The following is a 43,344-nucleotide window of genomic DNA, read 5'->3' on the forward strand; positions in this document are numbered from 1 at the left end:
AGTCGTCCTGCGGATCGCTCAAGACCTGCTCGGAAGAGCCTTCCTCGACGATTCGACCCGTCCGCATCACAATGACACGATCGCACAACAAGCGCACTACGTTCAAATCATGCGAGACGAACAGATAGCTCATACCTAGCCGCGCCTTGAGGTCCTGGAGCAGGTTGAGGACCACGGCCTGGACCGAGACGTCGAGCGCCGCGGTCGGCTCGTCGAGAATGACGAGTTTCGGATGCAGGGCAATGGCACGGGCGATGCCGACGCGGGCCTTCTGGCCCCCGGACAATTGGTGCGGGAAGCGGTCGAGCAGATTGTGCGGCAGGCCGACCATGGTGGCCAGCTCCTCGCAGCGGGCGCGGAGCGCGTCACGGCCCCTGACGTCGCCGAGCTGCATGATCGGGTCGGCGATGGCGCGCGCGGCGGTGAAGCGCGGGTTGAGGCTGTCGGTCGGGTCCTGGAACACCATCTGGATGCGGCTGCGCTGGGGCAGCCGGGCAAACGAGGCGGGCGCGATGCCGCCGATGTCCTCGCCGTCGAACTGGATCAGGCCGGAGGTCTGGTCCAGCAGGCGCATCACCATCATCGAGGTGGTCGATTTGCCGCAGCCGGATTCGCCGACGAGGCCGACGCTCTCGCCATGGCCGATCGAGAAGCTGATGCCGTCGACGGCGCGGAACACATCCGGCTCCGGCGCCGGCTTGCGGCCGAACAGTTTTCCGAGCACGGCGGTGGCGCCCTGGCGGGGATACTCCTTGACCAGCTTATCGATGAGGAGAAGGGGTTTCGAAGTCTCGTCACCCCCGGGCTTGACCCGGGGGTCCATCGATTGAGACGAGTCTTGCGAAGCGTGATGGATGGCCGGGTCAGGCCCGGCCATGACGGCTGCGGATTGGGAAGCCCCCTCCTCCTCCGGCAGCAGATCCCGCAAGCTCACGCCGAGCCGCGGCGTCGCTCGCATCAGCTTCTTGGTGTAGGGATGCTGCGGATTGGCGAAGATGTCGGCGGCTTTCGCGGTCTCGACCACCCGGCCCTTCTCCATCACCACGACGCGGTCGCAATAGGCTGCCGCGAGACCGAGATCGTGGGTGATCAGGATGGTCGACATCGCGCGGCGCTTGGTCAGCTCGACGATCAGGTCCATCACCGCCTTCTGCGTGGTGACGTCGAGGCCGGTGGTCGGCTCGTCCGCGATCAGCAGTTGCGGGTTGCAGGCCAGCGCGAGCGCGATGACGACGCGCTGGCACATGCCGCCGGACAGTTCGAACGGATAGGCGTGGTAGCGCTCGCGCGGACGGGCGATCTTGACCTGCTCCAGCGCCTCGATCGCCTTTTCTCCGTGGTCCGAAACCATCGCCTGCTGCACATGGGTGCGCAGCACGTCCTCGATCTGGTCGCCCACCTTGCGGATCGGGTTCAGTGCCGCACGCGGGTTCTGGAAGATCATCGAGACTTCGCGGCCGCGCAGATCGCGCATCTGGTCTTCCGATGCCGCCTTCACGTCGATACCCGAGAAAATCACCGAGCCCTCGGCGATCCGCCCCGCCCGGTCGAGGATGCGCATCACCGCGTAGGAGGTCACCGACTTGCCGGAGCCGGACTCGCCGACGATTGCGAGCGTCTCGCCCTTGGCGACGGAGATGTTGACGTGCTGCACCGCTTTCACGATGCCGCGGCGGGTGGTGAATTCGACCGTGAGGTCCTGGACGTCGAGCAGGGGCTGGGCGGTCATGAGGGCCTCCCGATCAAAAATGGCGAAAACAACCCCATGCACAGTAGAATGGCATTGGAATCATTGGAGAATTTCAGCGGGAAATTTGCGTGTGAGGCGGGCACACCTCTCTCGCTCCCTCCCCCCTTGCGGGGGAGGGTTGGGGAGGGGGGTGGCCCCAAGCAAGGTCGGAGTTCGTGGCTACCCCCCTCCCTGCCCCTCCCCCGCAAGGGGGGAGGGAATGAGAGGATGGTGCCCTCCTCACATGTGAGCTGCGCGCTCCGCTGCTCGCAATCGACGCAAACCATCGCTCACGTCCTCCGCTGCGGGTCGACGATGTCGCGCAGGCCGTCGCCGAGGAGGTTGAAGCAGAACACGGCGATCATCAAAGCAAGGCCCGGGAACAGCGCGATCCACCATTCGCCTGACACCATGAAGCCGGCGCCTTCCGCGACCATGATGCCCCATTCGGCGGTCGGCGGACGGACGCCGAGGCCGATGAAGGACAGGCCGGCGGCGTTGAGGATGGCGTAGCCCATGGTCAGCGACATCTGCACGATCATGATCGGCATGATGTTGGGCAGGATATGCACCAGCAGGATGCGGAATTCGCCGTTGCCCGACAGCCGCGCCGCCTGCACGAAGCCGGCATTGCGGCGGACGTTGGCCTCCGCACGCGCGACGCGCGCATAGAGCGGGAAGTTCACGATGGCGGTGGCCAGAATGATGTTCTGCACGGTGTTGCCGAGCGCGGCGACGATGCCCATCGCGAGCACGAACAGCGGGAAGGCCATGATGGTGTCGGCGATGCGGCCGACGATGCGATCGGTCCAGCCGCCGAAATAGCCCGCCGCAATGCCGGCGAGGCCGCCCATCAGAAACACCAGCACGACGGAAGCGATCGCGATGAAGGTATCGAGGCGCGTCGCGACGACGACGCGGCTGAAGATGTCGCGGCCGAGCTGATCGGTCCCGAACCAGTGTGCGGCCGAGGGCGGCTTCAGCGCCGCCGCGGTATCGGAGGCAAGCGGATCATACGGCACCACATAGGGACCGAAGATCGCGGCAATGAGGATCACGATCAGCAGCGCGAAAGCGAAGCCCGTGACCTTGTTCTCGCCGAGAACGTAGCGGGTCTGTTCGAGGATTGCGACGAGTCCCGAGGTGCGTGCAGGACCAACGGGTTCAACAGCAGGCGCAACGGAGCTCATGATTTAGCCCTCCAACCTGACGCGCGGATCGATTACGCCGTACAAAATGTCGATCACGAGATTGAGCAGCACGTACATGACCGCCATGGTCAGCACGAAACCCTGCACCGGCGCGAAGTCCGACGAGATCAGCGCTTCCACCGCATAGGAGCCGATACCAGGCCAGGCGAACACTTTTTCCACCAGCACGTTGGCACCGAGCAGGAACGAGAACACCATGCTGAGCGTGGTGATCACAGGCAGCATCGCGTTGCGGAAGGCGTAGGTGACGATGACGGTGGCCGGAGACAGGCCGCTGGCGCGCGCGGTGCGGACAAATTCGGAAGCGAGCACCGCGAGCATCGAGGCGCGCGTCATGCGCGCGATCGGGGCCAACGAGAAGATCGCGAGCGTCGTCGCCGGCAAGATGAGCTGGCTCAGCGCCGAGCGGAACGCCTCCAAGTCGCGCGCGATCAGCGTGTCGATCAGATAGAAGCCGGTCACCGTCGGCGGCGCGCTGTAGAACACGTCGAGGCGACCGAGCGGCGCCGGCGACCAGCCGAGCCGGAAATAGAAGACGTAAACGAGAACGAGGCCGGTGAAGAACACCGGCAGCGACACGCCGGCCGTGGTCGTGACCCGACAGAGGTGATCGACCCATGATCCCGGCCGCGTTGCCGCCAGCACGCCGAGCGGAATGGCGATGACGACCGAGACGATGAGGCCGAGCAGCGTCAGTTCGGCGGACGCCGGCAGGCGGTTGCGGATCTCGGCCGCGACCGGCTGGCCCGTGGTGAGCGAGTTGCCGAAATCGCCATGGGCGAGGTCGTTGGTGTAGCGGAAGAACTGCTCGATCAGCGGCCGGTCGAGGCCGAGTTTTTTCCGGATCTGCTCGACGGCCTCCTTCGTCGCCGCGGGACCGGCGAAATACGCGGCGGGATCGCCCGGCAGCGCGCGCGTCAGCAGGAAGGTGACGATGACGACGCCGATGAGCGAGGGGATCGCGAACATCAGGCGCTTGCCGATCATTGTTAACATGCAGCGGATCCCTTGATCTGCACCGGCCACGCGAATGGCGAATAGCGAATGGCGAATGGATGAAGGCCGCGATGTTTGATCACCATTCGCTACTCCCTATTCGCCATTCGCCAGCCCGCCACTCCCTACTCGCCTATCTCACCCCTTCGCCATCGCGCGGTAATCGAGGCGGCGGTGGAACCAGTATTGGTAGCCGCTGATGTTCTTCTGCATCGCGACGTTGACGAAGGGCTGGTACAGCGGGATGCGCGGGACGTCGGCGTAGGCGAGATCGACGAAGCCCTTCACGTCGGTGTCGTAGGTCGCGGTGTCGCCGCTTGCGGCCGCAACGCGCGCGCCGTCGATCAGCTTGTCCATCTCCGCTGACTTGTAGCTCATGGTGTTGAAGACGGAATTGTTGCCGTGATAGCACCAGTAGAAGAAGTACTCGGGGTAATCGAGCCAGCCCGAGAACACGTTGGTGAAGAGCGGCATCTCCTTCTTGTTCAATTCGGTGCGCCAGTTGGCGCCGGGCACCTTGTTGATGGTGGTCTTGATGCCGAGCTGGGCGAGTGATTCCTGCACCAGCACGCAGAGCGGCTCGTTGACGCCGGCGAAATTGAGGTCGAACGAGATCGTGGTCTCGAAGCCGTTGGCGTAGCCGGCCTCGGCGAGAAGCGCCTTCGCCTTCTCCATGTCGGTGTTGTATTTGTGCTGCTGCGGCCAGGCGACTTCCGTCGGCTTGTCCTTGGCGGCGCCGAACATGGGATTGCCGAGCCCGAACAGCACCGCGTCCATGATCTTCTGGTAGGGCAGCGCATAGGCGATGGCCTGCCGCACCTTGACGTTGTCGAACGGCGGCTTGGTGACGTTCATGCCGATATACTGGATGCCGTTGGAGAACGGCAGCGACACCACGTTGAGCTTGCCGCTCGCCTTCATCTCCTGGAAATCCTTGAACGGCAGCTCGTAGGAGATGTCGGCGTCGCCGCGCTCCAAGAGCGCACGGCGGTTGCCGGCCTGCGGCACCATGCGCCAGATCACGCGCTTGATCTTCGGCAAGGGACCGCCGACCCAATCCTCGTTGCGCTCCATGATGACTTCGGTGCCCGCGGTCCACTTCGTCACCTTGTAGGCGCCGGAGCCCGCGGTCTGCTGTTTCGTATATTCGAGACCCCAGGGGTCCTTCTCGCTGGCGTTCTTCTTCACCAACTCGGAATTGACGATGCAGGGCACGATGACGGCGAGGTCGGGAATCGTCAGCCTGTCCTTCTTGGCGAAATCGACCCGCACCGTTGCGTCGTCGACCACGACGAACTGCTCGGGCTTGGTCAGCGAGCCCGCGCTCATCTGGAAGGTCGGGAAGCCGCCGACGCTGACGGCGCGGTCGAGCGACCACTTCACGTCCTTGGCGGTGACAGGCGCGCCGTCGTGGAATTTGGCGTTCTTCTTCAGCTTGAAGGTGACCGACATGTCGCCGATCTTCATGTCCTCGGCGAGCTCGCCCTTGAACTTGTCGCGGTCGTAATAGGGCACGCCGCCGGGACCGCTCTTCATCTCGTGGCTGATCAGGCGGTCGTAGCAATTCCAGGACACCTCATAGCCGGGCACGTTGGTGCCGACGCCGTGGATGTCGAGATTGTTGGGGCCGCCTTCGGAGACGATCAGGAGCGTCTCCGAACGCGCATCAGCCTTGGCCGAGGAGATCACCGACGGCATGGCCGGAAGCGCCGCGCCAGCGGCCAATCCGGAAACGGACTTGAGGAAATCGCGGCGCTTCATGAAATCGCTCCAACACAAAAGTTTCTGGTTGGAACTGGATTCGCAAGGTTCGTGCCAGAGCTTAACGGGAGCTTATTAAGCGACTAGTATATTGTAATTACAAATGAATATAGCTCTATGCCTAACCGTCGACAGAAGCCCAGATCGAAGGCATTGCATACAAAGATACACATTTGCTCAAAAAATAAACTAAGCAGGATGCCAGCCTATTTGGTGAGCGCTACTGGCAGAAGTCCTCGTTGTTGACCCGCAGGCAGCGTGGCGCCGCGACCGTCTTCTGCCTGGCGCAGCCGTCCTGGCTGTCGACCTTCTTTAGCGCGCGTAGCGCTGCCATGGTCGGCCGGTACCAGAGGAAGCGCTCGTCGGAGAGCTGCGAGGCGCGGCGCAGGCCCTGGATGGTGGCAGTGTCGAACGTCCCGCCCTGCTCCCCGGCGAAACAATCGAGCCGCGCCAGTTGCGCCTGAATCAGCTGCACCAGTTCGCGGCCCTCATAGATCGGCCCGGCGCTGTCGAGCACCGTGATCTCGCGCAGGCGTGAGGCCGCACCGCGCGCCTCGTCAGCCTCGGGCGTGTCCGGAAACAGCGCGGCGACAAGGTCATAAGCTTCGGGCGTGCGCGTCTGCCGCGCGCGATCGAGCACCAGTGAGGCGGCGGCGGGCCCGCCGGTGGACGCACCCTTTCTCAATGCGGCGGCGGCCGCGCGCGCCTCGATGGCTTCCGGGCTCGCCGGGAAGCGGTCGATCAGGAGATCGTAGAGCGCGACATTGCCCGTCTCCTTTGCGGCGGCGAGCAATTGCGCGGCCTGGCTTGGCGGGGGCGGCGGCGGCACGAAGAAGAAGTCGAGTTCGAGCGAGGTGGACTCCCAGGGGATCTGCTGCTCGCCGGTGGCAAGCCGCACCTGACGGCGCACGCTCTTGAAGACGTCCTCCAGCCGCTCGCCAGGTACGATCATCGCTTCCGCGAGCGCCCTGGTGTAGGGACTGTGGCCGTCCTCGCCGTCGAATGCGGTCTTTCCCGAGCCGGTGGCTGACGCAATGAACACGCCGTAGACGGCGCCCATCGGCACCAGCCCGGCCGCACTTGCAGCGACAGCAGGCGGAAACGGATTGTCGCGGCAGGCATCGACGATGAGGATGTTGAGCGCATTTCCCGCGCTCGACAGGCGATCGGCGACGCGCTTGACACTGAGGGATTGCGGCACGATATCGGCGCGCTTCTTGATGTCGGCATTGACGGGCACGAGGTAGTTGGCACCGTCGTTCTCGACGCCGTGGCCTGCATAATAGAGCACGGCGACGGTCGAGGGACCGCGCGCCTTCACCTTCTGCGCAAACTCCTCGACGTCCTGCGAAAGGCTTTTCAGGTCGCGGTCGGCAACTGAAGTGACCTCGAAGCCGGTCTGGCGCAGCCTGTCCGCGATCAGCCCGGCATCGCGCCCGGGATTGGCGAGCGTGCCGAGCTTGGCGTAATGCGCATTGCCAATCACCAGCGCCAGCCGCGGGGCCGAATCGGCCACCGGCTTGCGCGTCTCCGACGCGGCACGAGCGGGGCTCACGTCGGCAGCGGCCAGCACCGCGAAAGCGATAGCAACCAAGATCGCAAGACCACTTCTTCGCATCTGCACCATCACACCGTCATCCGCACCGGACGTTACGCAAATGCTGTTAACCTGTCATGTTGGGCGGCGACCGCAGGCTTCATCAAATTGACGAGTGACCTGCGCAACATCTAAGATTGAACTTTCAAAAATCGATTTCACCCTCCATGCCCCGTCAAAATCCCCGCTCGATATCCCGACCGGTCCTGTGCCTGCTCGCGATGGCTGTTGCGCCGGCGGTCCTGCCCGCGCCGGCATCGGCGGGCGTGCTGAGCGGGCGCGAATTCCAGAACCTGATCGCGGGCGGGCCTGAAGGCACGACCATCGTGTTTCAGGGCGGCACCGACAAGATCTTCTATTCGCCGAGCCTGAAGAACCGGCTACGCCAGAGCGGCGAGCTCGGCCCTGATTTCCTCAAGCAGAAGATCCTCCAGAACACGGTGACCGAAGGCACCTTCATCGGCGCAACGATCGAGGGCGGCAAATGGCGCGCCATTTCGGGGATTGCGGGCATCGCCGCAGATGCCGACAGCGGCCACGGCATACTCACGCTGCTCCAGACCTTTCCCGAGGATACCAGCATCAAGGCGTTCCAGAAGCGCGACCGGCTCTATGCCGTTGTCATCGTCGAGGACGCGCCCAGCGGGGTCGTGTGCCGCAGATCACAGTGGGAGCGTTTGTTCGCGCTTAAGGGTGAACCAAGGCTGACGACGGTGCCGTGCGAATTCACGGTAGGCAACGCGGTGACGCCAACAGCGCCGCGATAGGGGGACTTTCATGACGACACTGATTCTCGGAGCCCGCCGGGGCTTCCGCCGCACCGGCCTGCGGATGCTGGCGCTGATCATGCTGACGATGCTGGCGGCGCTGGTGCCTGACCGGGACGCATCCGCATCGGCGGTGCTGAACGCCGCCGCGGCCACCGCCACGTCCGGCCTGTCCGGCTGCAACACCAGCCAGGGCAAGGCGCTTTACAATTGCGTTGCCGACGTGCTCGAGCGCATGGCCAATGACGTCAATTCGATCAGGGTCGGCGAGACGCAACGGGCGCTGCTGACGGCCGCCAGCCAGCTCCGCGCGGCGAACAGCAAGGCGCAGGCGCTTTCCGCCATCACGCAATGTCAGGCCGCCATCGCCGGCGCGCTGCGGCAGGTGAAGGCAGCGAACGGAATGATGGTGCCCGGATGGGGCGACAGCGGACTTTCGTCGATCGCGGGCGTGCTGGCGAAGGCGGCGCGAATGATTCAGGCCAAGGGATAGGACTGACAGGACAAGGGATAGCACAGGGGAGGACTGCATCATGGCTTGCGGAATTGACGTGATCAGATCGACGAAGGCGCGCCTGCGCAGCATCTTGGTATTGCTCTTGGTCGGAGCTGCTGTGCCGGCGGCAGGCCCTGCGTACGCCGGAGGCGGAGCCGCCGCGGCCGCCGCCGTCGGCAGTGCCGGCCTGCAATCGTGCAGCGCCACCGCCGGCAAGGTGCTATACGACTGCGTCGCGGGCGTGTTGGATCGCATGAGCGGGACCCTCAACCGGTATGATCCGCCCGAGGCACGTAGCGCGTTGCAGACCGCGGCCTCGCAGTTACGGGCTGCGAGCAACAAGGCTCAGGCACTCTCCGCAATTTCCCAGTGCCGGTCCGTGTTCGCGAGCCTGGTCAAGCAGGTCAGCGCCAGCAATGGTCATCCGGCCGGGCTCAGCGCCGTTATCGGCGTCTTGAGCAAGGCGGCCCAACTGATCCAGTCCAAGGGTTAGCAGGCGACAAGCCACGGGGAGCAGTCGCGGCTCCCCGTGCAATCAGATCGCCCAGATCAGGTCCTGCAGCTCGACGAGATCCTTCGCCTTGTCCTGCCAGCCCTCGATGCAGATATGGCTGTTGAGATCGCTGGCGTGGTGCAGCAGCATCAGGGCCATCAGGCGCCGTTTGAGCGCATAGTCCGGCTTCGCATAGCCGAAGCCTTCGAGCAGGCTGCGCACCCGGCCGGGCCGGCCCGCCGCCATGAAGGCGCTGGGGCCGAGCAGGTCGTAGTCGCGCCACCCCGCCCGCACGTCGCCGAAGTCGAACAGGCCGGCGAGCGACCATTGCCCGTCATCGCAGGCGAGCAGAAAGTTCTCCGGAATGTATTCGCCGGTCAGGATCACCGGCGGCGCGTCCATCGGAATGAGGCGGGCCGCATCGCGCAGGAGATCGTCGAGGCCTTCAAGAAATTTGGGCGCAAGGCCGAGTCGCCGGTGCCTGGCGCGGCACACCTGCATCTGCCTGCGCATGAACTCGTCCCAGCGCGGCTCGATTGCTGCGAGAGGACCAAGAGGCGCGCGCTGCACGGACGCGATGGTCTCGCCGATCCGGCGCAGCAGGCGCTGCTTCTGGTCTTCGGCTAAGGACGGCCACACCTCCGAGCCGAGCGTGCCGGCAAGGCGCGTGATGACGAGATAGGGCCAGCCGTCGCGCGCGCCTTCTGCGACGATCTCGGGAATCGGCACCTGAAGCCGGCCTGCGAGCTGCGCCAGCGAACCGCGCTCGGAGATGAATTGCGCACGCAGCAGCGGCGGAAAAATCTTCAGGATCAGGTGCGCACCGAGGCCGACCACGAGATTGGTGCCGGTTACAAACACCTGCGGCGAGCCGACGTCGAGGCCGTGGCTCCGCGCGATGTCGAGCGCGATCGGCAGCCATCGCGACCGGTCGGCGCGCAAGGCGCGGTAGGCATCGAGGCTCGTCGACGCGGACGATCCCCAGGCACCGGCGGAATCCGGCGGCAGGGTCTCCTCCATCACAGCGCCCGGCTCCGCCCGGTGTTATTCCAGGACATCCTTGACGCTGTTCCTGATGGTCGAGGGGACCGCATGCTCGGGGACTTCGATCGTCTGCGCACCGCGCGTGATCCGGTAACTGAACGCGTCGGCCTGGCCCGGATGCGCGGGAGCGACCTTCTTCGGATCGGCGAACAGCTGCTCCACCGTCTTCTGATCGGCGGCCGACAGATCCGACAACGCCACTTCACCGCGGCTCTTGAGGTGAGGGCCGCCGAAGCCGGCCAACCCTCCGACGCGCTCGATCTTCAGGCGATCCACGCTTCCTTCCTTTCGTAACGCGCTTTTCGTGACGCGCTGTACCCGGCCTACAGCCCGACCTTCTTCCATCCGGTGTCGACGGCGGCGAGGACTGCGGCATCGCCAGGATACAACGTGTGGGCACCCTGCCGGGTCCGCGCCGCGAAGGCCTTCATCGTCATGTTCGGCATCGGCCCGAAACCGGTGAGCGAATGGTACCACACCTGCCCGATCTTGGCCCAACTGTATCCGCCAAGCGTCGCGCAGGCCGTGTAGAAGGCGAGGTTCGGCGGCCCGCTCGCGTAATGCGGGTCCATGCCGGGCGTCACTTGCGAATATTTGGTCGGCTGCGGCGCCAGGCAGTGCTTGGCGGCGGGATCGGCCATGTCGCGCAGGCAGGTGAACCCCTTCTTCTTGGCCCCCGTCCCCATGATGTCGCGCCCGATCAGCCAGTCGGCCTTCTTGACATCCTGCTTGGCCTCCCACTGCCGGAACATCGAGCCGAAACAGTCGGAGATGCTCTCGTTCAGGCCGCCGGCATCGCCGCTATAGGCGAGCTGGAGGCTGTGCTGGGTCACGCCATGGGTCAGCTCGTGGCCGATGACGTCGTTGCCCCGGGTGAAGTCGACGAAGATGCTGCCGTCGCCGTCGCCATAGATCATCTGCGACCCGTTCCACATCGCGTTGTTGTACTTCTCGCCGAAATGAACCGACGACATCATGGTCATGCCGTGATCGTCGATCGAATTCCGGTTGAAGACCTGCTGGTAGAACTTGGCCACCTTGGTGGTCTGGTTGAAGGTGCGCTTGACGGAGCCGTCCGAGGACGTCTTCGGCTTCGGCACGGGCGTCCCCGGCAGCGTCTGCGTGTGCTTGCAGTCGTAGACCGTGACGGTCGGCGCCGCGGCCAGCGTGACCAAACCGGCGGCGCGCGCCGCCACGACGTTGGTCAATTTCGCCGTCTGTGTCCGCAATTCGCGCAGTTCATGACTGACCTGGACGGTGTCGACGAGCTGCTTGCGAAGTACGGCGGACAGCTTCTTGTCCTGGGAAAGCCTGGTCAGAACGTCGTTCGGGATGATGCAACATGAGCAAGGCATAGATGATCTCCATCACAACTTTTCCGAAAAAATGATAGGTAAAACAACCTCAAGATTATCGCTGCGCGCCCGCGGCACAAGTGATGTGGCTCACACGGGCGTCACTGTTTCGAGAACGTGGATCTCCGGCCCGTTGCGCCGGGGGGGCGCCCGCGCTCCGCTTCAAATTGGGTGATGTCCGGTCGCGTTTGCGGGCGCAGCGACGTGCTGCGCGCGGCGCGGCGACCGCGCACCTATCGCTCCGGGCTGGCGCGCTCGAACTGGCGAAGCAGCTTGTTGCCGCGATCGACCGCCGAATCCAGTGCTCCCTGCGCGCTCTTGTGGCCGGCAAAGGCCTGCTCCAGCTCGTCCTCGATCGCGCCGCGGATCAGCACGAAGGAGCCGAGCCGGATGCCCTTCGAATTCTCGGTCGGCGGATGCAGCGTGATCTCCTCGAACGAGATCGCGGAGCCCGGATTGCGCTCGTAGAATCCTTGCGCGCGCGTCAGCTCGAAGGCGGCGCGGGTGATCGGCAGATAGCCGGTGTTCTGGTGCCAGGCGGCCTGCACGCCGGGCTGCGACAGATAGGCGAAGAACCGCGCCACGCCCTTGTATTCCGCGCGCGGCCGGTCACGCAGCACCCACAGCGTTGCGCCGCCGATGATCGAGTTCTGCGGCGCGTCCTTCACCTCGGGCCAGTACGGCATCATGCCGTAGCCGATCTCGAACTTCGAATTCGCCTTGATGTCGGCGCGCGTCGCCGAGGAGCCGATGAAGACGCCGCATTCGCCGTTCTGGAAGCGCGGCTCGGCCGACTGGCCGCGGCCGCCATAGTCGAACAGCTTCGTCTTCTGCCACTCGGCCAGCTGGGCGACGTGCCTGACGACGACAGGATTGTTGATGGTCAGCTCGGCATCGAGCCCGGCAAAGCCGTTGGTGCGGGTCGCGAGCGGCAGATTGTGGAAGGCCGAGAAATTCTCGATGTGGATCCAGGACGGCCAGGACGTGGTGAAGCCGCACGGAGCGCCACGGTCGCGCAGGCGCTTTGCGATCGCGCCGAGCTCCGGCCACGTCCTCGGCGGCGTCTCCGGATCGAGGCCCGCGTCACGGAACATGGTCTTGTTGTAATAGAGGATCGGCGTCGACGAATTGAACGGGAACGACAGCAGATTGCCGGCCGCATCGGTGTAGTAGCCGGAGACGGCGGGAAGGTAGTCGTTGAGCGAGAACGGCTCGCCCTGGTCCCGCATCAGGCTGAACACCGGATAGATCGCGCCCTTGGCCGCGGTCATGGTCGCGGTGGCGACCTCGTTGACCTGGACGATCGCGGGCTGGCTGCGCGAGCGGAAGGCGAAGATCGCGGCCGTAACCGTCTCGGTGTAGTTGCCCTTGTAAGCAGGCACGATCCGGTAATCGGACTGCGAGGCGTTGAAGTCGGCGGCGAGCTTTTCCAATTGCCGGCCGAGCTCGCCCGACATGGCGTGCCACCACGCGATGTCGGTGGCGGCGTTTGCCTGCGCGGTGAACGTGAAGGCCGCGGCGGCGGCAACGACCTGCAAACAGCGCAATGCTGAAATCACGATGGCCCCTTCCATGTCGCGCGGCAAAAGGCGATCATATCCTGCTTACGGCGCGGCATTTCCAGTTTCAACCGGGAATGAGGGCCGGCCGCGCCGCACAATCACCCCGCGGGCGTGGTGCGGGATGGCCTTCCCTTAACCATCTGCTAGATTGCATTGAACCTTTTGGTCCCGCCATAGACTCCACCACTGAGGGGTTGAGTGTGCCAGTGTTGAACCGTGCCGAACTCTCACGGACCGGGGTGGTTGTCGTCGCGCTTTTGATCGCCATCTGCGCGACGAGCGCCGTTGCGCGCGAATTTCGCGCCGCCGACACCCAGACCGAGAATTACCCGACCGTCCAGGCACTGCGCTACATGGGCGCGCTGATCGCCGAGCGCACCGGCGGCCGGCACGAGATCAAGGTTTTCCACTCCCGCCAGCTCGGTGAGGAAAAGGAGACCATCGAGCAGACCCGGGCCGGCGCGATCGACCTCAACCGGACCAATGTGGCCCTGATCGGCAATTTCGTTCCGGCGATGAACGTGCTCGCCATGCCGTTCCTGTTCCGGTCCATTGAGCACATGCAGAAGGTGCTGGACGGGCCTGTTGGCAGCGAGATCCTTGGCAGCTTCGAGCCCTACGGTTTCGTCGGGCTCGCCTTCTACGATTCCGGCGCGCGGTCGATCTACAACGGCGTCCGCCCGGTGACGAACGTCGCAGACCTCCGGGGCCTGCGGATCCGGGTGCAGCAGTCGGAGTTGATGAGCGAGATGATACGCTCGCTCGGCGCCGAGCCGGTCGAGATGCCCTATGGGCAGGTGCTCGCCGGGCTTGCCAATCATCTGATCGACGGCGCCGAAAACAACTGGCCATCTTTCGTGACGACGGATCATTACAGACATGCCGGCTACCTCGCACTCACCGAGCACACGATGAGCCCCGAAGTGCTGGTGATCTCGCTCAAGGCCTGGCGCAGCCTCTCGGCGGACGACCAGACCATCTTCCGGGAAGCCGCGCAGCGCTCCAGCCGATTCATGCGCGAGAAGTGGCGCGACCTCGAGGAGCAGTCGCGGCGCAAGGCCGAAGAAGCGGGCGTCCGTATCGTCAGGGATATCGACCGCAAGCCGTTCGAGGACGCGATGGCGGCGATCTACGCCAGGGCCGGGCGCGATCCCGCCGCGGCCGCGCTGATCGAACGCATTCGCAAGGTGGAGTGAGCCCTGTTGGCCGCGCCTGGACACAGCGAGCACGCAGACAGGCCGCCCGGCCCGCTCGGGCGGCTGCGCGCGCGCCTGGTCGGCGTGCTCCGCGCGGTGCCGATCCGCTGGCGCATCCTGTCGATCGCGGCGCTGAACTCCGCCGTGGTGGTGGTGCTGGTGGCGCTGATCTGGAACGGCTCGCAGGTGCTGGGCTCGGCCTGGGACGACGTCCGCCAGGTGCGCGAATCCGACCGGATCCTGGCGCTGCTCGAAAGCGAGACCGGGCGGCTGCACAATCTGATCCACCGCTACATCAACCAGCCAAGCCCGGACCTGTTCGCCGAGATCCTGCTGCTGCGCGAGGCGGTGCTCGGCACCCTGACCAACCGCGCCGCCAAGGACCCGATGCTGTCAGGCTCGGTCGAGGAGCTGGAGCGCACCACCGACCGCTTCCTCAACGGTTTTGGCGAGCTGCGCAGCGTCCAGGCCACCATCGCCAAGACCTACGAGGACCAGGTGCAGGGCCCGGCCAGGGACATGGCGGGCCTCTACTCCATCATCGAAGGCGCCACCGGCCATCGCGACGCGCTGATCTGGCCCTCGCTCGGCAAGTCGCGCGAGGCCTTCACCGCGATGCTGGTCGCGGCCAATTCCTACTATCTGTCGCTGTCGTCAGGCGCGGCCGACGACGCGCGCCGCAACACCGAGACGATCGAGAAGACCATCCCCGTGATGATCGACCTCGCCGACAACGACCTCCAGCGCATGGCGCTGCAAAAGCTTGCGGCCCGCACCATGGCGCTGCGCGAGGGTTTTGCAAAACTCTCCGAGCAGCTGACGAGCCGCACCGAGCTGCTGCGCAACACCATCGACGCCAGCCAGGCCGAGGCGATCGGCGCCATCGACGACCTCTCCACCAAGATGCGCCAGCGCGAGCAGAAGGCGCAGGAGACGTTCGACCGCACGCTGGCGGATATTTCGCGGCGCGTGCTGTCGATCGCGGTGATCTTCCTCGGCATCATCCTCACCGCCGGCGTGCTGATCGCATTGTCGATCCGCCTGCCGCTCCAGCAGATCATGGCGGCGATGCGCGCGATCACGCTCGGCGACCTCGGCCGCGAGGTGCAGGGCACGCGCGCGCGAGACGAGGTCGGAGCCATGGCGCGCGCGGTCGAAGTGTTCCGCGAGAACGCGATCGCAAAGCGTGAGACCGAGGACGAGCTGCGTGCCTCCAAGGAAAAGGCCGAGAGCGCGCTGCTCGAGCTCAACACCGCGCAGCAGAATCTGATCGACGCCGAGCGGCTCGCAGCGCTGGGCGGCCTCGTCGCCGGCGTCGCGCACGAGGTCAACAACCCGATCGGCATCAGCCTCACCGTTGCATCCAGCTTTGCCCGGCGCAGCGAGATCTTCGAGGCGCAGCTCAAGGGCGAGGGCGGCCTGCGCCGCTCGCAGCTGGAGGAGTTCGTGCAGGCCTCGCGCGATGCCTCGCAGCAGCTCGTCGCCAATCTCCAGCGCGCCGGCGAACTGATCCAGTCGTTCAAGCAGGTCGCGGTGGACCGCTCGCATGCCGAGCGGCGGCAGTTCAGCTTGAGCGAAGCCACCGACCAGATCATCGCCAGCCTGCGCCCGGTGCTGAAGCGCTCGCCGATCACGCTCCAGGTCGACGTGCCCGAGGGACTATTGCTCGACGGCTATCCCGGCTCCTACGGCCAGATCCTGACCAATCTCTTCCTCAACGCCGCCAACCACGCCTTCGCTGACGGGCGCGCCGGCACGATCACGATCTCGGCGCGGCCGCGCGGGGCCGACGACATCGAGATCATCTTCACCGATGACGGGGCCGGCATGACCCCGGACGTGCAGCGCCAGGCCTTTGACCCATTCTTTACCACCCGGCGCAATGAAGGTGGTACGGGACTTGGCCTCCATATCGTCTATAACCTCGTCACCCAGCAGCTCGGCGGGCGGATGATGCTGGAATCCAAGCTGGGACAAGGCACCACTTTTCGCATTATCATGCCCCGGGTCGCCAAGGGCGGCGCGCAAAGCACAGAGACTGACGGGACTTCTCAATGGCCGAACAGGACGATGTCCTCCACCTGATCGACGACACCGGTACCGCGTCGGAGGATACGGACGCCCGGAAATGGAAGATCGCCGTCATCGACGACGATCCGGCCGTGCATGACGGCACCCGCTTCGCGCTGTCCGACTACAGCCTCAACGGCCAGGGCCTGGAGATACTCTCCGCCTATTCCGCGGCCGAAGGTCGCAAGCTGATGGCCGCGCACAGCGACATCGCCGCGGTGCTGCTCGACGTCATCATGGAGACCGACGTCGCCGGCCTCGAGCTGGTCGAGTTCATCCGCAACGAGATCAGGAACGAGACCGTGCGCATCATCCTGCGCACCGGCCAGCCCGGCCAGGCGCCCGAGCGGCGCGTGATCGTGCAGTACGACATCAACGACTACAAGGCCAAGACCGAGCTCACCGCCGACAAGCTGTTCACCTCGCTGACCGCGGCGCTGCGCTCCTATCAGCAGCTCGAGCGCATGGTGCAGACGCGGCGCGGGCTCGAGATCATCATCGACGCAGCCTCGACGCTGTACGACTTCAAGTCGATGCAGCGGCTCGCCGAGGGCGTGCTGACCCAGCTCGCCTCGCTGCTCAATGTCGATTGCGCCGGCATACTGGTCCTGCGCGACAATGGCGGCGTCGACCCCGAGCTCTCGGTGCTCGCCGGCAGCGGCTGCTACAGCCGCTTCATCGGCACCACGACGTCGAAGGCGCTCGACCCCGATCTGCGCGAGATGGTGGAGGCCGCCTTCCAGCGCCGCAAGAACGAATTCGCCGACCACCGCAGCGTGATCTACTTGCGCACCGGAAGCGGCCGCGAGGTGGTGGTGCTGCTCCAGGCCGAGCGCGAGCTGTCCGAGACCGACCGCTCGCTGGTCGAGATCTTCTCCAGCCGGCTCTCGATCGCCTTCGACAACGTCATCCTCTATCAGCAGCTCCAGGACGCCAACACGCAGCTGGAAGACCGCGTCGCCCAGCGCACCCGCGCCCTGATGCAGGCCAACCGCCGCCTCTCGGCGCAATGGCTGCGGCTGCAGCGCGCCAACGGCTTCAAGAACGAGATTCTGGGCACCGTCGCGCACGATCTGAAGAATCCGCTCGGCGTCATCCTCGGCCGCACCGAGATGCTGAAGGAGCTGATCTCGACCGGCGCCTCGTCCGGCGGCGTGGTCGCCCAGGTCGATCACATCCGCGACGCCACCAAGCGCCTGACCACGATGGTCGATCACCTGATCTCGGACGCGATGGCGGATGCTTTCGACATCACCATCCGCCGCGAGCCGGTCGACGTCGCCGCCCTGGTCAAGGAGGTCGCCGAGGCCAACCAGCCGCTCGCCGTCAACAAGCAGCAGGCGATCAGCCTCGCCGCGCCGTCCAACATCGTCACCATGTGCGACACCGACCGCATCCGCGAGGCGATCGACAACCTCATCAGCAACGCCATCAAGTACTCACCGGTCGGCGGCAAGATCAGCGTGGCCGTCACCCATGAGGGCAGCGACACCATCGTCCGCGTCAGCGACGAGGGCGCCGGCCTGTCGCCGGAGGATCTCGGCCGCCTGTTCGGCCGGTTCCAGCGGCTGTCGGCAAAACCGACCGCCGGCGAGAGCTCGACGGGGCTTGGGCTTTCCATCGTCAAGCGTATTATCGACATGCATGGCGGCGAGGTGACCGCCGACAGCGACGGCCCCGGCAGGGGCTCGACCTTCACCATCACCCTCCCTGCGACCGAACTGCCGTGACTTAGAGACCATGACCCAAAGCCAGCACATCATGATCGTCGACGACGAGGCCCCGGCCCGGGAGATGGTCGGCGATTACCTCAAGATGCACGGCTTCACCGTGACGCTGTGCGACGGCGGCAAGTCGTTGCGCGCCGCGATCGACGGCGGCATGCCCGATCTCGTCGTGCTCGACCTCAACATGCCCGAGGAAGACGGGCTGTCGATCATCCGCGACCTCAAGAGCCGCATCAACGTGCCCGTGATCATGCTGACGGCGACCGCGAGCCCGATCGACCGCGTCGTCGGCCTCGAGCTCGGCGCCGACGATTACGTCGCCAAGCCCTGCGAGCTGCGCGAGCTGATGGCGCGCATCCGCTCGGTGCTGCGCAGAAGCGCGCCGGCCAAGGCCGCGGCGCCGGAGGCTGCCGCTGCAAAATCGGATAAGGACCAGCTCGTCCGCTTCGGCACCAAATGGCTCGACCTCGAAGCCCAGGCGCTGCGCGACGACGAGGGCAACGAGCATCCGCTGACTGCCTCCGAATTCGGATTGCTCAAGGTGTTCGCGGCCAATCCGAAGCGCGTGCTGTCGCGCGAGCGTCTGCTGGAGCTCGCCAATGCGCGCGACGCCGAGGCGTTCGACCGCGCCGTCGACCTGCGCATCATGCGCATCCGCCGCAAGATCGAGCCCGACCCGACAAAACCCGCCGTGATCCGTACCATCCGTGGCGGCGGCTATCTGTTCTCGCCGGCCGGCGAGAAGGCGTAGGGGGCGGGCGCAGGCGGCAAATACAGCTGTCGTCCCGGACAAGCGCCAGCGCAATCCGGGACCCATAGCCACGAAACTGGGTTTGGCGAAGACTCGGAGTTACCAGCTTCGCGCCACAACTCCTCCCTGTGATTATGGGTCCCGGATCGGCGCGCGCTTTTGGCGCGCTTGTCCGGGACGACGGCGGGGAGCGGGGCGGCACCGAACGCAACAGCCGGAAATACGTTCCCGGCGCCTCCGTCCGTCTCCAACTCCCCACCCCCGTATTTTCCGTACATTGAAATTGCACGCTTTTTTGCCCCGAATGTTTCATCGCGCCCTGTCCGACGAAACAATTTGACGGCGCACGAAACCATTTTCCGCTTTTCGTGCAGACGTCCCGAAACGTTGGCTCATTAACACTTTGGTCCAAGGAAACGCCGCTCGGTTGCGGCGCTACGGGGAGCCAAGTCTATGCGGAACGTCATCGCCATCAACGCCCAGGCCAGCCAGAGCATCATCGCCGCTCAGGCGACTTCGGACGATATGCTTCTGGAGAGCATTGCCGACGGCAACCGGACGTCGATGCACATCCTCTATTGCCGGCACAATGTGCGGGTTTACCGTTTCATCCTGCGTATCGTGCGTGATGCCACCACGGCGGAAGATCTGGTCAGCCAGGTGTTCCTGGACGTGTGGCGGACCGCCGGCCAGTTCCAGGGCCGCTCGCAGGTCTCGACCTGGCTGCTGTCGATCGCCCGCTTCAAGGCGCTGACCGCGATGCGCCAGCGCCGCTTCGAGGACATCGACCAGGAAGACGTGCGCCAGATTCCCGACGATTGCGATACTCCGGAGACCTCGCTCGACCGCAGCGACACCAGCGCCATCCTGCGCGCCTGCGTGCAGAAGCTGTCGCCCGCGCATCGCGAGATCATCACCCTCGTCTACTACCATGAGAAGTCGGTGGAGGAGGTCGGTCAGATCATCGGCATCCCGCAGAGCACGGTGAAGACGCGGATGTTCTATGCCCGCAAGCAACTGGCCGATTTGCTTAAGGGCTGCGGCGTCGACCGCTTCGCCGCCTGAAAGTTCATGATTTCAAAGGGATAGGACCGGTTTATCGGCCCCATCCCCGGACACGGAAGTGTTACCGCGGACGAAACAATTGAAACAAAGCACAACATCAGGCGGAAAAACTTCCCCCCTATAAAGCTCCCATACGATTTTGCTTAAACCTCCCAAGACCTCCAACGACCCGGACGGGATGCCCCCCTCCGGGTCGTTTTGTGTTTGGCCTTGGAGCGCCACGGCACCCATTTCTGTGGCTGCACCTGATGAGTGTGAGGCAGGCACCACTCCCTCATTCCCTCCCCCCTTGCGGGGGAGGGGCAGGGAGGGGGGTGCCACGCGGGGACTCCTTCGATTTGTGCGTGCGGCACGCTCGGAGGCGGATAGACCATTTGCTGGGCTACCCCCCTCCCCGGCCCTCCCCCGCAAGGGGGGAGGGAGCGCACCGCCGTTGTCGCAGGCGCAGTTGCTCTCACGCAGTGCCTCCCGCTCCTCCACAAAACAGCCGCTCCGTCACGAAGGCGTGACGCCACGTAACGACTGATACATCCATCCCGAACTGCTCTCGTGACCCCCTTCACGAGTGCCCCATGCTCGACCTGATCTTCGCCGTCCTTGCCGGCATCCTCACCATCGCCGCGCCGTGCACGCTGCCGATGCTGCCGATCCTGCTCGGCGCCTCGATCGGGCGTGCGGGGCATCTGCGACCGGCGATGATCGCGCTCGGCTTCGTCATGTCGTTCTCCGCAACCGCACTGCTGCTCGGCGCGATCACGCGCCTGTTCGATTTCGATCCGAACGTGCTGCGCGAGGCCGCATCGATCCTGCTGCTCGGCTTCGGCCTCTTGATGCTGTGGCCGGCGCCGTTCGAATGGCTGTCGATCCGGCTCAATGGCTGGCTCGATCTCGGCGCTTCCAGCGCCGTGCAACGCGAGGGCGCGCTTGGCGGGCTCATCCTCGGCACCACGCTCGGCCTGGTCTGGACGCCCTGCGCAGGGCCCGTGCTCGGCTCGATCCTGACGCTGGTGGCGACGTCGAAGAATCTCGCCTGGGCCAGCACGCTGCTGATCGCCTACGCCATCGGCGCGGCGATCCCGATGCTCGCGATCGCCTATGGCGGACAGGCCGCCACCACGCGCGTGCGCAGCCTGGCGCGCATCTCGCCGCGCCTGCAGCAGGGTTTTGGCGTCATCGTGATCGGCTTCGCCCTCGCCGCCTATTTCCAATACGACACGCTGATCGTGGCGTGGCTCACCGGATTCTATCCCACCGGCCAGATCGGCCTGTGATCGCTTCGCATCTCAACGGAGGACGCTTCCATGACCTTGAAACTGCTCGCCGTATCCGCCGCCCTGATCGGCTTCGCCGTGACCGGCGCCGTCATCCCCGGCATCTGCGACGAAGCCGCACGGGCGGCGCCTGTCGTCACCGCCGCCGCAAGCCAGCAGACCGCGCCCGACTTCACCGGCATCACCAATTGGTTCAACTCGAAGCCGCTTAGCATCGCCGATCTGCGCGGCAAGGTCGTGCTGGTCGACTTCTGGACCTATGGCTGCGTCAACTGCGTCAACACGCTGCCGCACGTCACCGACCTCTACGCAAAATACAAGGACAAGGGCTGGTCGTGGTCGGCGTGCACACGCCGGAATTCCCGTTCGAGCGCTCGGCCTCCAATGTGCAGGCCGCCCTGAAGCGTCACGGCATCACCTATCCGGTGGCGCAGGACAACGATTCGAAGACCTGGAACGCCTACAGCAACCAGTATTGGCCGGCGCAGTACATCATCGACCAGACCGGCAAGATCGTGTTCCAGCACGCAGGCGAAGGCCGCTATGACGAGATCGACCGCACGGTGGCGCGGCTGCTGAACGCCAGCAGCTGATGCGGCACGGATATCGCGCGGCTGGTTGCGCCTGACGGCCTTGTTGCTTGACTCCACGGACCCGTCCGTGGAGGTTCGCAACCGACGCAATCAGCCGCCCGCAATGGACGACGCGACCACCAATAGCGACATTCGCCTTCGTGAAGGTTCCTCGATCGCGCAGCGGCTGATCGTGGCCGGCTCTGCGGCGGCCGTTGCGCTCTGCTTCACGCCCGGCCTGTTCACGCACGACACCCTGGAAGTGATCATCTCCGTGATCGCACTGCTGCTGGGAGCGGCATTCATCGGCGGCGTCATGCTGGCGCCGGCTGTGGTGTGGATCATCACGCCCGATGAGATCCTGATCGGGCAACAGCGCCCCTTCGGAAAACTCCGCACCAGGATCATCGCGAAAGACGACGTCACGGGATTGCAGGTTCTGGGCAACAAGGCCGCCAAAGCCCGCTTCCAGCTCGCGTTCACGCTGGCCTCGGGGGAACGCCTGACGTCCCCAGCGATCTCCGATGTCACGCATGTTCGCGACACCGTGGCCCGGATCGCCGCCCAATTCGACGTTCCCGACGTCGAGGCGCCAAGCAATCCGCTCGATGCCAGCAATCCCGAGATGCGTCTCGGCGAGCCCCTCGAGCCGTTTTCCGCACGGGACATCCGGATCGTTGCACTGATCGCCGTGGCACTGTCTGCCGTTCCCTACGCCTACAAGCTCTGGCGCGGGCTGTCGCCCAGCCACGTCGATATCCTGCTGCTGCCGATCGGCGCGATCGCCGCGTTCGCCGTCTACCGATACGCCAACCTCGTAACCGGTGCCTTCTGGGTCGTCCGCCAAGCGGATATCCGCGTCGAGCGCCTGTGGGGCGACGGCAGCTTGCGCGCCGACCACATCGAGGGGCGCGACGTGAAGGCGATCACCGTCGAGCGCCGCGGCCGGTCCGAGGACGAGCATTGCATCGTGATGATCCGGTTGCACTCCGGCCGGAGGTTTCGCAGCCCCCGCATCGGCTCGCGGCTCGAGGCGCGCGCCGTGGGAGCCGAAATCGTGCGGCGACTCGGGATCGCGCCGGAGAGCAGCGAGATTTAGAGCACGCTACGTCCACATCGTCATGGCCGGGCTTGTCCCGGCCATCCACGTCTTTACCCAGGGCACGAAGAACGTGGATGCCCGGGACAAGCCCGGGCATGACGACCATTTGTGAATACTTGGATTCGACAGGCCCACCACCCGGCAAGGGATGCCACTGCCACTGCTTTTCGCGCCATCCCCTGTTTGTGGCATTGCCGTGGGCCCGTCAAAAAAGCAAAGCATTCTCGTGACATACCAGCCGGGCGCGCCATCAACTTGCCATGAACATGCCCCTGAGATTTGATGGCTTTGAATGATTTGCGCTGTGGCAGCGGGGAGAGATTGATATGACGGATTTTCGTCGCCTGACCGGGATATTTGCGGCTGCGATCGGCCTCGCCCTGTCCATGCCCCAGGCCTTCGCCCAGCAGCCCGACCGCGGCGACGAGCCGGGCCTGATCGCCGACGACGGCTACCAGCTCGATCCGGAATGGCAGAAGCAGGTGGTCTATTTCCGCACCACCGAATCGCCGGGCACCATCATCATCTCGACCGCCGAGCGTCACCTTTACCTGGTGCAGCCGGGCGGGCGCGCGATCCGCTACGGCATCGGCGTCGGCCGCGACGGCTTCCAGTGGCAGGGGCTGGTGAACATCACCAACAAGAAGGAGTGGCCGGACTGGACGCCGCCGCCGGAGATGATCCAGCGCCAGCCCTATCTGCCGCGCTTCATGGCCGGCGGCCCCGGCAATCCGCTAGGGGCCCGCGCCATGTATCTCGGCACCACCGTCTACCGCATCCATGGCACCAACCGCCCCGATACGATCGGTACCAAGGTGTCCTCGGGCTGCTTCCGTCTCGTCAACAATGACGTCGCCGATCTCTACGATCGCGTCCCTGTCGGCACCAAGGTGGTCATCCGGCAGAAGCCCGAACTCTAAGCTTATCGTTTGGGCATGATCTTTCCGGAAAACCGCTTCGCACTTTTCCGGATCATGCCTCCCGCCTTCGCAACACTTCCTTTTCTTCCCGATTATTTCGAGAGAGAGAGACATCATGCGCACTTTTCGAGGCGGCCTGCTGATCGGGCTCGCGGTCGCCGTTCTGGTCGGCGTGCTCGCCGTCATCTACGAGTTCTACGACACCCGCACCCTGAAGCGCACGGTTCGCCGCGGCGAGGTGCTGTGCGGCGTCAACAAGGGCCTGCCGGGCTTCTCGATCCCCGACGACAAGGGCAACTGGACCGGCTTCGACGTGGATTTCTGCCGCGCGGTGGCGGCGGCGATCTTCAACGATCCGGCCAAGGCCAAGTTCGTTCCGCTCGACGCCAGCGAGCGCTTCAAGGAATTGCAGAGCCGGAAGGTCGACATCCTCTCGCGCAACTCGACCTGGAGCATGGCGCGCGAGCTCGACTACGACCTCTATTTCCCGGCGGTCGCCTATTACGACGGCGCAGGCTTCATGCTGCCGCGCGCCCGCAACAAGGAGACCTCGCTGGACCTGACCGGCAGCAAGGTCTGCGTGCAGGCGGGAACCACGACGGCGCTCAACGTCTCCGACTACTTCCGTGCCAACAACATGAAGTACGAAGAGGTGAAGTTCGACAAGCTGGACGACGTGGTGAAGGCCTACGACACCGGCAAGTGCGACACGCTCTCCGCCGACGTCTCCCAGCTCTATGCGCTCAGGCTGAACCTCGGCAAGCCCGGCGACCACATGATCCTGCCGGACATGATCTCCAAGGAGCCACTCGCCCCCGTGGTGCGCCAGCGCGACGACGACTGGATGATGATCGTGAAGTGGACGCTCTACGCGATGATCAACGCCGAAGAGCTCGGCGTCTCCTCGGAGAACATCGACGAGGCCCTGAAGTCGAAGAAGCCGGAAGTGATGCGGCTGGTCGGCGCCGAGGGCAATTACGGCGAACAGCTCGGCCTCACCAAGGACTGGGTCGTCCGCATCATCCGCAACGTCGGCAATTACGGCGAGATGTACGAGCGCAATATCGGCGAGAAGTCCAAGCTGAAGATCCCGCGCGGCATGAACCAGCTGTGGAATGCCGGTGGCGTGCAGTACGCACCGCCGATGCGGTAGCGGGTCTCTCTCCTATGTCGTCCCGGCGAAGGCCGGGACCCATAACCACAGGGAGCAGTTTGACGAAGACTCGGAGTTGCTAGCTCCCGCTACAACTTCTGCCGGTGGTTATGGGTCCCGGCCTTCGCCGGGACGACACCTGCTATTGAGGCACCACTGTGCCCTCGCCTCAATACCCCCGCGCCCGCGCCAGCTGCTCGGTGTGGTAATTCGCGTCCCCGAACAATTCCTCGCAGACCCGCGCGCGCTTCATGAAGAAGCCGATGTCGAACTGGTCGGTCATGCCCATGCCGCCATGCATCTGCACGCCCTCCTGCACCGCGCGCGTGGCGGTGGTGCCGGCGCGCGCCTTGGCCACGGCGATGCTTGATGCGGCCTTGGCAACGTCCGTATCCAGCGCCTGGAGCGCCTTCATCACCGCGGCGCGGGTGATCTCGATGTCGACATAGAGCTCGGCGGCGCGGTGCTGGAGCGCCTGGAATTCGCCGATCAGCTTGCCGAACTGCTTGCGGCTCTTCAGGTACTCGACGGTGCGGCCGAACACCTCGTCGCTCAGGCCCACCATTTCGGAGGCGACCGCGCCGCGGCCGATATCGAGCACGCCGTCGAGCAGGCCGGCGGCCTGATCGACCTCGCCGAGCACGCTGTCGGCATTGACCTCGACATTGGCAAGCTCGATCCGCGCCGCGTTGTGCGCATCGACCATGATGGTGCGCTCGATCGCGACGCCCTTGGCTTTGGGGTTGACCAGGAACAGGGTCAAGCCGTCGCGCTCGCCGGCTGAGCCCGCGGTGCGCGCGGCGACGATGAGGAGATCGGCGACGTGGCCGTCGACGACCAGGGCCTTGGCGCCGGAGAGCTTGAAGCCGTTGCCGGCGCGCACGGCCTGGAGGCTGGTCTGAAGCGGGCGATGCTTGGCGCCCTCGTCGATCGCGAGCGTCGCCAGCAGCGAGCCGTTCGAAATCTTCGGCAAGAACTCCGACTTCTGCGCGGCATTGCCGCCGCGGCTCAGCGCCGAGGCCGCGACCACGCTGGTGGCGAGGAAGGGCGAGGGCATCAAGGTGCGGCCGATCTCCTCCATCACGATCCCGGCCTCGACGAAGCCGAGACCAGAGCCGCCGAACTCTTCCGGCACCAGCAGGCCGGCAAAGCCCATCTCGGCGAAGGAATGCCAGAACTCCTTGGAGAAGCCGGTCGGATCCTTGGAGTCGCGCAAGTGGCGCAGGTGCGACACCGGCGCCTTGTCGCTGATCAGCCCGCGCGCAGAGTCGCGGAGCATCGATTGTTCTTCGGTGAGGACGAGGGGCATGGTGTTGTTTCCGGTTCGAAATCTAGTCTTGGTTCGTCATTCCGGGATGGCCCGAAGGGCCAGGCCCGGAATCCATCAGGCCGCATATACGCGGTGAAATGGATTCCGGGTTCGCGACTTTGTCGCTCCCCGGAATGACGGGTGGTGAGGGACGCCTCACGCCCCCGGCAGATCGAGGATGCGCTTGGCGACGATGCCGAGCATCACCTCCGTCGTGCCGCCCTCGATCGAGTTGGCCTTGGTGCGCAGCCAGGCGCGCGGACGGGCGCCCTGCTTCGAGCGCTCGCTCTCCCATTCCAGCGCATCGACGCCGCCGGCCGACATCAGGATCTCGTAGCGGCGCTTGTTGAGCTCGGTGCCGTAATATTTCATCGCGGAGGAGAACGCCGGATGCGCCTGCCCCGCCTTGGCGAGATCGACTGCGCGCTCGGCGCAGGCGGCGAGCGCGGCTTCGTCGACGTCGAAGCTGGCGATCCGGCCGCGCAGCATCGCATCGTCGAGGCGACCTTGCGCGTCGGTGCCGACGGAATCGGCGGCGATCTGGCCGAGCGGACGGCCGACGCCGCGCTCGCCCATCCCTGATATCATCGCGCGCTCGTGCTGGAGCAGATATTTCGCGACGTCCCAGCCGCGGTTGACGGTGCCGACCACATGCGATTTCGGCACGCGGACGCCGTCGAAGAAGGTCTCGCAGAACGGCGAATAGCCGGAGATCAGGAGGATCGGCTTGGTCGTCACGCCCTTCGAGGTCATGTCGAACAGGATGAAGCTGATGCCGTCGTGCTTCTTCGCCGCGGGATCGGTGCGGACGAGGCAGAAGATCCAGTCGGCGTAATTGGCGTAGGACGTCCAGATCTTCTGGCCGGTGATGACGAAATCGTTGCCGTCGCTCTCGGCGCGGGTCTGGAGCGAGGCGAGATCGGAGCCGGCATTCGGCTCGGAATAGCCCTGGCACCAGCGGATCAGGCCCGCTGCGATTTTTGGCAGGTGCTCCTTCTTCTGCGCCTCGTTGCCGTATTTGAGCAGCGCCGGCCCGAGCATCCAGATGCCGAAGCTCGACAGCGGCGGCCGCGCGCCGATTCTTCCCATCTCGGCGCGCAGCACCTTGTGCTCGGCGGCGCTCAATCCGCCGCCGCCATATTCCTTCGGCCAATCCGGCACGGTCCAGCCCTTGTCGCGCATGCGCTCGAACCAGATGCGCTGCGGCTCGGACGAGAATTTTGCGTTGCGCCCGCCCCAGAACACGTCGGCGTCCGAGGTTGCGGACTTGCGCATTTCCGGCGGGCAGTTGGCTTCCAGCCAGGCGCGCGTCTCGTTGCGGAATGTTTCGAGATCGGTCGTTTCAGAATCGCTCATGGTCGTTTCCATCAATCAAAATCGACTTGTTGGCGGCGACTCTGGGCCATCGCCTCGTGGAATTCAACCACTTCCGCAGGCGCGTTCGGCTATAATCGCCGCCACGGCGGTGCTTGAAAACAAAGAGGAAAAGAGATGCGCCTGAAACTCCTTTCGCCTGGCGAAATGAACGAGAGCCAGCGGCAGACCTACGACGAGTCGATCGCCGGCAAGCGCGGCAAGCCGCCGGCGCCGATGATGGCCTGGCTCAACAGCCCGGAGATGGCCCGTCACGCCACGCGGCTCGGCGAGGTCCTGCGCTTCGACACGATATTCCCCGCCAAGCTTTCGGAGATCGCGATCCTGGTGACAGCGCGGCACTGGACCGCACATTACGAATGGTATGCGCATAAGCGCCTCGCGCTTGCCGGCGGCATGGATCCAAGAATCATCGACGCGATCCGCGACCGCCGCACGCCTGAGTTCGACGACCCTGTGGCTAAGATGATCTATGATGTGGCGAAGTCGCTGCATGAGGGCCACGGCGTCGAGAAGGGCCTCTATGATGAGGCGGTGAAACTGCTCGGCGAACGCGGCGTGGTCGAGGTGATCGGGCTGTGCGGCTACTACACGCTGGTGTCGATGACGTTGAACACGTTCGAGTTCGAGCTGCCCGAGGGCGAGGTGTCGGAGCTGGCTTAGTTTCCTAATCGGAAACGATGGGTTTCGGGATAGGCCCGTAGCACTGTCCCGGGGCCCGACCTATGTGGGGTTCACCAACGGAGCATTCCCATGTCGCAAAACCCAGCCGTCGATGCCGGCACCCGGATTGGCCACGTCCATCTCAAGGTCGCCGACCTCGATCGCGCGCTCGGCTTCTATTGCGGCGTGCTCGGCTTCGAGCTGATGCAGCGCATGGGCTCGGGCGCGGCCTTCATCTCGGCCGGCGGCTATCATCACCACATCGGGCTCAATACCTGGGAGAGCAAGGGCGGCTCGCCGCCGCCGCCAGGCACGACCGGGCTCTTCCACACCGCGATCCTCTATCCGACGCGGCCGGCGCTGGCGGATGCGCTGCATCGGGTGCTCTCCGCCGGCATCGCGCTGGACGGCGCCAGCGACCACGGCGTCAGCGAGGCGCTGTACCTGCGCGATCCCGACCAGAACGGCGTCGAGCTGTATTGGGACCGGCCTAGGGAGCAATGGCCGTTCGGGCCGGATGGCAAGCTTGCTATGATTACGAAGCGGCTGGATGTCGAGGCGCTGTTGAAGCAGCGGGAGGCGTGACCGCCACTCTCTCCCCTCGTCATTGCGAGCGCAGCGAAGCAATCCAGACTGTATCAGCGGAAGCAGTCTGGATTGCTTCGTCGCAAGAGCTCCTCGCAATGACGGAGTATGTGGGGACGGCGCCGCGTCTCTACGTAGTCTTCGCGTGGGGCTTCCCCCGCACCATGATCAGCGCGGCTGCCACCACCTCCAGCGCGATGCAGAGATAGAACGGCAACGCGTACCCGCCGGAGAAATCGCGCAGGAAGCCGACGACGCCGGGGCCGAACGCGTAGGTCACCTGGTTGATCGCGGTGTTCAGGCTGATCAGCACGCCGAACGAGGCGGAGTCGAACTCCTGCTGCACGATCAGCGAGGGCAGCGTGATGAGGTTGCCGACCGAGAAGCCGAACACCGCGCAAGCCGCGATCAGCACATAGTCGTTGTGCAGGTTGATGACGACGCACAACGCCGCGGCCTGGCTCAGGAACGACAGCGCCGAGGCGAGGCGCTGGTTGAGGCGGTCGATCACCATCGAGAACAGCACGCGGCCGACCACCGCCATCGCCGTCAGCACCGCCACCGCAACGGCAGCACGCTCGCGGCCGATCACCGGATCGAGGAACGAGATCAGGTGCACGATGAAGCCGACCTGCGCGAACAGCACCAGCGCAAAGGCGATCGTCACCGTGAGGAAGCCGACGTCGCGCAGCGCGTGCGCGCGGATCTGCGCCGACGATTGCGGTTTTGCCTTCGCTGCCGCATGCCAGCCATGGTGCTCGGGCGGCCGGCCGACGACGAGCAGGATCACCGGCACGAGCAGCGCCAGCATGGCGCCTGATGTCGCGTACATCGCGCCGGCGAAGCCGACATGGCTGATCATGGTCACCAGCAGCGGCACGCCGACGATGCCGCCGAAGCTGGCACCGTTGAGCGCGAGACTGATCGCCATGCCGCGCTTGTGGTCGAACCACAGGCTGATCGTGTTGGTGATCATGGCGAGACTGGTGCCGGCCCAGCCGAAGGCAAGCACGGCGTTGGCGAGATAAAGCTGCCAGGGCTCGCGCACCGCGCCGATCGCGACCGCCGCGGCGGCCATCGCCAACGTGCCCGCAATCAGGCAGAGGCGCGGGCCGTATTTTCTGACGGCTTCGCCGACGAAGACGACCTGCAGCGCGCCGAACAGATAGAAGAACGTCGTGCCCGAAGAGATCAGCGAGGCCGGCCAGCCCCGCGCACGCTGGAGCTCGGCGACATAGACGCTCTGGCCGTAGAAGCCTAACCCCCAGCCGAAGGTCGCGAGCAGGAAGCACACCGCGACGATGCGCCAGCCTTCGTAGCGGAGCGAGGATTCGTCGATCGGAGCTGCGTGGCGGGGATTGTCGAGCATTTCTTCGCTCCTCGCCGTCATTCCGGGGCGATGCGAAGCATCGAACCCGGAATCTCGAGATTCCCTGGTGCGCGATTGCGCACCATAGTTCACCCTTCGGGTGCCCCGGAATGACGGCAGAAATTGAAGGACGTGGATGGCCGGGACAAGCCCGGCCATGACGACATCTAATAACTCTTCCAAAAAATCACTTCGACGGCGATCGAAGTATCAACGCTGCTGACAGCCTCCCGCCATCAGACCGCATCCGGGAACTCGCCCATGGCTGCGTCCAGCCGCGCCTTGCGGCGGCGCGCCCAGGAGACCAGCGAGAGCACGGCAAGCCCCAGCACGACCGGCGGAAACACCACCATGTTCACCGCGGACCAGCCGTAATTGGCGAGCAATTGCCCTGACGAGAACGAGCCGATCGCCATCATGCCGAACACCAGGAAGTCGTTGAAGGCCTGCACCTTGTTGCGCTCCTGCGGCCGGTGCGTCTCCAGCACCAGAGCGGACGCGCCGATGAAGGAGAAATTCCAGCCGACACCGAGCACGATCAGCGTGGCCCAGAAGTGCATCGCGGTGAGGCCGGAGAGACCGATGGTGGCCGCGCCGGCCTCGAGCAGCAGGCCGGCGGCGACGATCTTCGGCGCGCCGAAACGCGCGATCAGCGCGCCCGTGAAGAAGCTCGGGCCATACATCGCGACGATGTGCCATTGAATGCCGAAATTGGAATCGCTGACGCTGAGGCCGCAGAGCTTCATGGCGAGCGGCGCCGAGGTCATCACCAGATTCATCATGGGATAGGCGATGACGCCGCACAGCGCGGCCGCAATGAAGCGCGGCTGGGTCACGATCGTGAGCAGAGGCCGGCCGCCATGCAGATCGGCCGGGGCCGGCTTCGGCATGTCCACGCCGGCGACGATGCCCATGGCGATCAGCGCCACCGCGGCCTGCACCAGGAAGCTGAAGGCGAACAGATAGGGCTGCCAGACGTCCATGGTCCATTGCACGAGCTGCGGACCGAGCACGCCGGCGAACACACCGCCGGCCATCACCCAGGACACCGCCTTGGGGCGGTAGGCCGCGCTGGCACCATCGGCGGCGGCGAAGCGATAGGATTGCGCCACCGCGCCGTAGAGGCCGCCGAGGAAGGTCGCAACACAGAACAGCGCGAACGAGCCGTGCAGGATGGCGAACGAGCCGAGCAGGCCGGTGAGCGCGCCCAACCCGGTGCCGATGACGAAGGCGGCGCGGCGTCCGAAGCGGCGCGAGATCGCGCCGGTCGGCAGCGTGCCCGCGGCAAGGCCCACCACATACATCGAGATCGGCACGGTCGCGAACGACATGTCGGGCGCGAGCGTGGCGCCGACGATCGCGCCGGTGGCGAAGATGACAGCCGAGTTGGCGCCGGTCAGCGCCTGCGCGGCAGCAAGGCGCACCACATTGGCACGCACGCGGGCGTCGGCGGCGATCTGATTGGCTGAAGTCACGTCTAGCATCGGCATTTCCGCCCCAACGGGCTCACAAGGGCTTTGTTGATTCCCGGCACTATGGAGGGGCGCGGGAGGGCGGGCAACCGGCGTAAACGGGCGCAGGCCATGCCTGTGACGCAATCGGGCAGATGATAGCGGGCTGCGCTCTTGACGGCTTGCGCTCGATCAAATCCTATCCGCCGCGATTTTTGGGAGTTTCGTTCATGACGGTCGACGACAGGCCTACGCTCAGCGCTCCCGACGACGATCCCTGGCTGTGGCTGGAGGAGATCGAAGGCAAGCAGGCGCTCGATTTCGTCGAGCGGCAGAACAGCCTGACGCTCGACGCGTTTGGCGGAGCGGCCTTCGCGCGCGATCGCGATATCCTCGCGGCGATCTACGATCGGAAGGACAACATCCCCTATGTCAGCCGGCGCGGCACCGACCTGCACAATCTCTGGAAGGACGCCACCAACCCGCGCGGCCTGTGGCGGCGAACCACGCTGGCGGAGTTTCGAAAAGCGAGCCCGGCATGGGAGACCATGCTTGATATCGACCAGCTCGCGGCAAAGGAGGGCGAGGACTGGCTGCTGAGCTCGATCGTCACGATGCCGGGAAGCTCGCGGGCGATTCTGAGCCTGTCGCGCGGCGGCAGCGACGCCGTCACCTTGCGGGAATTCGACCTCGCCACGAAGAGCTTCGTGGCGGACGGCTTTACGCTGCCGGAAGCCAAAGGCGGCGTTGACTGGCTCGATCAGGACACGCTGCTGCTATCGAGCGCCCATGGCGAGGGCATGACGACGAGCTCGGGCTATGCGAGGACCGTCCGCCTGTGGCGGCGCGGGCAGCCCGTCGACCAGGCGCAGCTGATCATCGAGACAACCGCCGATCACATGATGATCTACGGCATGAGCGACGACACCGGACCTGAGCCGCGGGTCTGGATCGTCGACCAGATCGACTTCTTCAATCACGCGATCTGGCTGCGCGATGCGGCGGGCACCACGACGCAGCTCGATCTGCCGACCGGCATCTGGATGCAGGCGCATGGCGACTGGTTCGCGATGAAGCTGCGCAAGGACTGGACGGTCGGAGGACGGACCTATGCCACCGACACCGTGCTCGGCATGTCGCTCTCCGCCTTCCTCGCCGGCTACCGCGATTTTGCGGTGCTGTTCGAGCCTGCGCCGCGGCGCGCCTTGCAAGGCCTGTTCTGGGCAGCGGGAAAGCTGGTGCTGTCGATCCTCGACGAGCTCAAGCCGCAATTCGAGATCCGCACGCCGTCTACCACAGGCTGGAGCCGCGAGACGCTTCCCGGCCTTCCGCAGATCGGCGTCGTCGACATCTGGCCGCTCGACCGTCATCCCTCCGAGAGCAATGGCGACCTGCTTGCCAATGTGCAGGATCCGCTCACCCCGCCCTCGCTGCTGTTGATCGAACGCGGCGTCGCAAGCCCGGCCGTGCTGAAGCAGGCGCCGAAGACGTTCACTGCCGACGGCCTCGTGATGACCCAGCACGAGGCGATCTCGATCGACGGCGAGCGCATTCCCTATGTGCAGACCGGTCCCGCCAAAGAGACCGGCGATGCGCCGGTCTATATGAGCGCCTATGGCGGCTTCGCCCATGCGGTGAAGCCGTACTACAATCCGTCGCTCGGCAAGCTGTGGCTGGAGCGCGGCGGCACGACGGTGCAGGCGAATTTGCGCGGCGGCGGCGAATTCGGCACGCGCTGGCACGATGCAGGCCGGCTCGCCGGCAAGAAGCTGTCGCATGACGATTTCGCCGCCGTTGCCGCCGATCTCGTCCGCCGCGGCGTGACGACGGCGAAGCGCATCGCAGCACAAGGCGGCTCGAACGGCGGCATCCTCATCACCAACATGCTGGTGCGATACCCCGAACGCTTCGGCGCGCTATTCTGCACCATCCCGCTGATCGACATGCGCCGCTACACCAAGCTGCTCGCAGGCGCGAGCTGGATCGCCGAATATGGCGATCCCGACAAGCCCGAGGAGTGGGCGTGGCTGAAGACGTACTCCGCCTATCACACCGCAAGACCCGGCCAGCCCTATCCGCCGATCCTGATCGCCACCACGCGGCGCGACGACCGCGTCCATCCCGGCCACGCCCGCAAGATGGCCGCAAAACTCCAGGCGATGGGCTACGAGGCCTGGTTCTACGAGCCGGCGGCGGGCGGCCACGGCTACGGCAAGGACAACAAGGAGCGCGCCGGCTTCGAGGTGCTGGGTTTCCGGTTCTTGAAGGAGAAGATCGGGTGGAAGGATGGGGAGGCCTGACGCGTTTGAGGCGCCGAAGCTTCCACATCGTCATGGCCGGGCTTGTCCCGGCCACCCACGTCTAGCCCCGCGGTACGAAGAACGTGGATGCCCGGGACAAGCCCGGGCATGACGACGTCCTAGCGCGCAAACACCAGCGTCAGATTGTTGGCCGGCATCTCGATCGTATCGATCAGGCCAAGGCCGGCGCCTCGCGCCAGCGTCTCGACATCGCCGATGTCGCGCACGCCCCAGTCGGGATTGCCTTCGCGCAAGGACGTGTCGAACACGGCGTTGCTGAGGGCGGTGTGCTTGCCGTCGCGCTTGAACGGGCCGTAGAGGAATAGCTTGCCGTCGGCCCGCAGATAGCGGCCGGCGCCGGCGAACAGGCCTTCGGCCACGGCCCACGGCGCGATATGGATGACATTGGCGCAGAACACGGCGGCGAGGTTGGTCGGCCCCTGCCCGCTTCGCATCTCCGGACACCAGCCGGGATCGGAGAGATCGATCCGCAACGGCGAGCGGATGTTTGGCAGGCCCGAATGGACGCGCCAGGCCTCGATGCTCTTCACGTGCCGCTGGTTGAGGTCGCTCGGCCACCAGACCAGATCGGGCGTATGGCGGGCGAAATGGACCACGTGCTGGCCGGTTCCGCTGCCGACCTCGACCACGTTTCCGGAGCACCCGGCAAGATGCTTTTCCAGAGCCGCCCAGAGCGGCTCGTGATTGCGATGGAATGCCGGCGCATCGAGCCGCCCATCGGGCTCGACCCGTCCGCCGTCCTTGCCAAATTCGACGACATATTCAGCCAAGTGAGGTCCCCTTGAAAAATCGAGAACACGATGAAAACAGCAGGAGCGCCCAAACGCCCTCGAAACAGCCGGCCCGCGCCCACGGACCTTACTCTCGCGACCAAATCGGCCGAACAAATAATCTCTTTAGTTGCAATGCGGAAGATATTAACTCCATTTTGCCGCGTGCATAGTCTTGATTGTCAGGCGATGCCCTTTGTGCTTTGGAACGCTGCTATTTCCGCGATCGAGACCATCGCCATAACGCCTCGGAATGACGCCTTGACCGCCTTTTCCCGGATGCCTGCCCTGCTCCTCCTGCTGGCCTTCGCCGCCAGCCTCGCCAGCCCGGCGCGGGCGCAATCCGCCGTGGCCGAGGGCCGGAAGCTCGCCTTTGACCGCAGCAAGGGCAATTGCCTGACCTGCCACGTCATCAAGGGCGGCGACCTGCCGGGAACGATCGGCCCGGAGCTGAAGGACCTCAAGGCGAAATTCCCTGATCGCAACGAGCTGGCCGCGATCATCTTCGACGAGACCAAACGCAATCCGCAGACCATGATGCCGCCGTTCGGCCGGAACCGGATTTTGACCGACCAGGAGATCAGCGCGATCGTTGATTTCCTGCAAACCCTGTGACTTCAGGCACGCCAGGAGAGCTCAGATGACCACGACCACCGGCCCCCTTGCGACGCGGCGCCTGATCCTTCAGGGCGCAGCCTCCGTCGCGCTGCTCGGCCTCGGCAATCTGCCGTTCGGCGCGGCTCCCGCGTACGCCGCGGCCAACGACAAATATCCGGAAGAAGCGTTCAAGCTGAAGAACGAAGCGGACGCGATCAAGGCGCTCTACGGCAAGACCGCCGAGCCCTCCGACAAGGTCAAGCTGGATGCGCCGGAGATCGCCGAGAATGGCGGCGTGGTTCCGATCTCGGTGACGACGACGCTGGAGAAGGTGACCTCGATCTCGTTCTTCGTGGCCGAGAACCCGAACGCGCTCGCCGCTTCCTACAGGATTCCCGATGGCACGCTGCCGAGCGTCGCCAACCGGCTGAAGATGGCCAAGACCACCAACGTGACCGCGATCGTGGAAGCTGACGGCAAACTCTACAGCGCGACCAAGGAAGTCAAAGTCACCGTCGGCGGCTGCGGCGGCTAAGGAGATCGACATGGCATCCAGCATTCGCGTGCGCGCGACCGCAAACGGCGACATCACCGAGGTGCAGGCGCTGATCCAGCACCCCATGGACACCGGCCTGGTCAAGGACGCCAAGGGCGAGGTGATCCCCGCGCATTTCATCCAGCAGCTGAAGTTCGAATGTAACGGCAAGGACGTCTTCGTCGCCGATTGGGGCACCGCCATCTCCAAGGACCCCTATGTGAAGTTCAGCTTCAAGGGCGCCAAGAAGGGCGACGACATCAAGATCTCCTGGACCGACAACAAGGGCGGGTCGGATACGACCACCGCGAAGATCGCGTGATGAAGGCCCGGTCTGCCCTCCTGCTTGGCTCTGTGTGCGCGGCACTCGTCGCACTCGCATTTGCCTCGCCGCGCGTGATCGCGGCCGACAAGGTCGATCCTGTTGCCGACGCAAAAGCGTTCCAGAACTTCTTCTTCCAGAAGTTTCCGACCGTGAAGCACGAGGACTTCGTCAACGGTCCTTATTCCATGAACGAGGACATGAAGCGGCAGTGGCAGGAGAAGGAGGAATTCCCGCCCTACGAGTTCGCGCTCGACGCCGGCAAGGAGATGTTCGCCACCCCGTTCAAGAACGGCAAGACCTATGCCGACTGCTTCCCGAATGGCGGCATCGGCATCCGCCAGAACTATCCCTACTTCGACGAGAAGGAGGGCAAGGTCGTCACGCTGGAGCTCGCGCTCAACCGCTGCCGCGAGGCCAACGGCGAGGCGCCCTATTCCTACGTCAAGGACGAGATGGCCTCGCTGACCGCCTATATGGCCTTCACCTCGCGCGGCAAGCCGATGGACATCAAGATCCCCGACGATCCCCGCGCACTCGCCGCGTTCGAGAACGGCAAGCGCTATTTCTACACCAGGCGCGGCCAGATGAATTTCTCCTGCGCGAGCTGCCATGTGCAGAGCCCGGGCGAGCGCATCCGCGCCGAGATCCTGGCGCCGGCGCTCGGCATTTTGAACGCGATGCCGATCTACCGCTCCGAATGGAGCGGCATGGGCACGACCAGCCGCCGCTTCGTCACCTGCAACAGCCAGACCCGGGCGGTTCCGCTGGAGCCGCAGGCGGATGAATATCGCGACGTCGAATATTTCCTCTCCTACGTCGCCAATGGCCTGCCGATATCAGGACCGGGAGCGCGGCCATGAAGCGGTCACTTCCTCTCGCCATGCTGCTCGCCCTTAGCCTCGCGCCAGCGGCGCGCGCGGCAAATGAGGCGGATTACAAGGCGGCCTATGCCGCTGCCGAAGGCGCCTCCAAGGAGGCAGCCGGCATGCGCAATCAGTGGACAGTGACCGTCTCGACGCTGGCGGCGGCGAAGAAGGCGGCCGATGGCGGCGATTTCGACCGCGCCGTGGCCGCGGCCAAGGAGGCCGAGGCGCTGGCGAGGGCGTCGATCTTCCAGGCCACGTCCGAAAAAGACGCCTGGAAGGCGATGGAAATCCGCTAGACTGGACCTCAGTTGAACTGCCGATGAGGCGCGGAGGATTCTGGATGGCGATCCGCCGCCGTGATTTCCTGAAGAGTGCAGGCGTTGCCGCAGCATCGCTCAGCCTGCCGCGGCTCGCGCGCGGCACTGAAGCGGCGAGCATCTATGACATCGAGCGTTTCGGCCGCGCGCGGATCCTGCACATCACCGATACGCATGCGCAGCTCAATCCGGTGTATTTCCGCGAGCCGAGCGTCAATATCGGCATCGGCGAGATGGCGGGGCGACCACCGCATCTGGTCGGGCGGGCCTTCCTGGAGCGCTTCAACATCCGGCCCGACAGCGCCGATGCCTATGCCTTCACCTGCTTCGAGTTCGAGAAATCCGCGGGCCGCTTCGGCAAGCTCGGCGGCTTTGCCCATCTGAAGACGCTGGTCGACCGCTTGCGCGGCGACGTCGGCGAAAACCACTCGCTGCTCGTCGATGGCGGCGACCTCTGGCAGGGCACGGGGCTTGCCAACGTCATGCAGGGCCGCGACATGGTCGAGGTCGCCAATCTGCTCGGCATCGAGGCGATGACCGGGCATTGGGAATTCACCTATGGCGAGCAGGCGCTGCGCGACAATCTCGAGCGCTTCAAGGGCGAGTTTTTGGCGCAGAACGTATTCCTGACCGAGGAAGCCGCGTTCAACGATGCCCGCGCCTTCGACAAGGCAACAGGGCGCGTCTTCAAGCCCTCCGTGATCAAGGAGCTCGGCGGTTATCGCGTCGCAATCGTCGGCCAGGCCTTCCCTTACGTGCCGATCGCGCATCCAAAACGGTTCACGCCGGACTGGACCTTTGGCATCCGCGAGGAAGAGCTCCAGAAGCATGTCGATGCCTTGCGCAACGCCGAGAAGGTCGATGCCGTCATCCTGCTGTCGCACAACGGCATGGACGTCGACCTCAAGCTCGCAAGCCGCGTCACCGGCATCGACGTCATCCTCGGCGGCCACACCCATGACGCCGTGCCGCAGCCGATTCCCGTGAAGAACGCCAGCGGCACGACGCTCGTCACCAATGCCGGCTCCAACGGGAAATTCCTGGGCGTACTCGATCTCGCGCTCGACAAGGGCAAGGTCAGCGACGTCAAATATCATCTGCTGCCGGTCTATTCCGAGCTGCTGAAGCCTGATCCTGCGATGGCCGAGCTGATCGGCCGGGTTCGTGCGCCGCACGTGGCCGACTGGTCGGAGAAGATCGCAACGCCCGACCGGCTGCTCTATCGCCGCGGCAATTTCTCCGGACCGGTCGACGAGCTGATCTGCTCGGCGCTGCGCACCGAGCTCGATACCGAGATCGCACTATCGCCGGGCTTCCGCTGGGGCGTCACCGCACTGTCCGGCCAGGCGCTGACCATGGAGGATGTGCTCGCGGAAACCGCGATCAGCTATCCCGAGACCTATGTGCAGGAGATAACCGGCGCGCAGATCAAGGACGTGCTCGAGGACATCTGCGACAATCTCTTCAACGCCGATCCCTACTACCAGCAGGGCGGCGACATGGTGCGCGCCGGCGGCCTCAGCTACACCTGCACGCCGGCGGGCGCGATCGGCGGCCGCATCTCGGAGCTGAAGCTCAACAGCGGCAAGGCGATCAGCGCCGACCACCGCTACAAGGTCGCGGGCTGGGCCTCGGTCAACGGCCAGCAGGGCGCGCCGGTGTGGGACGTGGTGGCCAGATATCTGCGCTCGGGCCGGATGGTTCAGGAGCGGCTCGGCTCCGGCGTCACGCTGAAGGGCGTCGAGGACAATCCGGGGATTGCAGGACAGGGATGACGCGCTTGCAAATGTTTCGCGCGCTGATGCTGGTGCTGCTCGCCTTATCCGCGACGCCGCCGGCTCTTGCGCAGCAGGTGCCGCTTCAGGACAAGCCGTTCGCCGAGCACAAGATCGTGCTCCAGCTCTCCGACGGCGATGCCAGGAAGCAGGCGCTGGTGCTCAGCGTCGCCAACAATCTGCTGAAGGCCTACGATCCCGACAAGGTCGCGATCGAGGTGGTCGCGTTCGGCCCCGGCGTCGACCTGCTGCTGCCGGGCAGCGAGCGCCGCAAGCAGGTCGAGAGCCTGATCGCGCAAGGCGTGCGCTTCGACATCTGCCTCAACACCGTCGACACGATCGAGCGGGAGACGGGCAAACGGCCGGAGTTCATCCCCGCCGCCACTCCGGTGCAGGTCGGGGTCGGGCAGATCCTGTTCCTGGCGGAGAATGGGTACACGGTGGTGCGGCCGTAGTGCCCCCTCCGGGTCGTCCCGGCCTAGTTGCGCAATTGCGCACGGGGGCCGGGACCCATAATCACAGGCAGACGTTTGGCGAAGACCCGTCGTTCGGTACACCTGCCGTCTGCAATCGATAGATCACGCGGTGGGTCCCGGCCTGCGCCGGGACGACACCGAGCTTGTGGCACCTGCTCCGCATCGCCCCGGAATGACCGCCAAGGGGTCCACTACCCCGCAATAATAATCTTCTAAATTTTCTTATACTCACAGTGGATTACTTCTCTTTTCGACCCGAACCGTAGTAGAATTTGCAATCAGTTCCACGCCGGGTCCTGCCATGATCTTCCGCCAGCTCTTCGACAGTGTTTCGGGCACCTACAGCTACGTCCTTGCCAGCCGCCTAGGCGGCGAGGCGCTGATCCTCGATCCCGTGCTGGAGAAGGTCGACCGCTATTGCCAATTGCTGCGCGAGCTCGACCTCAAGCTGGTCAAGGCGGTCGACACCCACCTTCATGCCGACCACGTCACCGGGCTCGGCGAGCTGCGCGACCGTACCCATTGCATGACCGTGATGGGCGACCAGACCAAGGCCGACGTGGTGGCGATGCGGGTTGCCGACGGCGACAAGGTGACGATCGAGGGCCTGTCGCTCGACGTGATGTACACGCCCGGCCACACCGACGATTCCTATTCCTACCTGATGGGCGACCGCGTCTTCACCGGCGACACGCTGCTGATCCGCGGCACCGGCCGCACCGATTTCCAGAACGGCTCCTCGCGCGCACAGTACGATTCGATCTTCAACCGCCTGCTCAAGCTGCCGGACGAGACGATGGTGTTCCCGGCGCATGACTACAAGGGCGACACCGTCTCCACCATCGGCGAGGAGAAGCGCTACAATCCGCGGCTCCAGGTGCGCTCGGTCGACGAATATATCGAGCTGATGGCGAACCTGAAGCTGCCCAATCCGAAGATGATGGACGTGGCGGTGCCCGCCAACATGCGCGTCGGCCTGCATCAGGAGGAGCTGGAGAAGGAGGGCCGCGCGCTGACCGCCAGCGAGGCGATCCGCTCGCTAGGCCGGCCTGACATCCTGCTGGTCGATCTGCGCGAGACCAACGAGCGCGCCAAGCACGGCATGCTCGAAGGCGCGCTGCACACGCCCTATCCGTCCGTCGAGGAGAGCCTGAAGCCCGGCGGCATGCTGCGCGAGGTCGCGGCCGCCACCGGCCGCCGCGTCGTGTTCTTCTGCGCCTTCGGCGAACGCTCGGCGATGGCCGTCGCGGCGGCGAAGGAAGCAGGCCTCGCCAATACCGCTCATATCGCCGGCGGCATCGATGCCTGGAAGAAGGCGGGCGGGCCGGTGGTGCACTGACGGCCCGGCGCGCCATTCTTGAGATAAGTCAGGCACCGCCTACATATTGCGACTAGGATCGGATGCAGCATCACCATCCGGGAATAGCCATGGCCAAGAGCGCTAACAAGACCACCAACAAGACCGCCAAGCCGAGCGAGCCGCCCAAGACTGCCAGCGAGAAGCTGGCGGGCGACAAGGCGAAGAAGCCGCCACCGCGCGATCTCGACGACGACGATTACGAAGACGGCGACATCGCAACACCGAAGCGTGACCGGTACGGTCCCGATGACGAGCCGTTGTGAGGGCTCAGCTCTGACCACGCTCTCAACTGTCGTCCTGGCGAAAGCCAGGACCTATACCGCGTGATCTCTCGATTGTGACCGGTCGCAATACCGGACGACGATCCTCCGCCAAACTCCTCGCTGGGGTAATGGGTCCCCTGGCTTTCGCCAGGACGACGATGGACTCCCTGCCCCGCGCTACCTGCCATGCGCCTGCGTTCATGGACAAATAACCGCTCTCCCCGATAGTTTCCGCTCCCCCAGGGAGTGAAACCACCGCAATGGTCGACGTTCTCGCCGCACCGCAGCAAGGCAAGGCGGACAGCGCGCTGCGCACGCTGACGGGAATCTCGATCGCGCATTGGGTCAGCCATTTCCATCTGCTGGTCCTGCCGATGCTGTTCCCGTTCCTGAAGGACAAGCTCGGCGTCGGCTATGTCGAACTCGGCTTCGCGCTGACCACGCTTGCCGTCGTCTCGGGCCTGACGCAGGCGCCGACCGGCTATCTCGTCGATCATTTTGGCGCGCGCAGAATTTTGCTTATCGGGCTCACGCTCGGCGGCCTCGCGCTGATCCTGCTCGGCCTGCACTTGAGCTACGCCTCGCTGATCGCCTGCGCCGTGCTGCTCGGGCTCGCCAACAGCGTCTATCACCCCGCCGACTACGCGATCCTCGCCGAGCACATGGACGAAGCGCGGATGGGCCGCGCCTTCTCGATCCACACCTTTGCCGGCTATCTCGGCGGCGCCGTGACGCCGGCGATCGTCGCCGCACTCGTCACCGTATCGGGTGGCGTCGGCGCATTGATCGCGTCGGGCGCGATCGCGATTCTGGTGGCGCTGCTGCTGGTGGCCATGGGCATCCCCGAGGCCGGCGCACACAAGAAGAAGCCGGGCAACGAAGACGCGCCGAAGCAAGCCGTGATCACGCCGGCGCTGATCACGCTGACCGCGCTGTTCATGCTGCTTAGCCTGTCGGTCGCCGGCATCAACAATTTCGGCGTGGTGGCGCTGATGAGCGGCTACGGCGCCTCCTATTCGATCGCCAACGTCGCACTGACCGCGTTCCTCGCCGCCAGCGCCGCGGGCGTGCTCGCAGGCGGCTTCCTCGCCGACCACACCGAGCGTCACGGCTATGTCGCCGCCGCCTGCTTTGCCGCGAACGCGGCGATCGTGCTCTTGATCGCACTGGTGACGCTGCCCGGCTGGGCTTTGACCGCGACGATGACGGCGGCGGGCTTTCTCTCCGGCGTGATCGCGCCCTCGCGCGACATGCTGGTGCGCAATGCCGCCCCCGCCGGCGCGGCCGGCCGCGCCTTCGGCATCGTCTCCACCGGCTTCAATCTCGGCGGCATCGTCAGCCCGCTTTTGTTCGGCTGGATCATGGACCAGAGTGCGCCGCACTGGGTGTTCGGCGCCTCCGTGATCTTCATGGTGGCGACCGTGGTGCTGTCGCCGTTCACCGAGCGGAAGCGGCAAGGCGTTGCTTGAGCGGCGGCCGCGAGCGCGCCGGAGCGCACCGCCTCGCCTGCGAGCTTCGAAGGCCGCGGCATGCTCTACGTGCCGTTCCTCAATTATGCCGACGGCAATCTCGATGCGACGCGCGAGATGCTGATCGATCCGCAATCGGTGCCGGGCCTGTCCGACGGCGGCGCGCATTGCGGCATCATCTGCGATGCGAGTTTCCCGACCTATCTACTGACGCACTGGACGCGCGACCGCAAGCGCGGCGAGAAGCTCACCATCCCGTTCGTGGTCGCGGCGCAGTCACCAAGACCGCGCTCTCGGTCGGCCTCACCGATCGCGGATTGATCGCGCCCGGCTACAAGGCCGACGTCAACGTGATCGACTATGACCGCCTGCATCTGCATCCGCCGAAGGTGCATTACGATCTGCCGGTCGGCGGGCGGCGGCTGTTGCAGGACGTCGACGGCTATGAGGCGACCATCGTGTCGGGCGTAGTGACGCGGCGGCACGGCGAGGCGACGGGGCGCCGGCCGGGAAAGCTGATTCGAGGCGCGCAGAGGGTGGTGTAGTAGCGCGACGTTGCCTTATCTGAGGCGCGAAAGCCGCGCCTCAATCCCAGTGTCGTCCCCGCGAACGCGGGGACCCATAACCACAGGCAGTGGTTGTGGAGCTAGGCTAGTAACTCCGAGTCTTCGCCAAACCATC

Annotated in this window: 39 protein-coding genes and 2 pseudogenes (1 of these 41 cut by a window edge); 27 read left to right on the forward strand and 14 right to left on the reverse strand. The window is 65.1% G+C overall.

The genetic code is table 11. The annotated features are described in order from the left end of the window. From XI09_RS25510 to XI09_RS25530, 5 genes are all read right to left on the reverse strand, one after another. A protein-coding gene (locus tag XI09_RS25510; protein WP_271569298.1) for a dipeptide ABC transporter ATP-binding protein crosses the window boundary here: on the reverse strand, positions 1–1,729 show its 5' portion. The gene continues 53 nt to the left of window position 1, outside the view; only the first 1,729 of its 1,782 coding nucleotides appear in the window; its start codon is at positions 1,727–1,729; its stop codon lies off the left edge, out of view. 290 nt (positions 1,730–2,019) lie between these two features. After that, positions 2,020–2,919, reverse strand: coding sequence for an ABC transporter permease (locus XI09_RS25515; RefSeq protein ID WP_271569299.1), 900 nt, complete (start codon positions 2,917–2,919; stop codon positions 2,020–2,022). A 3-nt stretch (positions 2,920–2,922) separates the two neighbouring features. Continuing rightward, positions 2,923–3,936, reverse strand: coding sequence for an ABC transporter permease (locus XI09_RS25520; protein ID WP_271569300.1), 1,014 nt, complete (start codon positions 3,934–3,936; stop codon positions 2,923–2,925). Positions 3,937–4,074: 138 nt separating this feature from the next. Further along, positions 4,075–5,697 carry an ABC transporter substrate-binding protein gene (locus tag XI09_RS25525; protein WP_271569301.1) on the reverse strand — a complete coding sequence of 541 codons (1,623 nt, stop codon included), beginning with the start codon at positions 5,695–5,697 and terminating at the stop codon, positions 4,075–4,077. Positions 5,698–5,917: 220 nt separating this feature from the next. After that, positions 5,918–7,291: a caspase family protein gene (locus tag XI09_RS25530; RefSeq protein ID WP_271569302.1), complete on the reverse strand. Its 1,374-nt coding sequence runs from the start codon at positions 7,289–7,291 to the stop codon at positions 5,918–5,920. A 224-nt stretch (positions 7,292–7,515) separates the two neighbouring features. Between XI09_RS25530 and XI09_RS25535 the strand changes: the two genes are divergently transcribed. The 3 genes from XI09_RS25535 to XI09_RS25545 are packed head-to-tail and all read left to right on the forward strand — an operon-like array spanning position 7,516 to position 9,050. Continuing rightward, positions 7,516–8,061, forward strand: coding sequence for a hypothetical protein (locus tag XI09_RS25535; RefSeq protein WP_271569303.1), 546 nt, complete (start codon positions 7,516–7,518; stop codon positions 8,059–8,061). A gap of 10 nt (positions 8,062–8,071) precedes the next feature. Beyond that, a complete protein-coding gene (locus XI09_RS25540; protein ID WP_271569304.1) occupies positions 8,072–8,554 on the forward strand; it encodes a hypothetical protein in 483 nt (160 codons plus the stop codon). Between the two features lie 40 nt (positions 8,555–8,594). Next, complete coding sequence (locus tag XI09_RS25545; protein WP_271569305.1) at positions 8,595–9,050, forward strand: hypothetical protein; 456 nt, start codon at positions 8,595–8,597, stop codon at positions 9,048–9,050. 42 nt (positions 9,051–9,092) lie between these two features. Here the strand turns inward: XI09_RS25545 and XI09_RS25550 are convergent, their stop codons facing one another. From XI09_RS25550 to ugpB, 4 genes are all read right to left on the reverse strand, one after another. Beyond that, on the reverse strand, positions 9,093–10,070 hold the full coding sequence (locus XI09_RS25550; RefSeq protein ID WP_271569332.1) for an aminoglycoside phosphotransferase family protein: 978 nt from the start codon (positions 10,068–10,070) through the stop codon (positions 9,093–9,095). A 24-nt stretch (positions 10,071–10,094) separates the two neighbouring features. Beyond that, positions 10,095–10,370, reverse strand: coding sequence for a protealysin inhibitor emfourin (locus tag XI09_RS25555; protein WP_271569306.1), 276 nt, complete (start codon positions 10,368–10,370; stop codon positions 10,095–10,097). A gap of 47 nt (positions 10,371–10,417) precedes the next feature. Continuing rightward, positions 10,418–11,449 carry a M4 family metallopeptidase gene (locus tag XI09_RS25560; protein WP_271569307.1) on the reverse strand — a complete coding sequence of 344 codons (1,032 nt, stop codon included), beginning with the start codon at positions 11,447–11,449 and terminating at the stop codon, positions 10,418–10,420. Between the two features lie 233 nt (positions 11,450–11,682). Further along, positions 11,683–13,023, reverse strand: coding sequence for a sn-glycerol-3-phosphate ABC transporter substrate-binding protein UgpB (gene ugpB / locus XI09_RS25565; protein ID WP_271569333.1), 1,341 nt, complete (start codon positions 13,021–13,023; stop codon positions 11,683–11,685). 188 nt (positions 13,024–13,211) lie between these two features. On the opposite strand from ugpB, the gene XI09_RS25570 reads away from it, so the two are divergent. From XI09_RS25570 to XI09_RS25615, 10 genes and pseudogenes are all read left to right on the forward strand, one after another. Beyond that, complete coding sequence (locus XI09_RS25570) at positions 13,212–14,207, forward strand: TRAP transporter substrate-binding protein (RefSeq protein WP_271569308.1); 996 nt, start codon at positions 13,212–13,214, stop codon at positions 14,205–14,207. A gap of 6 nt (positions 14,208–14,213) precedes the next feature. Continuing rightward, the gene (locus XI09_RS25575) at positions 14,214–16,292 is read left to right on the forward strand and encodes a sensor histidine kinase (RefSeq protein ID WP_271569309.1); all 2,079 of its coding nucleotides are present in this window, start codon (positions 14,214–14,216) and stop codon (positions 16,290–16,292) included. After that, complete coding sequence (locus tag XI09_RS25580) at positions 16,262–18,007, forward strand: ATP-binding response regulator (protein ID WP_271569310.1); 1,746 nt, start codon at positions 16,262–16,264, stop codon at positions 18,005–18,007. Before XI09_RS25575 ends, XI09_RS25580 begins: the two co-directional genes overlap by 31 nt. A 10-nt stretch (positions 18,008–18,017) precedes the next feature. Next, positions 18,018–18,755, forward strand: a complete 738-nt coding sequence (locus XI09_RS25585; RefSeq protein ID WP_092186304.1) for a response regulator — start codon at positions 18,018–18,020, stop codon at positions 18,753–18,755. A gap of 453 nt (positions 18,756–19,208) precedes the next feature. Further along, on the forward strand, positions 19,209–19,820 hold the full coding sequence (locus tag XI09_RS25590; RefSeq protein ID WP_027542255.1) for a sigma-70 family RNA polymerase sigma factor: 612 nt from the start codon (positions 19,209–19,211) through the stop codon (positions 19,818–19,820). 572 nt (positions 19,821–20,392) lie between these two features. Next, a complete protein-coding gene (locus XI09_RS25595; RefSeq protein WP_271569311.1) occupies positions 20,393–21,091 on the forward strand; it encodes a cytochrome c biogenesis CcdA family protein in 699 nt (232 codons plus the stop codon). Between the two features lie 213 nt (positions 21,092–21,304). Next, positions 21,305–21,684, forward strand: a pseudogene (locus tag XI09_RS25600) (redoxin domain-containing protein). A gap of 103 nt (positions 21,685–21,787) precedes the next feature. Further along, on the forward strand, positions 21,788–22,762 hold the full coding sequence (locus XI09_RS25605; protein ID WP_271569312.1) for a hypothetical protein: 975 nt from the start codon (positions 21,788–21,790) through the stop codon (positions 22,760–22,762). A gap of 329 nt (positions 22,763–23,091) precedes the next feature. After that, positions 23,092–23,685: a L,D-transpeptidase gene (locus XI09_RS25610; RefSeq protein WP_092186300.1), complete on the forward strand. Its 594-nt coding sequence runs from the start codon at positions 23,092–23,094 to the stop codon at positions 23,683–23,685. A 115-nt stretch (positions 23,686–23,800) separates the two neighbouring features. Then, positions 23,801–24,838: an amino acid ABC transporter substrate-binding protein gene (locus XI09_RS25615; protein ID WP_271569313.1), complete on the forward strand. Its 1,038-nt coding sequence runs from the start codon at positions 23,801–23,803 to the stop codon at positions 24,836–24,838. Between the two features lie 169 nt (positions 24,839–25,007). Here the strand turns inward: XI09_RS25615 and XI09_RS25620 are convergent, their stop codons facing one another. After that, positions 25,008–26,147, reverse strand: a complete 1,140-nt coding sequence (locus XI09_RS25620; RefSeq protein ID WP_271569314.1) for an acyl-CoA dehydrogenase family protein — start codon at positions 26,145–26,147, stop codon at positions 25,008–25,010. A 156-nt stretch (positions 26,148–26,303) separates the two neighbouring features. Then, positions 26,304–27,503, reverse strand: coding sequence for an acyl-CoA dehydrogenase family protein (locus XI09_RS25625; RefSeq protein ID WP_271569315.1), 1,200 nt, complete (start codon positions 27,501–27,503; stop codon positions 26,304–26,306). A 135-nt stretch (positions 27,504–27,638) separates the two neighbouring features. Here XI09_RS25625 and XI09_RS25630 point away from each other — a divergent pair, with 135 nt between their 5' ends. Both XI09_RS25630 and XI09_RS25635 read left to right on the forward strand, forming a co-directional pair. Next, positions 27,639–28,184 carry a carboxymuconolactone decarboxylase family protein gene (locus tag XI09_RS25630; protein WP_271569316.1) on the forward strand — a complete coding sequence of 182 codons (546 nt, stop codon included), beginning with the start codon at positions 27,639–27,641 and terminating at the stop codon, positions 28,182–28,184. A gap of 90 nt (positions 28,185–28,274) precedes the next feature. Then, positions 28,275–28,769: a VOC family protein gene (locus XI09_RS25635; protein ID WP_271569317.1), complete on the forward strand. Its 495-nt coding sequence runs from the start codon at positions 28,275–28,277 to the stop codon at positions 28,767–28,769. A 130-nt stretch (positions 28,770–28,899) separates the two neighbouring features. On the opposite strand, the gene XI09_RS25640 is transcribed toward XI09_RS25635, so the two are convergent. Both XI09_RS25640 and XI09_RS25645 read right to left on the reverse strand, forming a co-directional pair. Further along, positions 28,900–30,138: an MFS transporter gene (locus tag XI09_RS25640; protein ID WP_271569318.1), complete on the reverse strand. Its 1,239-nt coding sequence runs from the start codon at positions 30,136–30,138 to the stop codon at positions 28,900–28,902. Between the two features lie 236 nt (positions 30,139–30,374). Further along, positions 30,375–31,622: an MFS transporter gene (locus tag XI09_RS25645; protein WP_271569319.1), complete on the reverse strand. Its 1,248-nt coding sequence runs from the start codon at positions 31,620–31,622 to the stop codon at positions 30,375–30,377. Between the two features lie 197 nt (positions 31,623–31,819). Here XI09_RS25645 and XI09_RS25650 point away from each other — a divergent pair, with 197 nt between their 5' ends. Further along, positions 31,820–33,889, forward strand: a complete 2,070-nt coding sequence (locus XI09_RS25650) for a prolyl oligopeptidase family serine peptidase (protein ID WP_271569320.1) — start codon at positions 31,820–31,822, stop codon at positions 33,887–33,889. 119 nt (positions 33,890–34,008) lie between these two features. Here the strand turns inward: XI09_RS25650 and XI09_RS25655 are convergent, their stop codons facing one another. Then, positions 34,009–34,680 carry a DUF938 domain-containing protein gene (locus XI09_RS25655; RefSeq protein WP_271569321.1) on the reverse strand — a complete coding sequence of 224 codons (672 nt, stop codon included), beginning with the start codon at positions 34,678–34,680 and terminating at the stop codon, positions 34,009–34,011. 261 nt (positions 34,681–34,941) lie between these two features. Here XI09_RS25655 and soxX point away from each other — a divergent pair, with 261 nt between their 5' ends. The 11 genes and pseudogenes from soxX to XI09_RS25710 all read left to right on the forward strand — a co-directional run. Next, positions 34,942–35,295, forward strand: a complete 354-nt coding sequence (gene soxX / locus XI09_RS25660) for a sulfur oxidation c-type cytochrome SoxX (RefSeq protein ID WP_271569334.1) — start codon at positions 34,942–34,944, stop codon at positions 35,293–35,295. A gap of 25 nt (positions 35,296–35,320) precedes the next feature. After that, positions 35,321–35,812, forward strand: coding sequence for a thiosulfate oxidation carrier protein SoxY (soxY, locus tag XI09_RS25665; protein ID WP_271569322.1), 492 nt, complete (start codon positions 35,321–35,323; stop codon positions 35,810–35,812). Positions 35,813–35,822: 10 nt separating this feature from the next. Then, positions 35,823–36,134, forward strand: a complete 312-nt coding sequence (gene soxZ, locus XI09_RS25670) for a thiosulfate oxidation carrier complex protein SoxZ (RefSeq protein ID WP_011083832.1) — start codon at positions 35,823–35,825, stop codon at positions 36,132–36,134. Beyond that, positions 36,134–36,997: a sulfur oxidation c-type cytochrome SoxA gene (gene soxA, locus XI09_RS25675; protein WP_271569323.1), complete on the forward strand. Its 864-nt coding sequence runs from the start codon at positions 36,134–36,136 to the stop codon at positions 36,995–36,997. Before soxZ ends, soxA begins: the two co-directional genes overlap by 1 nt. Beyond that, on the forward strand, positions 36,994–37,299 hold the full coding sequence (locus XI09_RS25680; protein WP_271569324.1) for a hypothetical protein: 306 nt from the start codon (positions 36,994–36,996) through the stop codon (positions 37,297–37,299). Before soxA ends, XI09_RS25680 begins: the two co-directional genes overlap by 4 nt. A 44-nt stretch (positions 37,300–37,343) precedes the next feature. Next, positions 37,344–39,095 carry a thiosulfohydrolase SoxB gene (soxB, locus tag XI09_RS25685; protein WP_271569325.1) on the forward strand — a complete coding sequence of 584 codons (1,752 nt, stop codon included), beginning with the start codon at positions 37,344–37,346 and terminating at the stop codon, positions 39,093–39,095. Then, complete coding sequence (locus XI09_RS25690; protein ID WP_271569326.1) at positions 39,092–39,550, forward strand: DsrE family protein; 459 nt, start codon at positions 39,092–39,094, stop codon at positions 39,548–39,550. The genes soxB and XI09_RS25690 overlap by 4 nt, the downstream gene beginning before the upstream one ends. Before the next feature lie 322 nt (positions 39,551–39,872). Beyond that, positions 39,873–40,910: an MBL fold metallo-hydrolase gene (locus XI09_RS25695; protein ID WP_271569327.1), complete on the forward strand. Its 1,038-nt coding sequence runs from the start codon at positions 39,873–39,875 to the stop codon at positions 40,908–40,910. 89 nt (positions 40,911–40,999) lie between these two features. Then, positions 41,000–41,194, forward strand: a complete 195-nt coding sequence (locus XI09_RS25700) for a hypothetical protein (RefSeq protein WP_271569328.1) — start codon at positions 41,000–41,002, stop codon at positions 41,192–41,194. A 260-nt stretch (positions 41,195–41,454) separates the two neighbouring features. Next, complete coding sequence (locus XI09_RS25705; RefSeq protein ID WP_271569329.1) at positions 41,455–42,663, forward strand: MFS transporter; 1,209 nt, start codon at positions 41,455–41,457, stop codon at positions 42,661–42,663. A gap of 48 nt (positions 42,664–42,711) precedes the next feature. Continuing rightward, positions 42,712–43,208 (forward strand): annotated as a pseudogene (locus XI09_RS25710) (amidohydrolase family protein); the annotation flags it as partial. Between the last annotated feature and the right edge of the window lie 136 nt (positions 43,209–43,344).

Origin of the sequence: Bradyrhizobium sp. CCBAU 11386, assembly GCF_028128955.1 — a bacterium.
Lineage (GTDB): Bacteria > Pseudomonadota > Alphaproteobacteria > Rhizobiales > Xanthobacteraceae > Bradyrhizobium.

What these genes read in the sequence shown, in the direction of transcription:
- XI09_RS25520 (WP_271569300.1), bottom strand. Translation starts at nt 3,936, where the DNA reads ATGTTAACAATGATCGGCAAGCGCCTGATGTTCGCGATCCCCTCGCTC.
- XI09_RS25550 (WP_271569332.1), bottom strand. Translation starts at nt 10,070, where the DNA reads ATGGAGGAGACCCTGCCGCCGGATTCCGCCGGTGCCTGGGGATCGTCC.
- XI09_RS25700 (WP_271569328.1), top strand. Translation starts at nt 41,000, where the DNA reads ATGGCCAAGAGCGCTAACAAGACCACCAACAAGACCGCCAAGCCGAGC.
- XI09_RS25625 (WP_271569315.1), bottom strand. Translation starts at nt 27,503, where the DNA reads ATGAGCGATTCTGAAACGACCGATCTCGAAACATTCCGCAACGAGACG.
- soxB (WP_271569325.1), top strand. Translation starts at nt 37,344, where the DNA reads ATGGCGATCCGCCGCCGTGATTTCCTGAAGAGTGCAGGCGTTGCCGCA.
- XI09_RS25605 (WP_271569312.1), top strand. Translation starts at nt 21,788, where the DNA reads ATGGACGACGCGACCACCAATAGCGACATTCGCCTTCGTGAAGGTTCC.
- XI09_RS25680 (WP_271569324.1), top strand. Translation starts at nt 36,994, where the DNA reads ATGAAGCGGTCACTTCCTCTCGCCATGCTGCTCGCCCTTAGCCTCGCG.
- XI09_RS25635 (WP_271569317.1), top strand. Translation starts at nt 28,275, where the DNA reads ATGTCGCAAAACCCAGCCGTCGATGCCGGCACCCGGATTGGCCACGTC.
- XI09_RS25705 (WP_271569329.1), top strand. Translation starts at nt 41,455, where the DNA reads ATGGTCGACGTTCTCGCCGCACCGCAGCAAGGCAAGGCGGACAGCGCG.
- XI09_RS25640 (WP_271569318.1), bottom strand. Translation starts at nt 30,138, where the DNA reads ATGCTCGACAATCCCCGCCACGCAGCTCCGATCGACGAATCCTCGCTC.
- XI09_RS25630 (WP_271569316.1), top strand. Translation starts at nt 27,639, where the DNA reads ATGCGCCTGAAACTCCTTTCGCCTGGCGAAATGAACGAGAGCCAGCGG.
- XI09_RS25645 (WP_271569319.1), bottom strand. Translation starts at nt 31,622, where the DNA reads ATGCTAGACGTGACTTCAGCCAATCAGATCGCCGCCGACGCCCGCGTG.
- XI09_RS25525 (WP_271569301.1), bottom strand. Translation starts at nt 5,697, where the DNA reads ATGAAGCGCCGCGATTTCCTCAAGTCCGTTTCCGGATTGGCCGCTGGC.
- XI09_RS25535 (WP_271569303.1), top strand. Translation starts at nt 7,516, where the DNA reads ATGGCTGTTGCGCCGGCGGTCCTGCCCGCGCCGGCATCGGCGGGCGTG.
- soxA (WP_271569323.1), top strand. Translation starts at nt 36,134, where the DNA reads ATGAAGGCCCGGTCTGCCCTCCTGCTTGGCTCTGTGTGCGCGGCACTC.
- XI09_RS25560 (WP_271569307.1), bottom strand. Translation starts at nt 11,449, where the DNA reads ATGCCTTGCTCATGTTGCATCATCCCGAACGACGTTCTGACCAGGCTT.
- XI09_RS25595 (WP_271569311.1), top strand. Translation starts at nt 20,393, where the DNA reads ATGCTCGACCTGATCTTCGCCGTCCTTGCCGGCATCCTCACCATCGCC.
- XI09_RS25610 (WP_092186300.1), top strand. Translation starts at nt 23,092, where the DNA reads ATGACGGATTTTCGTCGCCTGACCGGGATATTTGCGGCTGCGATCGGC.
- soxY (WP_271569322.1), top strand. Translation starts at nt 35,321, where the DNA reads ATGACCACGACCACCGGCCCCCTTGCGACGCGGCGCCTGATCCTTCAG.
- XI09_RS25590 (WP_027542255.1), top strand. Translation starts at nt 19,209, where the DNA reads ATGCGGAACGTCATCGCCATCAACGCCCAGGCCAGCCAGAGCATCATC.
- XI09_RS25690 (WP_271569326.1), top strand. Translation starts at nt 39,092, where the DNA reads ATGACGCGCTTGCAAATGTTTCGCGCGCTGATGCTGGTGCTGCTCGCC.
- XI09_RS25615 (WP_271569313.1), top strand. Translation starts at nt 23,801, where the DNA reads ATGCGCACTTTTCGAGGCGGCCTGCTGATCGGGCTCGCGGTCGCCGTT.
- XI09_RS25695 (WP_271569327.1), top strand. Translation starts at nt 39,873, where the DNA reads ATGATCTTCCGCCAGCTCTTCGACAGTGTTTCGGGCACCTACAGCTAC.
- XI09_RS25585 (WP_092186304.1), top strand. Translation starts at nt 18,018, where the DNA reads ATGACCCAAAGCCAGCACATCATGATCGTCGACGACGAGGCCCCGGCC.
- XI09_RS25540 (WP_271569304.1), top strand. Translation starts at nt 8,072, where the DNA reads ATGACGACACTGATTCTCGGAGCCCGCCGGGGCTTCCGCCGCACCGGC.
- XI09_RS25515 (WP_271569299.1), bottom strand. Translation starts at nt 2,919, where the DNA reads ATGAGCTCCGTTGCGCCTGCTGTTGAACCCGTTGGTCCTGCACGCACC.
- XI09_RS25545 (WP_271569305.1), top strand. Translation starts at nt 8,595, where the DNA reads ATGGCTTGCGGAATTGACGTGATCAGATCGACGAAGGCGCGCCTGCGC.
- XI09_RS25650 (WP_271569320.1), top strand. Translation starts at nt 31,820, where the DNA reads ATGACGGTCGACGACAGGCCTACGCTCAGCGCTCCCGACGACGATCCC.
- XI09_RS25620 (WP_271569314.1), bottom strand. Translation starts at nt 26,147, where the DNA reads ATGCCCCTCGTCCTCACCGAAGAACAATCGATGCTCCGCGACTCTGCG.
- ugpB (WP_271569333.1), bottom strand. Translation starts at nt 13,023, where the DNA reads ATGGAAGGGGCCATCGTGATTTCAGCATTGCGCTGTTTGCAGGTCGTT.
- XI09_RS25580 (WP_271569310.1), top strand. Translation starts at nt 16,262, where the DNA reads ATGGCCGAACAGGACGATGTCCTCCACCTGATCGACGACACCGGTACC.
- soxZ (WP_011083832.1), top strand. Translation starts at nt 35,823, where the DNA reads ATGGCATCCAGCATTCGCGTGCGCGCGACCGCAAACGGCGACATCACC.